This is a genomic window from Nocardia sp. NPDC049707 (assembly GCF_040674855.1).
Classification (GTDB): Bacteria; Actinomycetota; Actinomycetes; order Mycobacteriales; family Mycobacteriaceae; genus Nocardia.
Map to the genome: position 1 here is coordinate 1 of NZ_JBFANN010000027.1, position 57671 is coordinate 57671.

The following is a 57671-nucleotide window of genomic DNA, read 5'->3' on the forward strand; positions in this document are numbered from 1 at the left end:
GCGTGGGCCGCCTTCGCCGCGTCGCTCACATCCTTCACACCCTCAACGAATTCCCTAGCGCCAGTGACCCATTGAGCATGGGCATCGGCATAGGCCTGGGCGGCAACGCCTTCCCACCCACTGCCGGTCAGAGTAGCGACCCGGTCGTCGATCTCATCGAGATGCTCGCCGATGAAGCCAGCCAGACCCGACAGACGGACCACGATCTCATCGAGATGGTCGAGATCAACCGAGAATTGAGAGTTCATGGCAGATCCAAACTCGAAGTGTTCAATGGGATGGCGTTGCTCTCATCTCCCGCCTGGTAGGTGTCGGCGGTGACGCCGAGCTTCTCCGCCATGCCGGTCAGGGCGGTCATGATCTGGACACCGCCATCACGTACTTCTGTCCAGCCCTCGGAGAACTTGTTGGCCGCGTCCCCGGTCCAGCTGCCATCGGTCAGTGAAGCGACGTCCTTCGCGGCGGAATCCAACGCCGTGCGCAGCGCCTCGGCCAACTCGTAGACGTACTTGCCGACCTCGCGCACCTTCTCGGGCACCACCAAGAGGTTCTGGCCAGAGGCTGGTGTCCCCCCATCACTCATAACGCGAATCCTAACCGACACCCGCTGAGGTAGCGATAGAGCGAGCTGGGAGACCTTGGGGTACTCGGCGTGTAGGTCAGTAGCCCCTTCGATAGCCGCCTTGTTGGGGTCGCCCGCTTTGAGTTCCGCGGCGTGGCTACCGATCTCGACATTTCGAGGGACACCGGACCGAGCTTCAGCGACGCGGCCACTCTGTTCACCGCACCCCGTCGAACACGCGGAGATCGAAGGTCCACAGCACGGCGCTGGATGCCGTTCACCAATCCGAACAGCATCACGGCCGTCGGCCGAAGCCAGGGGCACTGCCACCGTTGCTGCTTGCCAGAAAACAGAGTTTGATATCAGGCCATGCGCGAAGACGCCATCACGTTGTTTCACTAGCGCAGAACCACGACTGACGGCGGATCGCTCGAAAGTACCCAGCGCCGTCGGCTTATTTCGCTCCCAATTCGGATCGTTGAAGTCGGCGTGGAATGGCTCGAACCTTTCTTTCCCTCCTCCTACCTCGCGAAAGAAAGGTAGGTCACAGCGGCCAGCCGCATCGCGGCATCGAGGTCAGTCTCGTGAAAGGTTTCCGCCGACAGCGCCAACAGGCTGAAGAACTGGTTGAATCGCGCCTCCAGCACCGTCGCTTGGTGCTCACCGGACCGGCTATCAATCGACCGCAAATTTTTTGGTCAGCTCGGTTAGGAATTGAACGGATTTGCGTTTGTCGTCGTCTGTCAGGTGGAGGTCGCCCTTATCCGTCTGGGTTTCGGTATCCGAGATCTCGAGAATTGCGTTCCACTGATTGATTCGGGTAGCGAACCGTACCCTGTTCGAACGGTCTGTTCGCAGGTCGTAAACCCATACCGCCTCGCCCAGCTCTGGCTGCTTCACGAATCCACGGCGGCCCCATGTTGGGTCCGCATCGTCCGGTGCGTTTTCCACCTGGTAGTTCCCAATCGGGTTCTGCCCCTGGGCAAGCGAGCACCCTCCGCTCCACTTAAGGACGAGGTCTGTCGAGACGATTGGGATGGATCGCACTTCGACGGCGTGCAACTCGGTTGTGAAGAAGTTCTTCAGAAGATCGCACAGCTGTCCCTGCGTCATCGTCGGTTGAGCCTGAGACGACACGGGTGTTGCAACGGGCGGCGACGAGGAGCATCCGGCCGCCAAGACCAGCACAGCAGTGGCGACCACGGTCAGCAAGCCAATCCTCACTGAGGCACCGTCCAATCCGACTTGTCCCCGTCCTTCGTCGACGCGTCGCCGATTGCTTCCCGGATTCCTTCGATTCCAGTACCGTACGAAGATTTGACCCCACTGGGCCACTTATTATCAGGCAGACCCTTTTGAATCTCCACAGTCTGCGATATTTTGTTACCTTCAATCATATTGGTCTTGGCGGCATCCCCCATACTTTTCACGATACCGACAATAAAGGTCCTTGCAGCCTCAACCACCTTTACCAACTCCTGCGCAACAGAGAGCGCACCCGAGAACGATATGGATAGCATACTCTTGACGCTGTTGAAGAAGCCGTCCTCAACCTTCGAGATCAACTCCTGCACTTTCGTGGCAATCTCGCCGTATAGAGTCAACTCTGCCGCAGCGATTGCTTCCAAGCTGGCTGCGATTTGATTAAATTCTATCGGTAAGTTGTCCAGTGCAGGCTGTTGCCTGGTTGCGCGCATTTCTTCGTACCTGGTAGCCGCATCGCCCGACCACTCCGAGAGTTTGGTGTTAATGAAGTCGCCTCCTGCGGCGACCAGGTTATTCCTGAGGTTGCGCCACTCGTTCGCGACGTCGATGAACTTGACTGGAACATCTAGATCGGGTTCGAGTTTCTTGAGCTTCTCCCAGGTTTCACGAATGGCAGCGTTTGCCTTGTCACGTTCGGCCCAAATCTCGTCGACGGCATCTTCAACCGACCCGGTCAACACCCCCACGGGGTTGTTCACGACGCCGGCATACCCGTTTGCTCGGACAAGCTTTACAAGGTGCCCGCAGGCTGAGTCCACCTTTGCCGGCAGATCTCCCACTTCAATTACCTTCGCGCGAAGATACGATGACTTTTCGAGCAAGCTTTGCCGGTTATCTGCGGCTGTCATATCTCCCCCTCGAGCCTTGCCAGCTTTCCTTTACTAGCGAGGTCTTCCGCTTCATACGTATCGGCCGCAGATTTAAGGACTTTGCCGATATCCTCGAAAACGGTGACACCTTCATTCAACCTGTCTCGGAAGTAGCCAGGGGCTGGTTGATACTTCGATAGGGCTTCCGCGAACGTGCCTGCTTCTGACGCAGTGATTTCAAGTTTTTTAGTTGTCTCAACTCCCGCCTTCAGGTTGCTGGCAGCTTCACCCCAGCTGGCGGCAGCCAATCTCATCGCTCGCAGGTTAAGTGTCAGCTTATCTGCCATCACCCATCCGTTCTTCTAGGAGCCGCAGCCGATGGTGGTCCAACTGATATTCCAGATCATCGTCTGCATAACGTGAATAGTCCCCCCGTACGATGCGCTTTGGACGCATGGAACGGATCTGATCGGCGCACCACAGGATTTCGTCTACGATCCGATCGGGCTGCGCGGTCGCTGCCCAATCATTTCGCACCTCGATCGACAGCACTCGGGATACGTCAGCGATCAGCCTGACGGGATGTTGTCCGTGAAATACGACTTGCCCCGATGCTTGGAAGTGGCCGCTGTTGATCATGCTGCTGGACGCGATGCTGTATTCCTCCCAGGTCCGAGTCTCGAGCAACACCATCAGAATTGTCCGGTGATCCGGGATCGCTGCCTCCGAAATTTCTTGCGGAGTCGGCCGACGACCAGATGCGTACAACTGGTCTATACGCTTCTCCACAGCGGCTCTGTAGGCCGCCATAAGTTCGGTGCCTACCTCGTGGGGAGCAACATAGCGGCTCCACTGCGGACGAATCAGAATGCGGATTGGAAGGCATCCGCGGTCGAGTTCCATTGAGGCGAAGGATGACCCGACACGGGTTGGAGTTGCGGATGAGTCAGCCGCCGCAAAGGCGGCCTGAGCCTGCGGCGTCGACTTGGTGACGGCCGGTGATGGTTTCGGCTCGACAGGAGGTTGCACCGAAACAGACTGGGCGGTGTTGGACCTCTTCGGTACAAGTGGCTCTTCGTCCCAGTACTCGTCGGGGTCGTCGTAGTGATTGAAGTATCCCCCGGCCACCATCACATCACCTCATAGCCTCTTGACCACTGAGCGGGACAGTGTCCTTTTGTGGTTTGAATTGACATCGAACCCCTCCCCTGCAGTTGGCTGCCCCCTACGGCGACGACTGCCTGTCAGCCTCTCGGGCGTCGTTCGGTTTTGTCAAGGTGGCGATGATCTTCCTTATCCTTGATTGCCTGGCCGCCAGGGTGATTGCTACTCCAGCAGCCGTGCAGCGCGACACCGAACCATCATCGTTGACGTGCGCTGTTGGGGCGCTTGGCATCTGGTTGGCCTCCCGGCTCGTCATGCGCTGACTGGCCTCAACCAATCACGCTCTCAGCGTGGCGCCTTCGATTGCTGCGTTGTTGGGGTCGCCCGCTTCGAGCTCCGCAGCGTGGCTGTTGAACTCGATCAGTAGACCGAGGGGCCGTCATCTACAGATCCATCCCGTGGGGGCGGCGAACTCCTGGGCGCTCGTACATGGTCGGCCATTGCGGGGTAATTCAGCATCCGGGCGTCCTTGATCGCGCTGGTCTGCGCACCCCAGATGATTCGAATCATTCATTTCGAGGCACCGACGGCCGGGGGCGATGTTACGCCCAGTTGGGTGGTCGTACCGATCTGGCTGACTCCCCAATCCGCCTTCAACTCGTTGTAGCGAGCGGCGAATTCTTGATCCTGCTCGACGTATTTCTGGGCGATTGTGCGGTGGAGGTTTTGGATCTCATCGACGATCTGGTAGTGCTGCGCGAGGATGTCGAATACGTTGTTGTCCGAGTCCTTGGCAGGATCGACGATCTTGGCCTTGCCGCGGAAGCGAGCCACGAGCGTGTTGGCCGAGCTCATGCCGTCCGTCGTCTCGCCGAGACCCCAGTTCTCTCGGTGCGAGATCTTTTCCGCGATCCGTTGAAGGTCCCGGATCTCTTCTTTGAAGGCTTCGCAGTCGCGTTCGATATACACGAACTCGTCGGCGTTAACCCGGACTTCGTTGCTGAAACTGACTGTCAGCTTACCGTCCTGGGCATCCTTGATCGCGCTAGCCAGCGGGCCCGCTGATAACGGTGTCGTGGATTCGCCGCTCATAGTTCGTTTTCCTCCCCAGGGGATTCCGGCCGGGATCAACCGGAGATCGATTCCAGCCTAAAGGGTGGCAGGCACCGTTGGAACAATCTGGCCCGCAAGGCGCTTCGCGATCTCGCAAGCATGCTGATTCCCAGTATCTCGGAGCCACGGCGGGTTATTGATGGTGATCTCGAGGCTGCCGCCTTTCAGCTCGACGTTGATCAGGCAGTCCGCGTGCGGATCCTGGGCGCCGACGTGGGACGTGAGCGCAGCCCGCCCGGCGATCGTTAGCTCCTCATCGACCGTAAAGTCCTTGTTGGCTCGCACCATCGCCAGAGTGAGGTTGGTGGTGTCGATCGTGGCGGCGTATCCATCGCCGCCAGCCTGAACCCAGCCACAGCCGCGCCACTTAATGCCACCGGGTCTATCTGCAGTGTCAGGCCCCTTGTTCTTCAGCTTCTCCGACTGAATGAGAGCCTGCGGGAGGTCTTTACACGCGTCGAACCCCGCCGGAACATCCGCCGCGATGGTCGGCGTCACCGCCGCAGTGTTCGTGCTGCCCTTCGATTCCCCACCGGAGTTGCACGCCGAAACCAGAATAATCAGCCCTGCACCGAGAGCCATACCCCGGACCACACCACTCCAGCTCGCCATCTCGTCCTCCCGCACCGATGCCATCCCAGACCTGGGGCCGGACCGGCTTCCCGCCCCCTGCAAGCTCGTCTAGACCGTACCGGCCAGGTCACCGGCACGCAAAGGGATCATCGCGGCTTCAATCCGGGACGAGCACTGAATCACAACCAACCCCAGATGCCGAGGAAAGCTCCTGGGGTTCCTACGATTTCACATGCACACGCCACTCAGGACAGCTCAAGCCCCCCGCTCTGCAAACCTGCCGTGAACGCATCCCACTCGGCGGGACTGAACACAAGAGCTGGGCTCATCGGGTCCTTCGAGTCCCGCACCCCGACCATGCCGCCGTCGAGGTGTGCGATTTCCACGCATGTGTCCTGGCTGGCTGACCTGCTGCTCTTGAACCATGCTGCGCCGGACAGGTCGATGCTCACGCTTGGTACTCCCTTGCAACTTTCAGTAGCAGTTCCCTGCTCATGTCTTCATCCAACGCTACCTGCTGGATCTGCGCGATTGCAGTTCGGTACTGCGTGATTTCCGCTTCTTGGTCCAAGTAAAGAGCCCCCGTGTAGCCCTGCACATACACCACGGGAGGCTCAGTCAGCCGAGATGTCGGATGCACTGGAAATTCCATCAACACAAACGATCCCGTGATCAGTCCACGGTGGCTTCCCACCTGCTGAGGGAGCACTCGGATCGACACGTTCGGCCACCGGCCGACGTCCGCGAGATGCCGGAGTTGTTCCGCCATCACGGCTGGACCGCCTACCTGATGGTGTAGCACCGACTCACTGAGGAGCACCCGCAGTTCGAAGTCGCTTGCACTGTCCCGCAACCTCAGCTGCCGTCGACTGTGGACCTCGATCAGTGTCTCCAGAGCCGCCGCAGCATGGCCGGGGAACTCGATCCAGGCGAGCGCCCGCCGATAATCCGGTGTCTGCAGCAGGCCAGGAACAAGGGTCAGCTGGAAGGTCGTCAACCGCTTCGCGGCCTCCTCCAACCCGATGAACAGGTCGAAATGAGCCGGAACCGCATCGCCGTGGCTGTGCCACCACCCCGGCTTCTTCGTCTCCGCGACGAGACCAGCCAGCGCCGCACTCTCTTCTGCGGTCGCGCCGTATATCTTGCACAGGACGCCGACGTACAGCTCCTTCAGCTTCGGACCGCGTTGGCCCGACTCCATCCGCCACAGCGTCTGAGGCGACACTTCGATAGCCCTGGCCGCTGCGGTGGGCGATACACCAGACTCCTCGCGGAGCCTCTTCAACTCACGGCCCAACATCCGACGCGGTACAGCCGAACCGGTCATTACGTAGCCTCACTAGTCTTTGGCGTGGAATTTGGAATGATCATGAGCGGCAATCTGGAAGTGCGCGAATAAGTTCCGCGATTCGCGGATAGAAATCTTCCAAAGTGCGCCCAATGAGCGTACTACTGAAGTCACCCCGATAGCCGGGAAATCGCCTCACGTCTCAGTGAATTGCTATGCCGCACAGATAGTTTCGGCCTCGGCTACTGGGTATTCCAGATCCTCACATCCATGTTCGGAGTATCCGCATGCACGACCTGCCCGTAACGAACCACAGCAAATTGCCTGTGATGACAATCGAATACGCCCACGCGGTGATGCAGGCCCACCTGGACTGCGCTGCGTCGATGTGCCCGGTCAAGGCGCAGGCAAAGAAACGGCTGATCGATGCCGGACGGTTGGTCCCGGCTGATGTTCCGCACCAGGGGTTCTGATATGGCCGACGATCCCATCCAACACCAGTATCCGAGCCATGCGATGGCACCGGCCCAGATGCATCGGGAAATATCCCGCGACCTACACACCGACTGCACGGTGCAGACGTGTGCGATGTTGCGCAGCTGTTGGACACGCTTGATCGAGACGGGACACCCGCACCCCACCGATTCGCCCGCCGACTGCCCGGGCTGTACCAGATCCTCTGCCTGACAACAGATCTCCGATACCGGACAACAAGGGGTGCAGCCCAATGCCCGCTCAGATCGTCTCTCTGATCGTCGCGCTCACCACCCTCCTTTACGGAGTGTGGCTGGTCTATGCCGTGGGGAAACTTCACATCGATCCGCGCGCGGAGAACACCAGTCAGGAGGGCCGGTGACCACGCAAAACTCGAACCGCCGCCGACCGCGAGCGGTGGACCACGATTCGGAACTGCCGCAACGTGATCCGTTCATCGGTCCACCGGCCGTCTACAGCGGCGCACCAGCCGATGTGGTCGAACGGTTCGCGGACGCGGTCCGCGAATGGGCAGATCAGCCCATGCCCACACAATCGTCCCGGTGCCGGGGTGTCGAGTCCCCCGGCACCGGGCGTGCCAACGGTTCGTCGCAGCCCCACCGCCAGGTCGATGCCGTGTTCCCCATCGGCACATCGACCGCCCAGCCAAACCACCCTGTCAGTGAAGACTGCTCCTCGTCGGCGGGTGCTTACCAATACGTGATCAGGAGGAACAGCACGGAATGAGCCCGGACATCAACATCTGCCAGCAGTACACGCAGTGGCGATCGACATCCGCCGATGCTGACGAGAGAAGGCCGAAAGCAGTCCGCTTCGAGTGGACCAATGGGCCGGAGCGCGTGATCGAGACTCGTCGTCACGACGAGCGGCTGGACTGTCGCTATTTCGTCGACCCCAGGCCACCGGCGACGCCCATGCAGACCTTGCTCGATGGACTGACCGACCCCAGTGCCGATGCCGCGGCACTCGCCGCACGGCTCACACCAACAGCCGCACCCCACGATGCAAGGCAGCGATGAGGCCGCGCCCGACCGCACTGGGTTGGATAGACCCGCTGGTCACCAGAATGCCGGAATGGGATGCCGCGCAGGTCCGGCGGCTGGCACGGCGGCTCGGCTACGCGCTGGTATGGCCGCCGGAAATCACGCTGGTGCCGCTGGCCGACCAGGTTCGCGGTGCGGATGTGGATGCAGTGATCACGCCGACGCCGCTGCATCTGGATGTGCTGATGTTGCATGCGGTTATGTGTGTCGCTGACGTCGAAATTGTCGCTCCGCGAATGTCTTTCGCTCGGTGGACCGCGTTCTCGTGTGGGCGGCGGGGATGACGAGCTGGAGCACGGCCGGGCTGGTGCTGGCGGCTGGTGTGCCGTTGGCGGTGTTGGTGTGGGCGGTGTGCTGGCCGGCGCGGGCGTCGCAGCGTAAGCCCAAGCGCAAATGGCGCGGAAATGAATAGCAAAGACCCACAAGAGTTTTGGATGCTTCACAAAGCGGTGGCGGGTGTGTAACTGTCAAGCGGTGTGCCGTCGGCTCGGATGTCACTGCGGTCGACCTCGACATATCAACCGCGATACACAATGTCGTGCCGCACGGCATCTGCACCTTCCTTGCCTGCTTCGTATTCGGCTATCCACACCGGCTGGTGTATCCCGCGGGCCAACGCGGCCTACGCCGTGGTGTCGTACTTCTTCGATTTCATGCATCCGCCGTGCCATCTCCGGGCCGCCAGCGATGCAACTCCCCACCCTGCCGCGTATGACGTGCCAGCACCGAGAAGTTCCGCAAAGACCCCCAGTTCTCGTAGTCGCCCACGACGACCAGGCGGCGGCGCGCACGAGTGACCGCGACGTTGAGCAGGTTCGGAGTAGCTGACGCCCAGTCACGGGCGCGCTTGCCGTCGGTCGCGGTGCCGAGAACCAAGATCACGATGTCGGCTTCCTTGCCCTGGGTGGTGTGCACAGTACCCAGGCGTGTGCCCGAGATCGGCATGCCGTTGGCACGCAAGTATTTCGCCAGCCCAGTCACGACATCACGAAACGGACTGACGATGAACACGGAGTTCTCGAGTCGGCGGCGTAGTTCGTCGTTCCGGGCTTTGTCCGTGCCCGCCCACTCCGGTGTCGGCTCCGCTGATTCCACGTCCATCGCCGCGGCAAGACGTTGCCGGATCATCCGCAATATCGTAAGGACATGCTTGCCCTCCACCGGGTTCCACTTCGGTCCGTCGGCCATGGCTGGAACATCTATCCAGAGGTTGCGCTCGCCCAACTCGAAATCTGCCGACCGGCCGCTGACCCCGTTCACCATCATGTGGTCGTAGGCGATTGCGTTGCTGACCTCGAACATCAAGCGGTCACAGCGGCGGTGGACACGCAGCGGTGAGCCGACCCAGATCTGGTCGAGCGAATCCAGATCAGGCAGCCACGTGCCGAACTTTGTCACGCGGTCGGCGACCGCCTGCACAGATGCACGCTGCGGCGCCCAGCGGACATCGACATCGAAGGTGTGGGCGAGGCGGCGCTGGCCTTGCCACGGCAAACTCACCACAGGTTCGAGTTGACGCGGGTCTCCGACAACAACCGCCCGTCGACTGCGCCACAGCGCTCCGACCGCAGCTTGCGGAGTGGCCTGTCCGGCTTCGTCGATACACAACCAACCCACGCTTTCGCGACCGAGGCCGGCGAACATCGTCGGCAACGAGGCGAAAGTGGTCGACAACGCGGGGACGACGAAGAACAGCATCTGCCACGCGGCCAGCACCGTGGATTCCGGGAGGTTGGTGGGACAATCTCCGGACACCACATTGATTGCAGCACGAAGATTGTCCCACGCCAATTTCGGTTCGGCGGCCAACGTCGCGTAGTGCAAGTCGAGGGCCGCGACGAGGACCTCGGAACGCGCCGTGGCGAACTCCTCGTCCATCCAGGGCGCCGACCGTTCCCGTGCTTCCATTGCCCCACGGTCATCGAGCGATGCGCCCCATTCCGGTCCAGGCACAGTCCCTGGCCACTCATGCCGCGCGTGGTCGAGTTGTGCACGCGCACGCTCTATTTCGGCCTCACGGCGGGATATCGCACGCTGAGCGGCCTGGGTGGTCAGCTGCGCCGACGATCGTTCTCGATCGCAGGCACCCAACTGCCCCTGTGCGGCGATCACCGCTCGATCGAGATCTATACGTCGGGAGAGAGCCACCCGCAGTTCCGCATCGCATTCCTCGCGCGATTCGTCGGCACGGCGCACCTGCCCCACGCAGTCCTCGACCGCGGCGGCGTACGGCGCCACGGCATCCGCCCAGTCACGGTCAGCACCTCGTGAGAAGAACCGTCGCCACCAGCCGGGGCGAGAAGCACCCTGAGCATGGAAGGCCGCCTCGGCGCGCGCAAGGGCGTGATCGGCCCGAGCTACGGCGTCCCGGGCGTCGGCGAGGGCGCTCTCTGCGGCCTCCACTTCGTTACTGCCGCGCTGCGCGGCAGCCCGCGCCCGAGTCAGCACTTCCACTATCTGCTCGCGGTGTGCGCGCAGCTCCCGCTCCCGACCGTCAAAGCCGAGCAGTTGACGGCGCAGCGCATCCAGCTCCGGATCAGGCCCACTGGTCAGGGCGAGACAATCCGCAATAGCAGCGCGGGCGGACGCCATGGCATCGACACGCTCGACGGCAGCGCGGAAGCGCTGCACAGCATCTCGCCATGACCGGGCGCGCTCGTCGGGCGCTACCTCCTGCAGATCGCGAAGAATCGAGTCGATTCCAACCTCTGTCTGATCGTCAGTGGCGTCGCCCCCGGACCTGGGTCCCCACCAGAACCGCTGCGCGAAGTCCCTGCGATTAGCGCGCTTGCCGAGCCGGGCGGCAATCGCGCCCCAGCACGGAACCTCGGCGAGATACGTCGCCGGGCCCGCGAAATACTCAGCGTCGGGAAACGCCTCGCGATCGATCGCTCCCACGGACGGAACTTCCAAGGTGATGTTCTCGACGGCGCCGTTGTTGGAGGAGGCAAAGACGATCTCGAAACCGGTCAGTTCGTCTACCAGCGGAGTCAGTTTCCGCAGCCATCCCTCGCCCTCTTCCCATCGAAGTTGTTGCTCACCGAAGGCGGCGCGCGGACCGGACAGCTCAGACAGCACAGTGGCCCTGTCGACGATGATCGAGGCGATCAGATCGCGGAGCATCGTCGTCTTTCCAGTGCCCGGTGGTCCATTCACGGCGTAAATACCACTGGCATGCGGATCGGCGAGCTCATCGATGATCGTGTTGATGGCGAACTGCTGACTCAGCGCCAGCGGATGCGCCGGCTTCTCCGGCCAGCGACCCAACGGCATCTTCTGCGGGTGTACCGCGCGCAACAACACCGACGGATCCCGGCGCACATCGACCCTGCCCGACGCTGCCGTCGATTCATCCTCGGTGAGGTATCGCGACAGCGCGGCGCCGACGTTGCCGCTGTCCAGCTCACGAGCGACACGTTCGAGGTCACCGACGTAGAAGCTGTTGAGCAGTTCGTCGCCGGAAACCTCGTCGGCCCGACGCTGGGGCACGGTGAAGCACTTCACCCAGATTCGTGACGGCTCGAGTACCTCGTCGACACCCAGCTCCTCGGAGACCCACCGCGCGATGGCGGCCAGGTCGTTGAGCTCGAGCACTTTCGTGCCCAGCGATTCACCGGTTGACTTCTCAGCGGTCGCCGTCCCGCCGGATTCGTCGTCTGTCCCGTCACGGCGGTCCTCGAGCGTCCCGATGGCGTCATCGGTTATCGCGTCAGTCACTGATTCCGCCACCGCCGACGCTGTTTCACCGAACCGGGACTCGATCACCGAACCCACCAGTCCAGGAAGCGAAGCGAGCCCACCGATACCCGCATCGATCGCGATCCGGGCAGCGACACCCGCGACCAATCGCACGGCCCGCGCGCCGCGAGATCGAACTTCGCCGTCCTCGATGGGAATACGACCGTCGCCGATGTCGAACAGCACCCGCAGCATACGGGCCTGTTGGTCGGCGAAACCATCGAGCCAGTCATCGGCACCCGGTCCTGGGGTACCAACCGTGCGGCCGACTGCCCAGGCGCACGATGACAGTGTCACGCTCGACTTGTAGAGCCGACCGGTGTCGTCGAGGGTCAGGCTCACCAGGGCGGTATCACCCTCTTTTCGACCACCTGGATCGGAAGGTTCATCGTCAGGTGCCAGTACTGTGTCCAGAACCTCACGCACCCGGTTGATACCGAAGACACCCGCGTAGACGGTGTAGCGCCAAACCTTGTCCTGCGGCGTGCTGCGGCGCGTATGCCAGGGCAACGTGGCTCCGGGATGCAGGTTGACAACATCGTTTTCACGACTGGGCGGGTCGACCTTCTGCGGAGTGAAGTACTCGACGGCACGCCAATAGCGCACAATCCGTGCTTGCCGACTCACCCGCAGATCGTCACGTCCCACAACCCCACCCCTGCTCGCTGATGGCGAAAACCACTGCCGCACTTGCGCTTAAGTGTAACTTGCCAGCTGCCGGCGCAAGGGGCGATGAGCAACTACATCCCACCCGGTCTCGGCACCGCCGCCGCCCAACGCTCCGGTTCGATGGCACCCTCATTCAGGTAGTCCGGGTCACCAGCTCGCGCAGCTCATGCTGAACCGTTTGGCAGGATGCGGAACAACATTAGGTCCGGTCCCACAGGTCACCCAGCAGATCATCCATGACCGATTCCTCGTGGACGGCCTGGCCGACGCGTTCCATTTCCTGTTCCAGACCGGGCTCCCACGGCGTCGTCACCGAGCGACCGGTCAGCGGGATGCGGGGGATGCCCGCGGATACTGCACGCAGATAGTCCTCGGCGCCCATCCGCCAGGGTTCGACACCGATAGCAACGAGGCGGCCGGTGATCGCCACGCCGGGCCAGTCGAAATCTCCGTGGTATCGGAGGCGGACTCGTTCGGCCACAAGCTGTCCGGCTGACGACGGGTTTCCGCTGAAACATACTGCGGGCCGATCGACACCGGATTCGGCGATGCGCTGCAGCACTTGGGGGTTCTCACATCCGCTGACGATCGTGGTAGCTGGAACCAGCTCGCGCGGTGCGACTGAAAGCTCAGCCAAGGTCAGGTGGCTGATCAGGCCCAGATCCGCACGAGCCTGCATCATCCGGGACCAAGGGTCGTTGCCTGGAGGCCGGAACCCCCAGGTGAGGACCGTCCCCGAGATCCTGTCCACCGACACACCGACCTGTTCCCACAGTTCGATGCGATCGCGGGGTGTCTGGGGATCGGCGGTATCGAGTGCGAAACCCAGGCCCCGCACAGCAATCCGACCGGCGAGCTGATCCGGGTCGAGCGCGTGCGCGGTGCCGCCGACAGTATTCGCCAGCTCACCGAGCATTCGCCGGGTCCGTGGATCGGCCAACACGATCGCGAGCGCCCGTGCCGCAATATCGAACTCGGCTACGGCACGACTGCCACCGCGAACCAGCAGCGTGGACTGATGCAACCATTGGACCCACAACCGCGCCCACTCGGACGCGCCGAAACCATTGCCGGACAACGACCTTTCGACATCGTCCCACAATTGCTGCAGCGTATCGCCGCGCGCCAGCCGCTCCGACGGTCGATCTCGCAGCGGACCGCCGGTGAGTTGGGCTACGACCGGGACCAACCCACTGCGGGCAGCACTGTTCCGTAGCGCGTCGTCGAGTTCGTTCAGTCGCAGGCGTCGGCGGCCGACCGCTATGCGCTGTCCGAGCAGACCTGAGAGCCGCTGCGCGGCATCATCATCCAGGTCGACCGTGACCGTCCCCGCGACCTTGTGCCCGGTGGTCTCCAACCGCTTGCGTACCCGGATCCACAGGTCCGCCAAGGCTGGGTCAGCTAGGTAGTGCCAGGTCTTCTCCGGCATGGTCATGCAGGTCGCACCACCTGCATGAAGGTTTTCTTCCGCCCATTCCATTGGATCCAGGTAGGGATCACAGCGCTACCACCGATCCTGCGGATCTCGTAGATGTCGAGTGCGGGTACCTCCGGCACCGTCCCCCACAGTGCGTGCCCGGTCATCACGAAATCGATGTCGAGGCGCACCAACAATCCCATCAGCTCACCGATCGCACGCTCGTCGACCTTGGCGAAGGCGTCATCGAGCAGGACCAAACGCAACGCTTGATCACTCGCCGGCAGACCCGACAGGAATCCGTCAGCGGCGGCGAACAACGTCACGTAGGACACGAATCGCGTCTCACCTTGAGAGATCTTGGCGCGCTTCGAGATTCGACGACGCTGGTTGGGCTCGGGCCCGACGATGGTGACCTCGACGGAGTGCCACGCGCGATAGTCGAGGGCTGCCCGCAAATGCGCCGTGTAGCCAACCGACGAGTCGGCAGCGTGCAACTGTTCGACACGGCGGCGGATCAGACCGACGAGCTCGTCATCGGCGTCCTCGGAACGAACGGCGTCGTTGGTGTTGACGAGTTCGATCAGACGCTGCAGCTCGGGGTTGGTGGTATCGAGGGACCAAGCGATCGACACACCGATGCCATGACTGGTCCGGCTACCGGAAAGGCTGGTGTCCATCGCTTTCATCAGCGCGTCGGATTGCTCGACCCGGCGACGGAGTTCGTCGGCGACACCACCGAGAACGAACTCGGTGAACACCCGCCGCTCCCGCTCGGACAACGCGGCCCGGCCCTGCTCGTCACGACGGATCAGGTAATCGAGCACCGCTGTGCAATCGTGGTGCTCCTCCGCACCCTCGACATGCACGAGGTAGACATCCGATTCGACATGGTGGGTGACATCGAGCTGCCCGCTCACCCCCGTCTCGAAACGCCGCAGCGCAGCGATCAACTGATTGAGTCCGACCGGCTTCGACACCTTCCATGCGGTTCGGGCCGCGCGAATCACCCGACGGATGCGCTCCCGATCCGTGGTATCCGCGATCCGCTCCACGGCGGCCTCCGAAGCGGCAGCCGCCAAGCCGGGCAACCGGAGGCGGGTATCGACAGCGACTCCAGCAATCCGCATCTCGTCGATACAGGTCCGAACATTGGCATCTGCGAGGTCGCGATCATGTTCGGCCAAAGCGCATTTCGAGACGAGATCGGTTTGCTTACGACCGAGCTCACCGAGCTTGTCCTTGGTGTTTGCATAGGCTCTTTTGCTGCGTCCGAGCTCGTCGTGCAGCTGCTGCACCGAAAGATCCAGCGCCGCATGGCGAGCGGCGACGTCGTTGGCTTCCTGCACCCAATCTCGACGCCGAGCCTCCGCGGCGAACTCCGCGTTCTCCCGTCGAGTGCGTGCCTCGGCGAATTGCTCAGGCGTGCCGACAAGCCGGTCGGCCGCATCGGTTACCTCCCCAAACGCCTTGCGCAGGTCCCGGCAGGACTGCTCGGCCTTTGTGCAATGTTTCTCGATCGTCGCTAGTTGATCGGCTGCAACGGGGAGACCCGCACTATCGCACTGCCTGCTGTGGGTCTGGAATTCTGTGCTCCACTCTTCCCGAGCGGTGGTTGCCGCGCGTTGTTGCGAGTGTGCCGTGGCTTCGGCATCGGCCGCATCGCGTTCGGCGAGCCGAGCGGCCTGCCGCTGCAGATCGAGCTCGCGCGTGCGTGGCGCAGTTGCCAAGTGTCCATCGAGTTCGACACGGTGCCGGTCGATCTCGGCTTGTGCAGTCTGGCGATTCTCGGTCGCGGTAGCGAGATCATCGAGTCGGCTTTCGATCTGCGCGAGTTCTGCCGCACGGTTCGCGGCGCGCGCCGCAGCGCCGATATGGAGCGCTGCGGGTTGCGTGTGGCGACCGGCTAGGACTCCGTTTCGCCAGCTGCCATCGGTGGCGACCGTGGTTCGACTGTCGGGATCGTCTAGGCCGACCCTGGCCAGAATCGATCCGATCACGTCAGCTGGCACATCGGCTGCCGGATCAGGACGCAGTGCGCCCGATAATGGCGACTGGGCGGGTATGTCGGCCGTGGTCAGCAGAATCTGTCCGTCTTCGGCCTGAACCGTAGCGTCGAGAGCGACTGTCGCCGTGAGTAGGCCGGAAGCAAGAAGAGCGGCTTCGATTCCAGCGCGCTGCTCGGAAGTGAGATGTGGTTGGAAGTCGACTGCGGCCCACAGCGGGACCCCCGAGTGAACGTGATGCCACGAACTGGTCGGAGGTTCGGGGTCGCGCTCGGCCAGCAGGTCGTTGCGACGCGCTTCGAGCTCGGCGCGGCAGAGATCATCGGCTCGCTGTTCGTCCACCAGAGTACGGCTCCGGACAGCCAGATCCTCCCTGACCGGTATCGCGGCACGCTCGGGTGCGGCGTCGAGTTCGGCCAGGACGTCATCGGACTCAGAATCACCACAGAGCGCTTCGAGGTCGACAGCCAGCACCTCCGATAGTGCCGCCGGCCACACTGCGCCCGGAATGATCCGTGTGGTCTCCGGCGACGAAACCCATTCCCGCCAGCGCCGATTCAGCTCGATAGCCAGTTCGTCACGCGCCTGCGCGCTTGCCGTCGCAGCAGCCCTGCGGGTTTCCGCGGTCTCCGCCGCCTGCTCGGCGCGACTCTCCTGATCCAGCACCCGATCCAACACGGTATCGAGCCGGCGCGCCTCGGCTGTTCGACGCTCGACGAGGCGACCACGTTGGAGCGCCGCCTCCGCACAACGGCTCGCAGATTCAGTCGCATACGACAGATCAGATGGCTCCAGCGTCCACGGAGGCAGGATCGGTCGAGTGATCGACACCGGCGGCCCATCCAACGAGTCCGTCACCACGGCCGTCACCGCGCCGACAGTCATCCGATCGAATCTGAGGGCGTCCGGTAGTTCGCCAGCGGTCAGGCCGATGTCGGACAGCCGGTCCTTCGCGATACTCAACTGTGCCGTAGCGGCACCGACCGCCGCGTCGACCGCGGCCACGCCCCGCTCGACGGACTCGACGAGCTGCTGCTCAGCCCTGCGCGCCTGATCTGCTCCGCCCAACGCCGTGTCGGCGAATTTGCGCAACACCGCGACGTGCTCGTCCCGCAACTTCAGGTCGTCAGCCTCCGCGAGTTCGGGACGATCGCTGAGGACCTCGATCGCGCCCCGCAAGGTGTCCAGCTCTTCGGTCAGCTCACCGATCGTCTGATCGACCCTGGCCTTCTCCTCGGCGAGCTCGACGACCTCGGCGATCCGTGCCTCATGCGCGCCAACAGCCGTCTCGACCGCGTCGAGCGCCGCTTCCAGTGCCGCAACACCGGCGGTGAGTGTCGTTGCGGCATACCGCCGGTACACGTCGTGGAATTCCCGCATGTAGTCCAGCGTTTCCGACAGTCGCTGTTGAGCCAGCCTGGTCTCGGACAAATCGTCGAGTCGGTCACCGGCGGCTTCCAGCATCTGCTCACTCAGCGGAGGCAGCGCATCGGACAAAATCTGCGGCAGCTTGCCCTCGTCGATGCGATTACCAACGTCCGGGGACCGCAGGGTGTGGAGCAACTGCATGAGGCCGGTGAACCGGTCGCGACCGGACTCTCCGTGCAGGCCGAACACCTTCGCGCGGACGGCCTCCCGATGCTGCTCGGCATCGCCGAGCCGATGCGCCCCGACCAGCTCGGCGAGTTGATCACGGGCCAGTGGGTCCCGATTGTCCGCGACAAGTTTCAGGTCGTGTCCGACGCGCCGCTCGGTGGTGAAGTAGTGGACTTCACTCCGCCTGGCGGACGCGCTGTATCGAATGTGCGCGCCCAGAGTCAGATACTCGCCGGGGCGAGTCAGTTCGAGCCAGAGGTATCCCACCCGATTCGTCTGGTTCCCGATACCGGTGTGCATGAGTTCGTCGAGGCTCACCTTTTGTGAGCCGGTCGCATCCATACGGCGGCGGTCGGCGTCGAGTAGGAACGGCAGAAGCATCTCCAGCGCCCTCGACTTGCCGGAGCCGTTCGAGCCGCGCAGGATCAGACGGCCACCGGACAGCGTGAATTCGGTGTCGATGTAGTGCCAGACATTCACCATGCCCGCACGAGACAGCCGCCAGCGATTCTCGAAGTGCTTCGAACCCACGGTGGTCATCGAATTCTCCTCATTCGAAAGTCAGCTGGGTGCCGCCGGATTTGGGCTGTGGCCGGTAGCGAGCGGCGGCGGCATTCAGCACGAGCGCGTCAGGTGTCGGGTCGGCCAACCGCAAGGTCGTCAGCAGCGCCACAGTGTCGTCGCGCAATGCCCCTGGCGCATCGGCATATTCGGATCGCCAGGCGCGCCCGTATGCGCGAACCAGTTCGGCGAGCACCAAGTCGACCACCGGCCATGCGAATTCCATACTGCCGGTGACGCCGTCGTCCGTCAGGTCGAGCAACGCGCCGATCAGGAGCAATGCGGCCTGCTTCACACTTCCCGTCCCTGGGAACTCGATATCGGACAACGAACCGGCCGGGTCGTATCCGAGAGCTCCCTCTGCTCGGACCTCGAGCACCAGACCGAAAGCCTCACCCAGCATTCGAGTCAATTCGGATCGCTCACGGGACAGAACATCAAGCTCGTCGGGATCGAGATCGGACCGCAGGACGACCGGCTCCTCAACCAATCGGCGCCGCAGCCTGCGACGAGGCGCGTCGGGTTGTGGGGTCAGCAGATCGCGGCGGTCAGCCCCTGAGCCGATCGACCGCGTCAACAGGTGCGGTAGTAGCGGGCGGCAGATCGTCAGCAGCGCCTCCTCGGCCGACTCACCCCACTGTGCGACCGTACCGTCCACCTCGGTCAAGACTCCCCACTCGAGAAGCACCGCCAGCGCGGCGACCAGCAGTCGACGATCGGCGATGCTGTCCGACAACGGGATCTCTTGCTGGGCTGCATCGGTGCGGATCTGGGTGACGAGCGCCGACAGCAAGATCTGCTCGCCCACCCCCGGAGCCAACAGTGCGCCACAGGTCAGTACGAGGAGCGTGTAGCCCCTGGCACCGAATGGTGTCCCGTTGCGGCGATACACGACTCGCTCCGTGGCACTGTGTTCCGGCGGCAACTTGGCCAGCCGCGCGAAACTTGCCTCCACCACAAGGTGGTATCCGACAGTGGTAGCGAACAGCTTTCGGAGGGTCACCGCATGCTTGCGGATAATCGCCATCGACTCTGGAGCGCGCGCGGCAGTGACGATCGGTGTTCGAAGCAGGATCCGCGCGGCCTCGCGGACCTCGGCGGCATCCTGTCTGCTGGTGGCGAGAGTCCTGTCCGAATTGGTCATTGCGCCTGCTCCCATGGATTTTCGTCAGCCGGACTGCACCTGAGCTGATACCCGTGCACGACCAAGGATCCGTCGGTCGAGGTGACTGTCGTCGAACCTCCGGGTACCGCGTGCAGAATCACGCCGAGATCCTGATTCGTGATGGACGCAGACACTGCCGAATCCGGTGCCGTCGCAAGCAGGCGGGCGAGTTCGTCGAGCAGCACGGCCCGGGCGTGTGGTGACAGGTGGGCGCCGTCGAGCTGCCCTGCGGCGGAGAGTTCAGCGGCCACCTGAGCATTGCGCTCTGCTTCAGCACGGACAGCGGCCTCGACTATCGCCCGGTCGGCGCTGATATCGGGTACCCGGGCCGATCGCCCCTTTGCGGCCCGGGTACCTCTCTGCCGCAGCGAAACCGGCACATCGATAGGGTCCGCAGCCACCCATGAAGTCATCGGTCCGATCCTGGGGTCGGGTTCCTCCGGCCCGAGTGACAGGTGTCGAGTCGACCAGGCCCCGAACGCCGCGGCGAATATCCGATGGGCTTCGCGGTCTCCGGACTGGTTGAGCCAACCCGCCAGTCGCAGCAGATCGGCACGCCGGGAAAAACCCGTCGAGGACGAGTGGAGCATCCGCTTGGCATTGACCAGCAGCTGGCCCAGCGCCTGACCGGCCGCAGCACGCAGCTGTGCCGGGCCCGAGTCCTGACCGGAACCGGTGTACCACTGCTGCAGTTGCTCCCAGTCCGAACGGTTGCGACCGCCCGAACGTTCTACTGCCGCGAGGTTGCCCAGCTCGAGCCTTGGCACCGAATCCAGCACGGCCAGAATCTCATCCAGATTCTGCGACACCGATGTCAGCCTGTCAGCGATCAAGGGAGCATGCCGATTCACATCCGCCGTGATCAGGTCGACGTAGTCCAGCAGCAGCCCCTTGAACTGTGCGTACTCCGCGCCGTGCAGGTCGAAGCGACTCAACACACCGGCCAGGTACGCATAGAAGTCCGTGACACTGGCGGTGAAGAGCCGCTGATTGTTGAAGATCGTCGTCACGATGCCGGCCAACCGGTCGGCCCGATCCGAAGACATCGGGAGCTGCACAGTGGTTATGACCTCTGACAGCGATTCGGCGATCTCGCCGAGTAGTTCCCGCGCAACCTCACGTGCGCCGTCGGCGGCTTCCATGATTTCCACAGCGCTGCGATGCACCCGGCCGCCGAGACTCGACACTTGATACCTCGAACGCGCCCGCAGGTAGTCCTGCACAGTGGTCACCCGGGCATCGCGCAGCGAGGGCACCAAATTTCCCCACCGCACCAGCTGTCGGCACCGAGACTCGACGACATCCGCATCGAGCAGCAAGCCGTCGCGACCAAGTTGCTCGGCCACAGTGGCCGCAGACATATCCGCAAGTAGTGACGCCGTGAATCGCGTCATGATGGCGACATATTCGACCCGCTCATCCGCGGCGAGGTAGCGGAAGAGATCGAGGTGCGCAGGTGTGGACATCGGCATGGCAAACCTAGTTCGGGTGAGGCGCTGTCGGAGTCACGGTAGATGGGACCACCGACAGGCAACGGAAATTCCATTGTCGTTCAGCTCCACCCGGCACTGCTCGGCAGTCCTGACAGCGACGCACTGCGCCCAGTCTCCTCGGATATCACCGGATGTCGGCAGTTCTCCGCAGCGGCGGCCGCACCGGTCGGCGCCGCTCGCCGGTGAGCCGTTCGTCCACACAGTCGTTTGCATTGCACCGGTGGCCGCGATCGATCCGCTTTGCGCGGACCAGGATTCGGCATCGAGGTATAGGCGGTCGCCTCGGGTGTCGAAACACCAATTCGTACGGATGCTCGAATGGTTCATTCTCTAGGTTGGTAGCCAGGTCACCCCATTCGAAGCTCCTGAATTCGGTCGAATATTCCCTTTTTGTTTCATCGAATGCGCCCTCTTTAATGTTGGCGCACCCAATCGAATTTCCGAAAACGTCTGCCCGCTCCCGAGACTTGCTTGTTTCCCATCGAAAAACATCCCAAGCATCCGTGACAGCCGGATGGTAGCTATTAAATATAGTATTGAGGATCTCACCGGACACTGAGATCCATCAAGCTCGACAGCCGGAACAGGGACACGCCTGGCCTGGACCATGTGGTCACAATCAGCGTCGAGTTCGCCCAGTCACTACGCGGCCCACCCTCATTGCGTCAACCCTATTTTGGAAACTCTTCGATTTCAACGGTCCAATAGGTGTCGTTTTCCGTTTTTCCCGGCAATCTTTCCTGCACGGCTTTCACCTCGGACTCAGGTGTTGCGTACTTATAAACGGAGTACCGCGGGTTGCGGTCACTGTATGCGTATACGACCTTGTCATTGTGGACAAACACCTGTATGACCGAATCGGACGCGAAAGGCAGTCCCCACCAGCCCAAGCCCTCCGTCCCGAGACGATCGTTGATACTTTCCGCGGTAGCGGATCGAAAACTGTACATGCGATCCCACGGACCTACCGGAATCCCGGATTCGATGATGATGTCCCCGAGTCGCGCAGTGCCCCGGGAGTTCCGAACACGTTCGAATGCGTCCGCCAGAGCTGGACTCTCCTGTTCGACGATGACTTTTTCGTCGGAGGACGACAGATCGCACCCGGCGGGCAGGAGCAGGATCGCCGCCAGCCCGAGCGTAGAGAGCAGACGCATACCGAGGGTCAGATTACTCCGCATGAATTCCTAACTGAGCTAGATCATTTGGGTGACAGTCATTTCTCTGCCACCGGGGCGCCCGGCAAGCGGCTGTCCGGCCTCTTGTCGAAGGCTGCAGAGTTCACGGCCTCGCCGATTTTTACTTGGTTGGTCCAGTTCAGTTGACCGTCCTTGTCGATCAATACGGTGTCGCCTCGCAAGACAGCTTCTTTGACGACATCGGTTAGGTCGTGCCCAAAGGGACTGTACCCACTTTTTGTCGGATTCTCGACAGCAAGCCGACGCCCAACCTCGTTGTTGTAGAGGTCCATCGCCTCGCGCACCGACCGGTTGTCGTCTCGCATCTCGTGCTTCGAGGTGTATTCCTTGGTCCAATCCTCGCCGAATTCCCGAGTCAACAGAGCATTCCAGTAGACATGGCGGAACGCGTCGGTGTGGTTGTCCTGGTCATTCATAACAGGCTTGCCTTCGGGATCCAACATCTGTATCGGAGGGAATGCCTTATAGGCTTCCTCTTGGGCTTTCTCCGAAATCTGTTTGAATTGCCACTGTTCCCAAAGGCTCAGATTGTTCAGCATTTCCGCCTCCGCAGCGGTGATCTGCTTGGGCTCGATGTCGATCGTTCGCAGGGACCACTTCTTCCACTGCGCAATCTTGTCGGCGTCAGGCCACATCACGTAGCGCTTGTCGCCATCATCGACCTGGTACGAGGTCACGATGCTTTCGAGGTCGCTGCCCAGCGGCACCGGAACTTCAGCGAACAACTTCTCGATTGCTTCCCGGGCAGATCCCGCGGCATCGCCGGCCTCCCGGAGACACTTCTTGATCTTGTCCTCATACTGTTTGGCGACACGCGTCGCCACCATCCTGACGAGCATCTGGTTGCCGATGTCGTTTTCCTTGGCAATCCATGCGAGGACATCTTCGGAGAAGCTGACCGCACCGTCGTCGGCGACGGTGAACCGCGCGGCCTCGGCATCCTGAATCGCGTTGACCGCAGCGGATTTGGCGAAACTGAGCGAGGCGATGATCTGCGACGTGGATTGCTGAGCGTTGTCGAAGGCCGAAACGACCTTCGACAAAGACGATTTAGCTTCGTCGCCCTTCCATCGCATCGAGTCTCCGGCGCCTCCGCGCCAGAAACCCGGGGAATCCGCGAGCTGCTCGGAGACGACGGCGCGCTGCTCGGTGATCTGCTGTGCGTCCTGGCCCCATTCCCCGACTTGGGAGGTCAACGCATCGAAGGTCCAGCTGCGGATTTGAGTCTTCGTCGGCGGTACCCAGCTCATCGCGGACCGGGCTCCAGCGATTCGGACAACTCCGCGATTCGTTGCGCCTGCTCTTGTTGCTGCCTGTTGTACTCAGCGATGCAGATTCCCGCTGAGTCGTTGATCTCCTTCAGCTGAACGTTTACACCGCGGACGCTGAGCTCGGCCCGCGCACCGGCCTTCATGAAGGCGTGCCCGAGCCCAGAGCCGGGCAGCGCATTCTCGATAGCCCACATGAAACTCGTCGCTTTCACGGCAGCAAGTGCGTCATGCGCCGTGTTCAACACGGCGACCATGCGCTCGAGCGAAACCTGATCCACATACAGATCGGACACCCGAGACCCCCTCAATGTAACTCTCGCCCCACGAAATGTGTTGCTACGATAGCACGTTCGTACCAGCCACGATGGGGAGCGTGTAGTCCAGATGTACTCGAACAGCGGTGATATCGACCCGATCACCAATCAGATGGACGCCGTACAACGCGCCCTGATGACCGACCGGTCCACCGCATCGCGCTACGGGGTTGCTGTCGACGTGCTCGCGGACGGAACGCTCCAAGCGGTTCGAATCGACGAGAGCGTCACACCTTTCGGAGCCGCACTGGGCAACCTGATCATCGAGCTCGTGCATGAGGCCCTTGACCAGGCTCGCGGGAACGTGCGTGAGCGTCTCGCCGAACTCAGTGCAGACCCGCGCATGGCAGCAGCAGTCGAGACCCTCGAGCTGGCCGCGGAACGCCGGTACCCGGTCCCATCCGAGCCTACGGCGAGGCACGAACCGTCCGACGACGAGCTCACCGAAGAAGAATTGATCGAGCAGAATCAGCGACGCAACCAGTCGTACTGGTAGGAGCTCGAACCACCTCTGAACGCCTACGGCGGAGGATGACTCGGAGAGGCAGAATTGGGGCTGGCCCGACTGCGACCTGTGTTCGCCGGGTACGCCGACGTGGTCCGGCGAGTAGCGGACTGCCACTTCCCCCTGTCGGTTCGCGCCCGGCCTATTTCGTGTGCTGAACCCGCGCGCTCGCATACAGACAGATAGCCGATGCGGCCGCGAGGTTGAGACTCTCGGCGCGGCCGTGGATCGGGATACGCACCCGGTGGTCGGCCCGCGCGGCGACCGACGGATCCAGGCCGTGCGCCTCATTGCCGAACAGCCAGGCCACCGGACCGGCCAGTAGTTCGTCGGCGTCGTCCAGATCGACCTCGCCCGTGGCAGCGGTGGCGAGCACCGTAATGCCCGCTGCCGCAACGGCGTCGAGCACCACGCCGATATCGCGGTGCCGCGCGATCGGCACGTGGAACAGGCTGCCTGCACTGGCGCGGACGCATTTGCCATTGTGTGGATCGACCGTATCCCCCGCCAGCACAACGCCATTCGCGCCGACCGCGTCGGCGACCCGAATCAGGGTGCCCGCATTGCCCGGTTCGGCGATCTCCACCGGGACGGCGAGCAGTGTCGGCTGCTCGGCCAGTACGTCCGCCAACGGAATGTCGATCTGGTCGCACACCGCGACAAGCCCTGGCGCGGTGACGGTTTCACCCAGGTGTTCGGCGGCACGCTCGCTCACCAATGTGGTGCGCACACCCGCGGCGGCGGCCCCGGCGATCAGCTGATGCTCTCGCGTTGCGGCGTGCATCGAATAGAACAGCTCGCGGACCCGACCGGTTTCCAACGCCGCCGCAACGGAATTCGCGCCCTCGGCCAAGAACTGCCCGGCCTTGCGGCGCTGCGCGGCGCGCTGGAGCTTGACAGCGGAAACGACCCGCGGATTGCGCTCGGAAAGCGCGTCCACGGGTCGTTCCGAATGCTGTGTCGTCACGCAGGCCGAATCAGGCGGCCGGGGCGTTGACGTCTTGCGGAAGGGCGGCCTTGGCGACGGCGACCAGACCGGCGAACGCCTCGGCGTCGGACACGGCGAGCTCGGCGAGGATCTTGCGGTCCACCTCGACGCCGGCGGCCTTCAGGCCCTGGATGAAGCGGTTGTAGGTGATGTCGTTCAGGCGCGCCGCGGCGTTGATGCGGGCGATCCAGAGCTTGCGGAAGTCACCTTTGCGCGCCCGGCGGTCCCGGTAGGCGTAGGCGAGCGAGTGCAGCTGCTGTTCCTTGGCCTTGCGGTACAGCCGCGAGCGCTGGCCGCGGTAGCCCTTGGATGCCTCGAGAACGGAACGGCGCTTCTTCTGCGCGTTGACGGCCCTTTTGACGCGTGCCATGGGTCAGTCCTTTTAGATCTAGGGGGCGCATGCGTGGCGGCCCCGGAATTGGTCGGTGGTCGGCGTCCGGAATCCCGGTCGCGCGGATGCTGCCTTACGAGCGACCGATCAGCGGTCGCCAGCGGTCTCAGAGACCGAGTAGGCGCTTGACGCGAGGGACGTCAACGGACGCGACGGCCTCCGTGCCGTCCAGACGACGAGTCCGGCGGGTGGACTTGTGCTCGAGCAGGTGGCGACGGTTCGCCTGCTGACGCAGCAGCTTGCCACGGCCCGAAACCTTGAATCGCTTCGAGGCGCCGCTGTGGCTCTTCATCTTCGGCATGGATTCCTCTATCTGTCTCGTACCGGTGGTCCTCGCCGGACCACCGGTTTCTCATCGGTGTTACTGCGGGTCAGCCGGCGCGACCTGTTCGGCGGCCGGTGCGTCCGCGGTCGGTGCGGGAGCAGCAGGCGCTTCGGTGGCGGTGGGACGCGGTGCCCGCGAATCCTCCTGCGCCTTCACCCGCGTCTTCGCACCCTTATGTGGCGCGAGGACCATGGTCATATTGCGACCGTCCTGCTTTGCGGAGGTCTCGACGAAACCCAATTCGGCGACGTCGGAGGCCAGACGCTGCAGCAGCCGGAAGCCCAATTCAGGGCGCGACTGCTCACGACCACGGAACATGATCGTCACCTTGACCTTCGAACCGGCCTCGAGGAAGCGGACAACGTTGCGCTTCTTGGTCTCGTAGTCGTGGTCGTCGATCTTGGGACGGAGCTTCTGCTCCTTGATAACGGTCTGCACCTGGTTCTTACGAGACTCGCGCGCCTTCTGCGCCGTCTCGTATTTGAACTTGCCGTAGTCCATGATCTTGCAGACCGGTGGACGGGCATCCGGCGCGACCTCGACCAAGTCGAGATCCGCCTCGAGGGCGACGCGTAGTGCATCTTCAACACGCACGATCCCAACCTGTTCACCACCCGGTCCGATGAGTCGGACCTCGGGAACGCGGATGCGATCGTTGATGCGGGTCTCAGTGCTGATGGGGCCTCCTAGGTCAAGCGGTGTCGTCAGACGACCGCACGCAATAACGGCAACCCCTTTCCAACACAAAGGCCCCGGTGCGGTATTCCGCCACGGGGCCCGAGTCGACCGGCCTTCGACCACGAGCAGGCTCGTGTCGATCTTGTCCGTGATGATCCCCGCGAGGATCCTCTGCACAAGAAACCCACCCTGGAAAGGCGGGGACCGGACCGTTTGACCAATACGATCGCTCGTTGGCAACGGTGGGAGTCGGGCTCCACTTATCAGCCCCGAGCAAGCCCGGGGCGGTCGTCAGCGGAAAGTCTAACATTGCCGCTCGCTATCGCCGAATCGCCCCGCCCCGGCGACCGCGCCCGCGCACCACGATGTCATCCTCGTGCGTATGAGTGACGAGGCAGTATCCGACGCGACCGACCTCCGCGAGTTGGCCGATATCCCCGCGGTCGAGATCATCAGCCGCGCCGCGATGATGCTGATGAGCGCGGCGGCGGAGAAGCTCGGACTCGCCGACGAGGATCCGGACAACAGTCCACGCCGCGACCTGGACGAGGCACGTCGCCTGATCACCGCGCTCGCGGGGCTGGTCACCTCATCCATCGAATACTTCGGCCCGCATGCGGGTCCGTATCGCGACGGTCTGAAGTCGTTGCAGCTCGCCTTCCGCGAGTCCTCGGCGCATCCGGACGAGCCGGGCAAGGGTCCGGGCGAGAAGTACACCGGCCCGGTCTACGCCTAGGGCTCCGTCCTGTAATTCGTTATGGCCCGGACCGGTACCGGCTGTTGGGTGCGGGGGTGCGGGGGTGCAGTTGTCCGGGAGCACGAGGTCGAAGGCGATCGCCCGCGCCGCGGGGATCGCCACAATCGAACGCGTGGCAGGCGGGACCCGCGTGCTATCCCCGTTCGGTCAGGGACGCGATCAGCGGGAACTTGGTGCTGAGGGTGATCGCCGTAGCCGGAGTGGGGTCCGGCTTCTCGATGGTCAACTCGAACCGCCGCGTGATGGTCGACAGCGCGAGTTGCATTTCCATCATCGCGAACGCGTTGCCGATGCAGAGGTGTCCACCTGCGCCGAAGGGCAGGTAGATGTTCCGGTCACGAGCGGCGACCGCGTCGGCCGCGAAGCGGTCCGGGTCGAAAATGTCCGGCCGATCCCAAACCTCGGGGTTGCGGTGTGCGTGGTAGTAACTGAACATCACCGGGGTGCCTGCCGGGATGAGGTGGCCCCCGATCTCATCGTCCTCGCGGGCGCGGCGTTGTCCCATCCAGACCGGCGGCATCAGCCGCAACACCTCCTCTATCACCTGCTTGTTGTACGCCAACGCGGGCAGGTCGGTCATGGTGGCGTGACCGGCGGACAACGAGGTGTCGACGTTGTCGCGCAGTCGCTCACGCACCTCTGGATGCAGTTGCAGGAGCAGAATGGCCGATGTCAGAGCCGAGGCGCTGGTTTCGTGACCGGCGAAGAGCATGGTGACGACCTCGTCACGCAACTCTTTGTCGGTGAAGTTCTCGCCGGTCTCGGCGTCGGTGGCGTTCATGAGCATGGCCAGCAATCCACCGTTGTCGTTGTCGCGTAGCTGGTCGATCACCGAATAGACGATGGCATCCATCTCGCCGATCGCCCGCCAGAAGCGGCGGTGGCTCGGAGTCGGAAACTGCAAGGGGATCAACGGCATCCGGATGAACTTTCCCAGTTCGTCGTTCACCCGCTGTGTCGCGCTGGAGAAACCGGTCACCTCCGGTCCGTGCGGATCCATCCCGAACAGAGCTCGCACCACAACCCGCAATGCGAGGTGGCTCATCTGCTCGCCGACATCGATCGTTCGGCCGGCGCGAGCGTGCTCTGCCCATTCGTCGCACATGGCGTCGATCTCGGCCACCATGATCTCGCTGAGCGCATTGATCTTCTTGTGATGAAATGCGGGTTGCAAGAGGCGCCGGTTACGTCGCCACTTGTCGTGGTCGGCGATTGTCGCCAGCCCGCGGCCTGCGAACGGCTCCAGGATGTCGTACATCTCGGTCTCGCGGGTGAAGTTCACCATACGTTCCTGCAGTATGTACTTGATGTGGTGCGGATGCGTAACGCCGATCATGCCCCCGTTGATCAGCTGGAATCGAAACACGTCACCGTGCTCGGACCTGGCGTCGGAAAGGAACGTAATCGGGTCGGTGAGAAAGCGTTTCGTGTTGCGAAGGCGTCCGGTGACGATCGGGGGCAAGTCACGGACACTGGTTGAGATAGACATCACGGCGCAAGTAAAACCGACAGCGGGAACTTTGCCACGGTTGGCGACAAGGCGTACTCACACCCCTCGACACGACGGGCGCTTCGGCGGCGGCGAATCGGTTCGTCAGCCCCGAACACAGCGACCAGATCACCGCACCCAAGGCCACAGGCCCATCCGGTGGTCGCCCCCACACGCGTTCGACCACGAAACCTACCAGCGACGCGACGTTGTCCAGCGATGCTTCAACAGACTCAGACAATTCCGCGACCTGGCCCCCGCTACGCCATACGCGCCGCCTACTACCCGGCCGAACTCACCATCGCCGCCATCATCCGATGGCTCCGATGACATACAGAACAGAGCCTAGTAAGCCGACTAAACTTTGCCCGACAGGAAATATTGCCCGGCGGGCAAGTTTTGCCGTACCCTGGTGTCATGCCAGATGAGCAAGTCCTCAGCCTTCGGGAGCGCAAGAAGCTCGACACCCGCAAGGCGCTCAGCGATGCGACGCTCGAGCTGGCATTCGAACGCGGACTGGCCAATATCACCAGAGAGGACATCGCGGCCCGCGCGGGCGTGTCGGTCCGGACCTTCAACAACTATTTCACCGGCAAGTACGAGGCGCTGGCCTACCGGCAGACCGAGCGGATCCAGCGCAGTCTGATCGCGCTGCGGAACCGGCCCGCGGACGAGCCACTGTGGACCGCGATCACCGCGGCGGTCCTCGAACCACTTGAAGTCGACGGCGCCGGGGACCACCCGCCGACGCCGCGGCAACAGCTGGCCATTCGCGAATTTCTCGAAGCGCCCGAGATCCGGACCGCGGTATCCAAGGCCATCTCCGACCACTGGGTCGAGGTGATCGCGACACGCACCGGAACCGATCCGGTCCGCGATCTCTATCCCCATCTCGTGGTCGGCGCGATCGGCGCGATTTATCGAGCCGCCACCGAGATCCACATCCGCGCGGATCCGCCGGCACTGCTCACCACATTGCTACGACAAGCCATCGATGAGGTCGCCGCGGGGCTCCCCGCGCCCGCGGTCGACGACTGATTCACCGCACACTGCCCTGATCACCCGCGACAAGAGGTGTATTTGTCATGCCCGAAAACTCTTTCGATGTAGTCATTTCCGGTGCAGGACCGAACGGGCTCATGCTCGCCTGCGAACTCGCATTGGCCGGCGTACGTCCGATCATGCTGGAGAAGCTGCGCGAGCCCAGTGCCGAGCCGAAAGCGAACGGCCTTGTCGGTCAAGTGATCCGGCTACTGGATATGCGCGGCCTGTACCACGAATTCGGCGGTGCGCCCGGCGCTCCCCAGCCTCTGCCCGGCTTTATATTCAGTGGGCTGCCGGTATCTTTCAAGGGGCTGGCGGCCAATCCGATGTATGCGCTGTCGCTTCCTCAGCCGAAACTGGTTCGGCTGCTGGAGAAACGAGCAGGCGAACTCGGTATCGAAATCCGTTGGGGTCATGAACTGACCGAGCTGGTTCAGCAGGACGGAGCGGTGACCGTCACTGTGACGGGTCCCGATGGGGTCTACGACCTGACCACCAGATATTTGGTCGGTGCCGATGGCGGTAAGAGCGTCGTCCGCAAACGCACCGGAATCGACTTCCCCGGAACCACGTCTACATCGGAGCTGGTCCGGATGGCACATGTGAGCCTGCCGACAGAATTGCGCACCGAAGACGGCGGCATCTCGATTCCCGGCCGCGGCCGACTTTCCTTCGGGCACAACCGAGTCGAACGGGGCATGTTCATCTTCGCCGAGCTCGACCCCGGTCGACCACTGGTCGCCACCATGGAATTCGACGGCGATCCGGTGCCCGCCGACACCCCGATGACGCTCGACGAACTGCGCGCGAGTCTGCGGCGGGTACTCGGTGTCGACCTGCCGATTGCGCCGCCGCCCGGACCGGGACCACACGCCTTGCGCCGGATCGAGGGCCAGAACACCCGGCTGGCCGAACGCTATCGGGACGGAAATGTTTTCCTGCTCGGCGATGCCGCACATGTGCATTCGGCAATGGGCGGGCCCGGACTAAACCTGGGTTTGCAGGATGCGGCCAATCTCGGCTGGAAGCTCGCCGCACAGATAAACGGTTGGGCGCCAGCGGAACTGCTGGATACCTATCACTCCGAGCGGTACCCGGTCGGCGAGCGAGTGATGATGCAGTCACTGAGCCAACACGCCCTGATGGCGCCCGGCGATGATGTCACCGCGCTGCGCCAGCTGTTCGGTGAGCTGCTCGCAGTACCGGAGAACGCGGAACATATCGCGCACCTCATGGCGGGATCGGATATCCGGTACGACACCGGCGATCCGCACCCGCTGTCCGGGCGCATGGTTCCGGATCTGACGCTCGAAACCGCCGAAGGCCGCGTCCGTATCGCCGATCTGCTGCACTCGGCGCGCCCCCTGCTGGTCCAGTTGACCGACAACGCCGATTTCGCCGATATCGCGAGCGGCTGGGCCGACCGGGTCGATACGGTCATCGCAACAAGTCCGGACGCTCCCGCCGACGCGCTACTCATCCGGCCGGACGGATATGTGGCCTGGGCAAGCGAGACCGGTGACGATGCGGACCGCCTGCGGGATGCGTTGTCGCGGTGGTTCGGCGCGGCCCGGAACTTCTGACAGCGGTGCCGAGGCATGAGCAGTGCTATCACAGAACAATTTCGCCGGGCCGATCTCAGTTCAACTTATGATCAATGAAATGCTTTGTGCGCGTCGATATCTCGGTGACCGGGCAAACTGCTGGGGAACTAACTTTCGCGGGCTCGGCATGCGATGCTCGCGGAATGGCACGGATACTTCTGGTTCCCGGATTCTGGCTCGGCGCGTGGGCGTGGGACGACGTCGCGGCCGATCTGCGCGCCCGGGGTGACGATGCGTTGGCACTGACCCTGCCCGGACTCGATCCAGCCGATGACGACCGGCTGGATGCGACGCTGGAAATGCAGGCCCAGGCAATCCTCGACGAGATCGCCTCGGATGAAACGGTGGTGGTCGTCGCGCACTCCGCCGGCGCGGCGCCCACCTATCTCGCCACCGATATCGCTCCGCTGCCGGATTGGGACCAGTTGGAGGCCGACGGCAATAGCCTCGCCGGACTGGACGAGGTATCCCTCGCCCGATTCCGCGAGCGTGCCGTCTCCGAACCCACCGGAATCGCCGCCGCTCCCCTGCGGTTGAGCGATTCCCCGGCGCGCCTTGCCATCCCGACGACAGTGATCTGCAACAGCATTACCGCAGACATGGTCGAACAACTCCGCGACGCGGGTCAGGAACCGCTGTTCGCCGAGTTGGCCGAGATCGACGCCGAATATATCGATCTGCCCACCGGCCATTGGCCGATGTGGTCGAGATATAAGGAATTAGCCGAGCTGATCCACACCATCGCGAACCGCTGAGGCACCCGACAGCCGAAAGTGACTGGCGCGGTCTTTCACCCGACTCGGTCAGGCGCGCCACATTTGCCTCGCAGTGGCCCGGCCGCAACGGTTACCGCGCAGAAGCGCCGGGCGCTGGAGACTTTGTCGTCGGTCGGTAACGAACGTTGACGGCCGAAGTGGGATCACCTTCGCCGACCCGATACAGGCGGATCGGCACACCGCCCGGATGATGTGCCGAGCCAAAAGGCGCGGGAGATCAACGCAGCGCGGCGGCCTTTCGTGCGGCGCGCTTTGCGGCGGCGGGGTTGGGTGCCGGAATCTTTGTCGCTGTCGCCTTTGCTGTCGACGAGTTGTTCGCCGCTGCCTTGGTTGCGGCCTTCTTGGCGGGAGCTTTCTTCGCCGCCTTCTTGGCGGGCGCCTTCGGGTCGGTCGCGGCGGGCAGTGCCAGGACTTCCTGCAAGAACTGGCCGGTGTAGCTGGGCGCAACTTCGGCAACATCCTCCGGAGTGCCCTCGGCGACCACCGTGCCGCCGCCGGAGCCCCCCTCGGGACCCATATCGATCACCCAGTCGGAGGTCTTGATGACATCCAGGTTGTGCTCGATGACGATGACCGTATTGCCCTTGTCCACCAGGCCGTTGATGACCAGCAGCAGCTTACGGATGTCCTCGAAGTGCAGGCCGGTGGTCGGCTCGTCCAGGATATAGACGGTTCGTCCGGTGGAGCGCTTCTGCAGTTCGGCCGCCAGTTTGACGCGCTGTGCCTCACCGCCGGACAGGGTCGGCGCACTCTGGCCGAGTCGCACATAGCCCAGGCCGACATCGACCAGGGTCTTGAGGTAGCGGTGAATCGAGGTGACCGGCTCGAAGAACACCGCGGCCTCCTCGATCGGCATATCGAGCACCTCGGCAATGGTCTTGCCTTTGTAGTGCACCTCGAGGGTCTCCCGGTTGTACCGGGCACCGTGGCAGACCTCGCACGGGACATACACATCCGGCAGGAAGTTCATCTCGATCTTCAATGTGCCGTCACCCGAGCATGCCTCGCAGCGGCCGCCCTTGACATTGAAGGAGAATCGGCCCGGCTGATAGCCGCGCACCTTCGCCTCGGTCGTTGCTGCGAACAGCGTCCGGATCTTGTCGAATACGCCGGTATAGGTGGCCGGATTCGAGCGTGGTGTCCGGCCGATCGGCGACTGATCCACCTGCACGAGCTTGTCCAGATGATCGAGGCCGTTGATCCGGGTGTGCCGGCCCGGCACCTGCCGCGCACCGTTCAGCTTGTTCGCCAGCACGGTCGCCAGAATGTCGTTGACCAGCGTCGACTTACCGGAACCGGAGACACCGGTGACCGCGGTGAGCACGCCGAGCGGGAAGGCAACGTCGATATTGCGCAGGTTGTGTTCGTTCGCACCGACCACGGTCAGCTGGCGCTTCCTGCTGACCGGTCGCCGCACCATCGGCACCTCGATGCGCTCGCGGCCCGAAAGGTAGGCGCCGGTCAGCGATTTCGGGTCGGTGAGCAGTTCGTGATACGGACCGCTGTGCACGACTTCACCGCCATGCTCACCGGCCAGCGGACCGATATCGACTACCCAGTCCGAGGCCCGAATGGTGTCCTCGTCGTGTTCGACCACAATCAGCGTATTACCCAGGTTCCGCAGTCGCGTGAGGGTTTCGATGAGCCGTCGGTTGTCGCGCTGGTGCAGACCGATCGACGGTTCGTCGAGCACGTACAGCACCCCGACCAGTCCGGATCCGATCTGGGTCGCAAGCCGGATGCGCTGTGCCTCACCACCGGACAGCGTCGCCGCGGCCCGCGACAGGCTCAGATACTCCAGTCCGACATCCAACAGGAAGCCGAGCCGCGCCTGCACTTCCTTGAGCACCTGCCCGGCGATGGCGGTCTCCCGCTCCCCCAGGGTCAAGGCATTCAGGAATGCCGAGCAATCACCGATCGACAATTCGCTCACATCGGCGATGGACTTCTGCTCACCGCCCGAAGCAATGGTGACGGCCAGAATTTCCGGACGCAGCCGAGCCCCGTTGCATACCGGGCACGGCACATCGCGCATATACCCGTCGTAATGCTCCTTCATCTGCTCGGATTCGGTGCTCTCCATGCGCCGCTGTAGGAACGGCATGACGCCCTCGAAATCGGCGTAGTACGAACGCTTCCGGCCGTACCGGTTGGTGTAGGAGACGTGCACCTGATCCGAACTGCCCTCCAGCACCGCCTTGCGTGCCTTCGGCGGCAGGTCCTGCCACGGCGTATCCATGGAGAATCCGATGGCTTCGGCCAGACCCGATAGCAGCCGGGTGAAGTATTCGGCGGTCTGTCCGCGCGACCACGGTGCGATCGCGCCCTCGGCCAGGCTCAATTCGGGATCGGGCACCACCAGATCCGGATCGACCTCCTTGCGGATGCCGAGACCGGTGCAGTCCGGGCACGCGCCGTAGGGCGAGTTGAACGAGAACGAGCGCGGTTCGAGATCCTCGATATCGAGCGGGTGACCGTTGGGGCAGGCCAGGCGTTCGGAGAAGCGGCGCTCCCGATCGTGGGCGTGCTCGTCGCGGTCGACGAAGTCCAGTACCACGATGCCGTCGGCCAACCGCAGTGCGGTCTCGATCGAATCGGTAAGGCGCTGTTTGGAACTCGGCTTCACCTGGAGCCGGTCCACCACGACCTCGACGTCGTGCTTCTCCTGCTTCTTCAGCTTCGGCGGATCGGTGAGCGGATACACCACGCCGTCGACCCGGACGCGCGAGTAGCCCTGGGTGTTCAACTGGTCGAACAGATCGACGAATTCCCCCTTGCGGGTGCGCACCACCGGCGCGAGCACCTGGAATTTGATGCCCTCCTCCATGGCGAGCACCTGGTCCACAATCTGCTGCGGAGTCTGCTTGGCGATCAGCTCACCGCAGACCGGGCAGTGCGGGGTGCCGGCCCGCGCATACAACAGACGCAGGTAGTCGTAGACCTCGGTGATGGTGCCGACCGTCGACCGGGGGTTGCGGTTGGTCGACTTCTGATCGATCGACACCGCGGGCGAAAGTCCCTCGATGAAGTCGACGTCCGGCTTGTCCATCTGTCCGAGGAACTGGCGCGCGTAGGCCGACAACGATTCGACATACCGGCGCTGCCCCTCGGCGAAGATCGTGTCGAAGGCAAGGCTGGATTTGCCCGAACCGGATAGACCGGTGAACACGATGAGACTGTCGCGGGGCAGATCGAGATCGATGCTCTTGAGATTGTGCTCGCGAGCTCCGCGCACAGTGAGGCGTTCCGCCACCAGGTGGTCCCTTCTCGATCGTGTCGGTCCAACAGACGTGATACCCCCAGCGCCATGCTAGGCCGACCCACCGACAAGTTTCGTCGCGCGCCGGGTTCCTCGGTCATCGGTCCAGGTCAGGAGTCGGATCGACGCAGATTTCCAGCCAGTCCGCTGAGTTGCCAGCCCGCACTGTCCACGGTGACGGTGAGCACATCCGACCCCACCCGGACCCCGCTCACCCGCAGTGGCAGGTACCGCTGCGACACCGCGGGCGCGACCGACGCCGACCCGCTGCCCGGCTCCAATCGCAACATACTTCGCATGAAAAGCAGCGGCGCCGCCGACGCCCACGCCTGTGGTGAGCACGAGGTCGGATACGGCACCGGGGCGTCGAATTCCGCGCGATCGAAACCGCTGAACAGCTCGGGCAGTCGATACCCGAAGCGAGTCGACGCGTCGAGCATTCCATCGATCACGCGGTTGGCATGTTCGGTGAAGCCGTAGCGCATCAGTCCGGCGGCGCAGATCGCGTTGTCGTGCGGCCACACCGATCCGTTGTGATAGCTGACCGGGTTATAGGCACCCATGTCGGTGGCCAAGGTGCGGATCCCCCATCCGCTGAACATCTGCGGTGACAGCAGGTGATCCGCGACCGACCGCGCCTTGTCCGCATCGATGATCCCGGTCCACAGACAGTGCCCGATATTCGAGGTCAGCGCGTCGATCGGGCGCTTGTCCCCAGCCAAACCGATGGCGTACCAACCGCGCTCGGGCAACCAGAACGCCTTATTGAACGCTTCCTTCAACGCCGCCGCCTTGGCACGGAACCGATCCGCGGTCGGGTGATCGCCCACATCGGCCGCGAGCGCCGCCCGCGCCACATACGCCGCGTACACATATCCCTGCACCTCGGCCAGCGCGATCGGCGCCTCGGGCAGCGTGCCGTCGGCGAAATTCACCCCGTCCCAGGAGTCCTTCCACCCCTGGTTCGCCAAGCCGTGTTCGGATGCGCGCTGATACTCGACGAATCCGTCGCCGTCCGCATCGCCGAAGTGCTCGATCCACTCCAGCGCCCGATCCGCATGCGGCAGCAGTTCGTCCCTGGTCTCGGCATCCAGACCCCACCGATGCAACTCACCGAGCAGCATCACGAACAACGGTGTGGCATCGGCGGTCCCGTAGTACACGGTGTCACCGCCCAGCAGCAGCGTCGCGGCCCGCCCGAACCGCACCTCGTGCGGGATCCGGCCGGGCTGCTCCTCGGTCACGGCGCGAACCTCGGTGCCCTGTAAGCCCGCCAGACTCTGCAGCGTGCCGATGGCCAGTCGCCGGTCCAGCGGCAACACCATCCACGAGGTGAGCAGCGAGTCCCGCCCGAACAGCGCCATGAACCACGGCGCGCCCGCGGCGACCACCGCCCGCTCCGGATGACGTGGGTCGAAGATCCGCAGCGCGCCGAGATCGACGACGGCGCGCCGCAACACCGCGGCGAGCGTCTGGTCGTCGGTGTGCACCGACGGCGAATTCTCGTACCATTCGCGCATCCGCAGTGCGGGCGCGCTGTACGAGATCGGATTTCCACACAGATGCCGCGGCGTTACCACCGATCCGAGCGTCGGCTGGTACTGAATGCAGACCGACCATTCCCCGCGCCCGGGCAGCTCGACCTGCCACCGCAGTTCGCGGTCCACCGCGGTCGCCTCAGCGGCGGTGACCGTCACAGCCAGCGGCAGATCAGTCCGGCTGATCTCGACCGTGCCCGCCGTCGACCTGCTCTTGGTGACCACCACGCTGTCGCCGATCCGCCCCTCCTTCACCTCGAACAGATCGGCGAAGTCGGCATCGAGCTCCAGTACGACGGCACAGCTGATCGCCGCACCGGAGAGATTGCGCACGGTCACGTCTTCGCGCATGCCATCGCCGACATGTCGCGCGACGGTCACCAGTGCCGTGCTGTCGGCACGTCCGGGCCGCGGCGGCGTCCTGGCCAGCAGCGTCGCGCTGTAGGGCTCGGTGTGCTGGACAGTGAGCGGTTGCGGCGCCAACCCGTCGACGGTCAGCCGCCACCGTGACAGCACCCTGGTATCGCGCACGAACAATCCCTCGGCGCGATTCGGGCTGATGACACCGCCGTCCTCGCTGATGCAGAAGGTCGAGCCCTCGACCAGCGTCACCCCGGCGACCGGTCGTGGCGCCACAGGATCGGCGCCGTCACCCCAGGGGCTCGTCAAGCGACCGGTGTGGGCGCCGTGGCCCGGCTCGTCCGTACATCGGCATGCCGCATCAGCGGTACCCGAGGCGCCCACAGCGCCTCGCGCGGTTCGGAGTCGTCGAGTCCCATCGGTGGACGCACCCGCTCAGTGTAGTAGCGCCACGCCTCCGGTTCGCGGCTCTTGGTGATCATCACCAGTTTTCGGTGCGCCGGCCCGGCCACCTGGATTGCGTTCTCCGCATTCATCCGGCCGACCATGACGAGGCGGTCATCGCCACCCGGCCCGAATCGGTGTGCGGCACGATCAGCCGACGTTCATGGATACGTCCACTCTTCTTCGGGTTCCGGCTCCGTAGCGATAACGGAGATCTCCCGAATGGCGCGGCCGTGCGCGAACCGCCATTGCACGCCGCATGCGCGGCACCGGAACAGGGTATCCCGGTGGTCGACGAAGGTACCGATGGCGTGCGAGCCACAATCGGGACAGCTCTGCGGTTGACCGAAAACATTTCCGAAATCGAGTGTCGCCGAATATGTCATTGTCCGAGATAACTGTGCATGGGGCCCTCCAAGGCCACGCTGCCGATAGACCTCTTTGAATGACTTCGGCCTCAGCATACCTGGAACCCCGATTCGCACAATGCCGTTCGAATGGTCGGTTTTTCTCGGCGTTTCGATAGTGCTCGCCGGTAAATTCGAGTCGATATTTCTCGAAATTTTCGTTTCCGATATACCGGCGCGACCCGCCGAGGGCTACCTTGTCAGGTAGGACCCACACGCCGGGGACGCACGAGATCCTCTGCACCGCACAGGAGGTCGCGTGATCACAGTGTTCCTCGTCGACGACCACGAGATCGTCCGCCGCGGCCTCGTCGACCTGCTGGAGAGCGATCCGGAACTCACCGTGATCGGCCAGGCCGGCGACGTCGCCGACGCCATGGCGGGCATCCACGCGATGCGACCCGATGTCGCCGTACTGGACGTCCGACTACCCGACGGGAACGGCATCGAACTGTGCCGCGACCTACTCGCCGAAATCGACGATCTGCATTGTCTCATCCTGACGTCGTACACCGATGAGCACGCCATGTTGGACGCGATATTGGCGGGCGCGAGCGGGTATGTCATCAAGAACATCAAGGGCCTGGAATTGGCCGCGGCGATCAAACAGATCGGCGCGGGCCGTTCGCTATTGGATAACCGCGCGGCGGACGCACTCAAGGCCCGGCTACATTCCGGTACCGAAAACGACGGACCGCTGGCCAACCTCACCGAACAAGAGCGCCGACTACTCGCATTGCTCGGCGAAGGATTGACCAATCGACAGATCGCGGCCCGAATGTTCCTGGCCGAGAAGACTGTCAAGAATTACGTTTCCCGGCTCCTGGCCAAACTCGGTGTGGAACGACGCACCCAGGCCGCGGTGCTGGCCTCCAAACTGCGTGAGGACTAGCGGATTTCGGCCGGAACAACGATGGTGAGATCGCCATCGTAGCGGCGATACAGCAGTCGGCCGCGGCCGCTGTCGGCATCGGTGAAGAACAGGAACGGCAGTCCCTTGCGGCACAATCGGGACACCGCCGCCTCCTCGCCGAGGGTCGGTGCCGGATACGAATCCATCAGCAGAGGTAGGGAATTCACGGTGAGCGGCCGATCCGCCGGAGCCCGCGGCGCCTGCATCGTGCGCTGCCTGGTCAGCCGGACACCGAGCGGATCCGTCCAGCTCACCAGGGCATCCTCACCAGTTTCGGCATCGCTGAACAGGTATGCGTCGTAATCCATTGCATCCATTACCGCCGTCGCCTCGGCGGGCGTGCCGGTGAGCAACGCGCAGTGCTTGCGCCGCATGATCGGGCGCGGCTCGGTGACCCTGGCCAGGGGCGGACGCGCCGGATCGGGCCACTCACGTGACTGTTTGGTCGCCAGCCGCGCGATCTGCCGGTCCAGCCGCTCCACCGCGAAGGTCACCGCGAAGCCGCGTGGACCGGTGACCTGCACCCGGGTCGGGGTGTCGTGTACGCGAATGTTGGCCTGCACCAACGTAGGTTCGTCCGAATCCACCGGCGCGGTCACCCGCACGCGTGCCGCCCCGTCGAGGTGGTGCCGGCGCAGCACGCGGCCGATCCCCCGCACCGCCCTGGTCACATCCGCGGGCGGCACCGCACCCCGGGTTGTCACGGCCAGTTCGGGATCGGTGGCGGTGGCCCACAGCTCCGAAGAGCGCAACGGCGAATTCATAGGACATCCCTACTTCCTATTCCCGGTGTGCGACCATGCCATCACCGCTACGCCACCGCGAACAGGGCCGAAAGTCCTCGAATCGACCAACTAGACTGGCGTAGGCGCTATTACGCGCCTGCCAGAACAGGATGCCGTCATGACCGAAGAGCTGGGCAACGGCCTCTATTCGGTACGCGATACGCTGTCGCAACTCCGGCTCCGGGAGCTGCTATCGGAGGCCAAGGAACGCGTCGAGCTGATCATCGATTCACGCGACCGGATGGACGGCTTGGTCGAGGCGATGCTGACCGTCACCTCCGGCCTCGACCTCGATGAAACGTTGCGCGCCATAGTGCATACCGCCACCAGCCTGGTCGACGCCCGCTACGGCGCGCTGGCGGTGCGCGGGCACGAACAACAGGTCACCCAGTTCCTCGACGAGGGCATGGACGACACCATCAGGGAGCGCATCGGCCGGCTGCCCGCCGGACACGGCGTACTCGGTGCGGTGTTCACCCAACCCACACCGCTTCGCCTCGACGAGCTTTCGAAACACCCTGCGTTCGTGGGGTTTCCGGAACACCATCCGCCGATGCACACCTTCCTCGGCGTCCCGGTGCGCATCCGCGACGAGATCTTCGGCAGCCTCTATCTGACCGAGAAGGCCAATGGTCAGCCGTTCACCGAAGACGACGATGTGCTCGTGCAGGCACTTGCGGCCGCGGCTGGTATCGCGGTCGACAACGCCCGACTGTACGAATCGGCGCGCACCAGACAGGCCTGGATCAAGGCCACCCGCGATATCGCCACCGAATTCCTCGCGGGCACCGAACCCGATCTGGTACTCGCCCATGTCGTCGCCCATGCGCGCGCCCTGACCGGCTCGCATCAATCGTTTCTGGCCAGCACCGCGGTTCCGCAACTCGAACTCGCCGCGGTCTCCGAACTGGTCATCACGCAATGGTCCGGTCCGGGCAGCGGATTCGACGGACGCACCGTGGACGCCGATGGCACCGCGCTCGGCGAGGCGTTCACCCGCCGCACACCGCTGCGCTTCGACGATGCCGCCCTGATCGATCTCGGCGTACCACTGGACGATGTCGGGCCGGCACTGATTCTGCCGCTGTGCACACCCGACGCCACCCTCGGCACGCTGGTCACCGTGCGTCCTATCGGCTCACCGCCCTACACCGACGAACTCGTCGAGCTGACCAATGCCTTCACCGACCAGGCCGCACTGGCCATGCAGCTGGCCGAAACCCAGCGCAGGATGCGCGAACTCGATATCCTCGCCGACCGCGACCGCATCGCCCGCGACCTGCACGACCAGGTGATCCAGCGGCTGTTCGCCATCGGACTCACCTTGCAGAGCACGGTGCCGCGCGCCGAGGTACCCGAAGTGCGCGAACACCTTTCGACGGTCATCAATGATCTGCAGGAGGTGGCCCAGGAGATCCGCACCTCCATCTTCGATCTGCACGGCGGTGATAGCACCGGTATCGAGTTGCAGCAGCGGATCGAGGATGCGGTGCGCCAGCAGACCACCGATTCGCCACTGCGGGCCACCGTGCAGGTGACCGGACCGCTGTCGGTGTTGGAGGCCGAATTGGCCGATGATGCGGAGGCGGTGGTGCGCGAGGCGGTGAGCAATGCGGTGCGGCATTCTGGCGCGGGGACCGTCTCGGTGGATATCAGCGTGGCCGATGACCTGACCATCGTGGTCACCGATGACGGCTGGGGCATTCCGAATCACGTGATCCGCAGCGGATTGCGGAATCTGGAGCAGCGGGCCGAGAAGTCGGACGGGCAGTTCACCATCGGACCGGTGGTGGCTGGGATACACCGAACAGCGGGCATGCCGGGCACGAAGTTGTCCTGGTCGGTGCCGCTGTCGTAAGTCGGCGCGGACTCAGTCGACGGGACCGAGCACCACCATCGAATTATTGCCGCCCATGCCGAGCGACAGCTTGGCCGTAATTCCGCCCTCGAAGGGCGTCGGACCATCCAATAGTCGCTCGTATGCGGGCGCGACGATCGGTGCGGCGGGCACGATGCCACGGTCGTAGGCCAGCGCCGCGGCGGCCACCTCGACACCCGCTGCCGCGCCCTGGCAGTGCCCGGCCAGCGGCTTGACCGAATAGACGTGCGGCCGGTCGTCGAACATCCGCCGGAGCAGATCCCGCTCGGCCGCATCGCACTGCCGGGTGCCGGTGCCGTGCGCGTTGAAATACCGCACGTCCGCGGGTGTGATGGCGGCGTCGGTGAGCGCCTGGCGCGCACACTTGAAGATCTGGGTGTGGCCGGGATCGACCGAAACCACGTGATAGGCGTCATTGGTCATACCGCCGCCGAGCACCGCGGCATAGGGCCGGTCGACCGAGCGGGTGAGGACGAAGGCGACCGACGCCTCGCCCATACTGAAACCGCGGCTGCCCTCCTGAAAGGGGCGGCATGCGGACAGCGGTTCGGTATCGCCGACCGCGGCACCGAGCCGGATGAAGTGCTCGACCATCTCGGGAGTGGCCGACATATCGGTGGCGACACAGAGCACGTCGTCGGCGAAACCGCGGTCCAGCCATAGTTTGGCGGTGATCAGCGCGACATTCGCCGAGCTGCACGCCGCCGAGACATTCATCGATGGGCCGTGGAAACCGAATTCCTGCTGTAGTACCGACATCGGTGTGGATGGCAAGAGTCGCAGGTAGTCGCGGGAGCGCCGGTGCGCATCATCGACCATATAGAAGTCGCGCCAGTTGGCGACGTCGCCGAGCACGATAGCGTGCAACAGACCGACGGTGCGGCCCGGTCGCCAACCGCGCTGGGACGCGTCGGCGATCGCCTCGCGAGCCGACTCCTGTACGGCACGTCCGTAGATACTGGTGCTCACCATGGGATCGCCGCCATCGGGAACCAGCGAAACCCAGGCGTGCTCATCGCGGCCGACGCCGTAGCCTGGTTGTAGGGCAGCCGCGGATTTCCCACTCAGCAGTCCCTGCCAGAGCGTCTCCCGACCCCAGCCGTACCCGCTGACCATACCGATCCCGGCGATCGTCATATGATCTTGATGGTGCTTTTCACCGTTCGGGTTCGCACCCGGCATGGCATCGCTCCTTCACCGGCTCCCGGGGCCGAAGCGGCGTTCGGCACGAGAATGTTCATAGCTCCGGTTTCTCTCATGATCACCAGATAGGGCCCGTTGAAGTGCCCGGACTGTGAGCGAAGCAATTGCGTCGACGATGTGATCTTGTACACGTCGATACCAGAATAATCCCATGTTCCAATGGCCATGATTGGGTCGACGATCGGGGGTTCGAGTGGATGAGGACAAGGCAGTCGACGCCGAGCAGCTGGCTCAGCGCTACCGCTCTCTGGTCGAACACAGCCCGGATGGGATCGTCGTGCACGAGCGCGGCACCGTCGTCTACGCCAACCCCGCCACCGCGCGCATGTTGGGCGCCGAGAGCGCCGATCAGTTGATCGGCCAGCCACTGACCCGGTTCGTCCATCCCCGTTCGGTACCCGGCATGCTGGACCGCATCCGCCGGCTGACCACCGCGGGCGCGGCCTCCGATCCCACCGAAATGGAGCTGATCCGGGTCGACGGCGAGATCGTCCCGGTCGAGACGGTTTCGGTGCTCACGGCATGGCACGACCATCTCGCCTATCAGGTGGTCATCCACGATCTCACCGCCCAGCGCGCCGCCGAGGCCGCGCAGCGTCGGGCCGAACAGCACTTCACCACGGTCGTCTCGCAACTGGAGGAGGGCGTGGTGGTGATCGACCGCAACGGCCGCATCGAATCGGCCAATCCCGCGGCCGTGCGGATCTTCGGCACCGGCGAACGCACCGGCGGACTCATCGGCGCCACCATCGATGAACTGCCGCTGACCCTGCTCGATGCCAATGCCCAGCCGCTGCCGGCGAGTCGGCATCCGGTCGCACGCACCCTCGGGACCGGCGAAACGATCACCGGATACATCTTCGGCGTCGACCGTCACGACGGTCAGCGCCGCTGGCTGTCCGGCAGTTCCCGACTGCTCAATCCGGGCGATCCGGATTCGCCGGCGGTGTCTTCCTTCGCCGATATCACCGAATTCCGGGCCAGTCGAAGGCAATTGGAGTTCCAGGCCACGCACGACTCGCTGACCGGACTGGCCAACCGCTCGCTGATCCTGTCCCAACTCGCCAATGCGCTGGCCGCCAGCGAGGATCTGCCGGTCTCGACGGTGCTGTTCATCGACCTGGACAACTTCAAGGCGATCAACGACACCCTCGGTCACGCGATCGGCGATACCGTACTGCAGATCGTGGCCCAGCGGTTGCAGCGCGCACTGCGCGGCACTGATCTGGTCGGCAGGCTCGGCGGCGACGAATTCCTGGTGCTGCTGTCCGGTCGGGCCCGGCGCGTCGATCTCGACTCGTTGATCCTGCGGCTGCGCTCGACCATGGCCGAGCCGATCATCGCGCGCGGGCACCGGATCGAGGTGAACGCCACGATCGGCGTGACCGAACTCGCAGAGGGCGATCACCGCACGCCCGAGGCGGTGCTGCACGACGCCGATCTGGCGATGTATCGTGCCAAGCCGACCGGACACCGGGAAGGCACCAGCCTGGGCCGCAGACCGAATAACACGCACGCTTCCTGAAGGTTTCGCATGATCATCGAACACGCGCTGCTGCCCGTCGACCCCGCCGACGCAGCGGCCTTCGAGGCGGCGTTCGCCGAGGCCAGGCCGATAATCGAGAGTATGCCGGGCTTCCGATCGCTATCGCTGTCGCGGTGCGTCGAGGCGCCCGATACCTACTTGCTGTTGGTGGGATGGGAACAGTTGAGCGACCATGTGAATGGCTTCCGCGCGTCCGCCGGGTATCAGCGCTGGAAGCAGCTGCTGCACCACTTCTACGAACCGTTCCCCGCCGTCCAACATTTCACGCCAGTCCTGGCTACAGACCCGCTACCTGCGGTTACAGCGAGCCCGCCGAACCGGCAGTAGACTCGAAAACTCTGTTTTCAATGGCGTTCGCGTGCACCGTGACCTGCGTGTGCACCAGCTCATCGCGGTGACAAGGAGTTCAGTTTGCCCGACCGCCTCACTCAGGATCGTGCCGCGCACAACGGCGCGCCGGAGCGGAACCGCGAGATCGATCACGAGCAGACATACCTGTCCGTGCTCTATGAACGACTCGACGATATGCGCGAATATGCCACGAATCGGCTGCGTACCGTCCTGCTGGAAACCGGTGGCACCCCGCAGGCCCGCACCGAGCGCGAATCCTTCAGCCAGCTCTACTCCGAGGATCTGGCCAAATACGATGCCGCCGAACACGGCCTGTGTTTCGGCCGCATCGACCTCGACGGTGACCAGGAAGGCGAATACCGCTATATCGGCCGGCTCGGCATCCTCGACGAGAAGGACGATTACGAGTCGCTGCTGTTGGATTGGCGCGCGCCGCTGGCCCGGCCGTTCTATCTCGCGACGACCGCCGCACCGGATGGAGTGATCCGGCGTCGACATATCCGGTCCCGCAATCGACGGGTCACGGCCATCAATGACGAATACCTGGACCTCGACGCCGCCCGGACCGCCGGTGTGACCGACGGCAGGGGCGGGGTCGGCAGCGAGAGCGCGTTGCTCTCGGCGCTCAACGCCGCCCGCACCGGCCATATGAACGACATCGTCGAGACCATCCAGAGCGAGCAGGACGCGATCATTCGCTCCGAGCACAAGAGCGTGCTGGTGGTGCAGGGCGGTCCGGGCACCGGCAAGACCGCCGTCGCACTGCACCGCGCGGCCTACCTGCTCTACACCTACCGTCAGCAGCTGGCCAAGAGCGGTGTGCTGATCATCGGTCCGAACGCCACCTTCCTCGATTACATCGGCCAGGTGCTGCCCTCGCTCGGTGAGACCGGCGTACTGCTGTCCACCATCGGCGATCTGTATCCGGGCGTGAAGGCCACCCGCGAGGATTCGCTGCGCGCCGGCGAGGTCAAGGGCTCGCTGGCCATGCTGGAGGTGCTCAAGCACGCGGTGCGCGACCGCCAGCAGGTGCCATCCGAGCCGATCCGGCTCACCTTCGACGGCTACCCGGTCACCCTCGACCGCAAGATCGCCACCAAGGCGCGCGGCCGGGCCCGCTCCTCGCGGCGGCCGCACAATCTGGCCCGGCCGATTTTTGCCTCCTCGGTCATCGACGCACTCACCGAGCAACTGGCCCAGACCATGGGCGCGGATCTGTCCGGCGGCCACCGGGGGATGGCAGGAGGCGGAGCCGACGGGGCGGGTAAAGAAAGTCTGCTCAGCCGAACCGATCTCGCCGAAATCCGGGACGAAATGCGCGCCGATCCGGAGATCCAGGCGGCCATCGGTAAGCTCTGGCCGATGCTGTCGCCGCAGGAAGTGCTCGCGGATCTGCTGGCCGATCCGAAGCGACTCGACCGGGCCGCGAGCAGTCTTGATCCGGCCGACCGAGCCGAACTCGCGCGCTCGGACAATGGCGAATTCAGCGCGCCGGACGCACCGCTGCTCGACGAACTCGCCGAACTGCTCGGCATCGACGACACCGAGGAGCGCGAACGCGCCCGCCGCCGCTGGCGGGCACAATTGGCCGAGGCCCAGGACGCACTCGACATCCTGACCGGTTCGGCACCGCAGGATCTCGAGGACGACCTCGATCCGGAGATCCTGATGGCCTACGACCTGATCGACGCAAGCGAGCTGGCCAAACGTCAGGATGTGCGTAACCGGCAGACCACCGCGGAACGCGCTGCGGGTGACCGCAATTGGACCTACGGCCATGTGATCGTCGATGAGGCGCAGGAACTTTCGGAGATGGCCTGGCGAATGGTGATGCGCCGCATTCCGAATCGATGGGTCACGGTGGTCGGCGATGTCGCGCAGACCGGCGATCCGGCGGGCGCCTCGTCCTGGCAGCGGATGCTGGAACCCTATGTGGCACAACGATGGAAGCTCACCGAGTTGACCGTGAACTACCGCACCCCGGCGGAGATCATGGCGGTCGCGGCCGATGTGCTGGCCGAGATCGATCCGGATGCGGCAGTGCCGCGGTCGGTGCGGGAGACGGGTGCACGGCCGCACGCCCACGCTGTCGAAGCGAGCGAATTGCGCAGTGCGGTAGCACAATTGGTAGCCGCGGAAACCGGCCCCGGCACCACTGCCGTCATCGCACCACATGCGATGGTCGCGGACTTCGCCGAGTTGGTCGGCGAATCCGTTCGGGTGCTGACGGTGCACGAGGTCAAGGGCCTGGAATTCGACGCGGTGTATCTGGTGGAACCTCAGGGCATCCTCGACGAATCGCCGCGCGGGTTGAACGACCTGTACGTAGCACTCACCCGAGCAACCCAGCGACTCGGAGTGGTGCACACCGGCGAGCTCCCGTCAGTGCTCAGTACATTGGGCTGACGAGAAGGACGACAGCCGCGCATTCCCGGGGAAATGTCCGGCTGTCGTTTCGGCTGTACTGCTTACCTGACAGTGTGCACGATCAGCACGTCCGAACGGGACTTGCGCGCCACATCCGAGGGCACCGAACCCAGCAACCGGCCGGCCAGGGTGTTCAGGCCGCGGTTACCGACAACCAACAGATCGGCCTCGACCTCCTTGACGAGCGCGAGCAGCGATTCGACGGGCTCACCCACGATCGCACGCTCGACGATCTCCTCGGCGCCCGCAGCCACCGCCCGGTCCCGGGCGGTACGCAGGATCTCGTTGGTGGGTGCGGAGCCGTGCACTTGGTAGGCCTCGTCCTTGAGCACATCATCGGCGGCGGCCACATCGCGATCGTCGGTCGGGTAGTACGCGCAGGTCACGATCAGGGTCGCACCGGCGGCCGCGGCCAGCGCGGCGGCCTTGTCGACCGCGACGTACGACGAGTCCGAGCCATCGGTACCGACGACAATCGTCCGGTAGGCGGTCATTTCTCCTCCAACTATGTGATGTCGGGTGCCTGCGTCGGCGCCACCTGGAGTCGCGGCACCGGCGCGGCGACTGGGTCGACCATAGCGGCAAATCGGCCGGAAATAGCAGCAATCGCAACACATCACACTGCCGGTGTGCTGAGTTTACCGACACAGGTTCATCCGGCGAATGCCGCAAGACCTTTGCGACCTGGGCGGATCTAATTTCCAGGTCCGCGACTTGTGATTCATCACAACCAGCGCGAACGTTCTTGTCTCCCTGGGATATTCATCACATATCCCCGACCGCCACCGCTATACAACGGAAATATATACCCGACCGAGACCGACAAGAACGTACCCATCCGGACCGATGCCAACCGCTCGGTTCCGCGGTTACCGTGCTGACGCTGCGTCGAACCACAAATTCCTATCATGCCTATACGGGCGCACGATATCGGGTGCGCGCCGCGCAAAATCCGATCGTATCTACAAACCGGCGAAAAGCGGTCCGGTGATGGTCAATCCGAGTTCGTCGACATGCGCGAAGAAGGCGAACAACATGAGCGAGGCACCGGCGAGCGAGAGATCCTTGTTGAAATGGATCATCTCGCCCTGCTCAGCCTGCGGATCGCTCTCCCGCCAGAACTGATGCATCAGGAAGGCCGTCGGCACCAGCATGATTACCAGCAGCAGCGCGCCGAGGTCGGCCCAGACGCCGAGCAGTACGCTGAGGCCACCGACCGCGAGCACGACACCCCCGGCCAGCACCGCGACCCGCGCCAGCGGCAAGCCGCGACTCTGCGCATAAGCGGTCATGGCGTCGTGTGAAATGCCCGACCGCGGAACCTAAGAACACCACCACGAAAGAACCCGCCCGATCAACACCACGACATCCGCGGCTCATCCGCCTCTCCGCGTATTCAGGCCATACCAGTAAGTGCCCCACGATTTGGATACAGGTCTTGCGTCGAGCGCCCCTCGCCCGTTGGGCGCACCCGACGATTTACCCAGGTAATCACGAAATCAGCTGACCTTCTGGGAGCGTAGCGAATTCTTGGCATACTCCAGTGGAGTCATTCCGACTTCCGCGGTGAACTCACGCGAGAAATGTGCTTGATCGAAATAACCCAATTCGGTGGCCAGCGCGGCCAGATCTTCGATGCGCCCGCGCGCCAGTAGATCCGCGCCGTCCTGGATCCGGTATCGGCGCAGCACCCATTTCGGTCCGGCACCGACATACCGCCGAAACATCCGCTGCAATGTGCGGATCGGGATATCGAACCGATCGGTGACCTGATCGACCCTGGTCAGCTCTTGGTCCTGTTCCATGGCGGCGACGATGCGCAACAGCAGTCGGTAGTTGGGATCCGCCACCGCCGTTCGGCCGATCAGGAAATCCTCGATTATGGTGCGGCGCTTGATATCCGAGGGTTCGGCCAATACGTCGTCGGCCAGGCCGGCCGCCTCGGGCAGCACGTCGGTGAGCGGCACGGAGGTGTCCCGGAACGCACCGACATCCAGTCCGGTGAACGCGCCGAATCCCCCGGCACGAAAGCGAATGCCGAAGGTCTCCCCTACACCGCTGAGCTCTCGGACGAATTTCGTCGTGCAGACGCCGTTGACGAAACCGCCGGTGCGGGTTTCGCTGCCTTCGAAGGTGACGTTCACAGACGGGAACGGCAGCACCTCGGCGTAGTACGGCGGCCGACCGGTCAGATCCCAACGCACCGACCAATACCACTCGACGAACCGCCCGACCGCCGGGCCGGCCGACAGCCGCGCCAACGACCGATGCCGGGCCTGCTCGTCGGGGTGCAGAATACCCTTCACATTGTCGCGCGCGGGCACCGGAACCGGCCCCTCGGCTGCCCCGATCACGGCTGTCGCTTTCTTACAAGACCAGCTCGCCGCGCTCGACCATGCTTATCGGCATGAGCGAAACTGCGAACACCGACACCGTGAACCCCATCGCCGAGGGCTACCACTCCATCACCTGCTTCCTGGCCGTCCCCGATGGCAATAAGGCAATCGAGTTCTATACCAACGTCTTCGAGGCCGAGGTGATCAGCCGCAGCGATCTCCCCGACGGCCAGCCCGCGCATGCCGAACTGAAGATCGGCGACTCGACCCTGCAACTCGGCATGCCCATGCCGGACAACAACGTGCTCGCCCCCAATGGCGAATGGGTGCACACCTCGATCGTGCACTACTGCCCCGACGTCGACGCGGTCGTCAAGCGCGCCATCGACAACGGCGCCCGCAGTGCGGAGGAGCCGCAGACCTTCGTCACCGGCGACCGCTTCGGCGTGATCATCGATCCCTTCGGCCACCGCTGGGCGGTGCTGACCAAGGTGGAGAATGTCTCGCGCGAAGAGGCCGATCGCCGCGTCAACGAATGGATGGCCACCCAGAGCTGAGCCATGCCGAGCCCGGCGGCGTCGAAAGACGCCGCCGCTCAACTCAACCCCGCGGCGTCCATCCCGCGCAGTTCCTTCTTCAGATCCGCGATCTCGTCCCGCAGCCGACCGGCCAATTCGAATTGCAACTCGCGGGCCGCATTCATCATTTGCGCGGTGAGTTCCTTGACCAGATCGGCCAATTCGGCCCGCGGCATCGACTTGACGTCGCGCCCCTCATACACGCCCGCGCTGACCGCCCGCCCCGGCTCGCCCTGGGCGCGGCGACCGCGGCTGGCATTGCGACCGGAACCACCGACGGCCACCTCACTGTCGTCGGCCTCCTGATATACCTGATCCAGAATGTCGGCGATCTTTTTGCGCAGCGGCTGTGGGTCTATGCCCATCGACTCGTTGTAGGCGACCTGCTTGGCCCGGCGGCGTTCGGTCTCCTCGATCGCGTGCTGCATCGAGTCGGTGATCTTGTCCGCGTACATATGCACTTCACCGGAGACATTGCGCGCCGCGCGGCCGATGGTCTGGATGAGGCTGGTGCTGCTGCGCAGGAAGCCCTCCTTATCCGCGTCCAGGATCGCCACCAACGACACCTCGGGCAGGTCGAGACCTTCACGGAGCAGGTTGATGCCGACCAGCACGTCGAACTCACCGAGTCGCAGCTGTCGCAGCAGCTCGACCCGACGCAACGTGTCGATCTCCGAATGCAGATACCGCACCCGGACGCCGAGTCCGAGCAGATAGTCGGTGAGGTCTTCGGCCATCTTCTTGGTCAGCGTGGTGACGAGCACCCGTTCGTCACGCTCGGTCCGTAGCCGGATCTCGTGCACCAGATCATCGATCTGGCCCTTGGTCGGCTTGACGACGACCTGCGGATCGACCAGACCCGTCGGGCGGATCACCTGCTCGACCACCTCACCGCCGGCCTGGCCGAGTTCGTACGGCCCCGGGGTGGCCGACAGATAAACCGCCTGTCCGATCCGCTCGGCGAACTCCTCCCACGTGAGCGGTCGGTTGTCGATCGCCGACGGCAGCCGGAACCCGAACTCGACCAGATTGCGCTTACGCGACATATCGCCCTCGTACATGCCACCGATCTGCGGAACGGTGACATGCGACTCGTCGATGACGAGCAGGAAGTCCTCCGGGAAGTAGTCCAGCAGCGTGGCGGGCGCGGAACCGGCAGGGCGCCCGTCGATATGGCGCGAGTAGTTCTCGATGCCCGAACAGAAGCCGACCTGGCGGATCATCTCGAGGTCGTACTGGGTGCGCATACGCAACCGCTGCGCCTCCAGCAGTTTGCCCTGGCGCTCCAGTTCGGCCAGCCGCTGCTCGAGTTCGGCTTCGATATCGCCGACCGCGCGCTCCATCCGCTCCTGTCCCGCGACATAGTGCGTGGCCGGGAAGATCCGAACGGTATCGACCTGGCGCACCACGTCGCCGGTGAGCGGATGCAGGTAGTACAGCGCCTCGATCTCGTCGCCGAAGAATTCGATGCGCACCGCGAGTTCCTCGTAGGACGGAATGATCTCGACGGTGTCACCGCGCACTCGGAACGAACCGCGGGTGAAGGACATGTCATTGCGGGTGTACTGCACGTCGACCAGCAGCCGCAGGAAGGAGTCGCGATCGATTTCGGTACCGACATCCAACTGCACCGACCGGTCCAGATACGACTGCGGCGTACCGAGACCGTAGATGCACGACACCGACGCGACCACCACGACATCGCGGCGCGAGAGCAGACTCGAGGTGGCCGAATGCCGCAGCCGCTCGACATCGTCGTTGATCGAGCTGTCCTTCTCGATATAGGTATCGGTCTGCGCGATATAGGCCTCGGGCTGGTAGTAGTCGTAGTACGAGACGAAGTACTCGACGGCGTTGTTGGGCAACATCTCTCGCAGCTCATTGGCCAGCTGCGCGGCCAGCGTCTTATTCGGCGCCATCACCAGCGTCGGCCGCTGCAGCCGCTCGATCAGCCATGCGGTGGTGGCCGACTTGCCGGTACCGGTCGCACCGAGCAGCACCACGTCGCGCTCGCCCGCCTTGATGCGGCGCTCTAGGTCGGCGATGGCCGCGGGCTGATCGCCGGCCGGCCGGTGTTCGCTGACGACCTGGAAGTGCCCATCGGCCCGCTCGATCGCCCCGACCGGCCGGAACTCCGAATGTGCCAGCGGGGTGCCCCGGTCCTCGTACCCTTCCGCCGGGATTTCGGTTGCGAATGCCATGGTCACCAGCCTAGGCGCAGCCACCGACAGATTCCGCGGCCCGGCGGATCCGCAGCTGCCGGGCCGGTCATCGGATCACGATCGACATACACATTCGCGATTTGACGCACCACCTCGCACCCATGCCGATGTGCAATCTGTTACCTGTCCTATAGGACAGGTAAACCGACATTAATGTCTTTTGCCGCAACGAAATTCGTCTCTTTCTCAGCATCACCGAATCGCGCACAGCAGGTGTAATCTGAGTTGGTTGCCGGACTGAGGATGAGGCCATGAGCGAGCGGTCGATAAACACAGCCGCAGGAGCGGTCACGCCGGAGACAAGCGTCAGCGAGGTGGCGGCATGAGCGCTCTGATTCCATTGCTCGCCGCCGCGCCCGCCGTGACCGGTATCGCCGGTTACGTTGCGCGTGACTTCCGGGGGGTCGCGCCCGTGATCCAGCCAACCACCACCGCCGCACCGGGATCGCCGATGACCACCACCCGACTAAGACCGAAGATCGAACATTTCAATATCGCCGAACTGACCATGACCGATCCCAAGGGTTTCGTGCGCCCGATCGACCGCGTGCACGTCGAGCCGTGGGGCCTGTACGTGGCACGCACCGTCGACGGTCCGCGGATCCAATACCTGGAAACCTGGCTGCTACCAGAACTCTGGTTGCGCGTGACGATCGCGCACTACCAGCCCGGACATCACCGCGACCTGGACTATTGCCTGCATATCGGCGAGTACACCCGGATCGAGCCCAAGCGCTGGAAGTCCATGGACCAATACCTCGAGATCGCGGTGCGCCACTCTCGCTCGGCCGAACTGCGTGGGGTGGCCGATCTGCTGTCGGCCCATTCCGCCGGTCTGATCGATACGGCACACGCACATCGCGCCCTGGACCGGGCGGCAAAGGCGATGGCGGGCGTGGCCGCGCACGGGCACGAGGTCGAACCCTGGCTTGCCACCAACGAGATCACACTGACCTGGATGTAGCCCGATCCATCGTGCGAGTCTGTCCAACCGCTGCCGTACCACTCGACGGCGCGGCAACGGCGGTAGATTCTGTTTGCATGACACAGGCACCATCAGTGGACGTGCACAGGCCCAAGGTCGAGTACTTCAATCTCGCGGACCTCACGAACACGGACCCGAAGGGCTTCATCCGGCCGGTCGAGCGGTACCGGACCGAGCCATGGGGCCTGTACATGGCACGCACGTCGGATCATCCGCAGTTCCACTACATCGAGTCGTGGCTGCTTCCCGGGATCGGCATTCGGGTGACGGTCTTCCACTATCACCCCGCACATCAACGCGATCAGGACTACTACCTCGACCTCGGCCAATTCACCCAGGTCGATGCGAAGAAGTGGAAGTCGGTGGACCACTACCTCGATATCGTGGTGCGCTCGGGCCGCGAGACCGAACTGCTCGACGCGGACGAGTTGCTCGACGCGCACACTGCCGGTCTGATTACCCTCGCCGAAGCCAAGGCCGCCATCGAGCACGCTGCCATCGCGATCGATGGCATCGCCGCCAACGGCTACTCGCTGGACCGGTGGCTCGCCACCCTGGACATCACCCTGACCTGGCTGTAGTGCGCACTCAGTTGTCGACGCCGTCGCGCCAGGCCGCGGCCCGCGCGTAGGCGGCGTCGAACCACGGTTCCTTCACCGCCAGATACGCCAGCGTCGCCGCCTCGCCGATCAGCCCGGCCGCCTTGGCCTCGCCCTCGCGCTTGACCTCCAGATATTCCGCGCGCACCGCCGCATCGGCGCGCAACCAGTCTCGGAACAGCAGCGCGAACTCCTGTCCGGGCGAACCCGCCACCCGGATATGCACATTCGCCAGCCGCCCCGGATCGGCGTTCTGGTGAAACCGCTTGGCCCACAATGCCGCATCGCTGCCCGTCGGATCCGCCGCCGTCGGCTTCGGATTATCGCCGGTGATATCCGGGCGCACCGGAAAACCCGCCGCCCCCAACGCATCTCGCAGCCCATCGGCAGCCGCCAGATCCGCGACGGTGATCTGCACATCGATCACGTCCTTGGCTGGCAATCCCGGCACCGCGGTCGAGCCGATGTGGTCGATCCGTGCTGCCGCCGGACCACACGCCACCCACAGCCGAGCGATGAGACGCTGCGCCTGCGCCGCCCACTCCGGATTCGCGGGAACAACACGCAATTCCGTGCGCCGCGCCGGAGTCGCGGTGCGCAGGTTCTCCTCGAATGGCACCAGCCGTTGCACCCACAACTGCCGGACAACCAGATCAATGGCCCCGGGCTCGCCGCTATTGTCCAACAGCACATCCGCCACGGCATGGCGCTGTTCGTCGGTGGCCTGCGCCGAAATACGCGCCCGTGCATCCGCTTCGGAAACGCCCCGGAATTCCACCAATCGCCCTATCCGAGTTTCCGCCGGCACATCGACGATCAATACGAGATTCATCAGCGGCGCGAGACCGTTTTCCACCAGAAGTGGAATATCTTGAATGAGAATCGCATCCGACGGCGCGGCCGAAATCAGTTCCGTGGTTCGTTTGCCGACCAATGGATGGACAATGGAATTCAGCAGCGCGCGCGCATCGTCGTTTCCGAATGCCTTGGCCGCCAGCGCCGGCCGGTCCAGACTGCCGTCGGCGGCGAGAATGTCGGGGCCGAATGCCGCCACCAACGCGGTCAGGCCCTCGGTCCCAGGCTCGACGACCTCCCGGGCGATCACATCGGAATCGACGATCACCGCGCCGAGATCGGCGAGTATCCGCGCCACCGTCGACTTGCCCGCTCCCATGCCTCCGGTGAGGCCGATCCGTAACATTCGACCAGTCTCGCATCCGCGATCTCGTGCCGAACGCAACCCCCTGAGCGCGCAGTCTACTCAATCGGCCGCAACACCCACTCGCGCCGGGCATTCCACTGCCCCAAACAGCATTTGCCCGATCCGTGACTAGGCCGAGACCATCTCGCAACATTTCCTATCGAACCCCGCGCGCGGACCATGACTTTCCGACACGCCGAAGCAATTACTTGTGCAGAATACTGTGCCGAACACTTTCGTTCGACTAATCTTCGCCGTGGCGATTCAGGCCAGCACCGGCAAGCAAAGGAACAGCATTGGGCATCAAAAACAACCAGGCGGGTCGCCACCGCCTGGGCAAGGCGGGGGGCATGCACTGCATCAAGCACCCCGCCGTCGCGGCAGCGCTCGCCGAGCACCGCCGCTCGTGGTTCACCGCGTTGATCAGCCCCGCGCGGCACAGCTTCGCTGCCATACGAAAACGCTCCGCCGCCGCGACCGCGTACTGGGCGCCTGCGACCGCTAGCTGACTTCAGCCGCCCATCTGGCCATAGACCTCCAATGACCCAGCCCTTCCAAGGGCTGGGTCATTTCGTGCTGCCCGTCAGCACTCGCGGCTTCCGGACAGTCCTGCCGATCCGCCTGCACCCGGCCGAGATCGGTCCGCGGCAGCATCGAGCGCGTGCGCGCGGTGGGCGCACAGCATCGTGGGACGCCCCGTACTCTTCGGCACGATCGGAGTCGGTCTGCTACTGGCCGTTGCGGCCCCGACCACCGGCATCGGCTACAGCGTCGATATGGGCCTCACCGCACTCGCGAATTCGCCGTATTGTTCGGCCTATCCATGGATTACAGGTATTCCTGATCCGAAAGCATGGAAGAACACTGGGACGAGACCGGAGACAATACCGTCGCGGTCGCGGATGGACGGCAACGCACCGCCCGGCCGATCACCGCGGCGGCCGCCATCATGGTCGCGGCGAGGCCACCGCCTACCCTCGTACGATGCCGCTCGGCCGACGTCGGGAGCCGGGCTGCTGGGTCGGCATCTGGTTGGGCGGCACCGGATACGGGATACCCGAGGTCGCGGTGCCCAGCGCGATATTCGGGCCGCATTGGGCGATCGCGGCATCCATCTTCGGCTTCGGATCACTGAGCGCCGGCTTCGTGGCATTCGGGGCCGAGCCGAAATCGAAGGCCGAGGTCATATCGCCGGTGACGCTGCGCCGCCACCGCGTCAGATTCGGCACCTCGACGCCGAAGCGAGTTTCCAGCAGCCGCAGCTGCGAGGTGTGATCGAAGGTCTCCGAGGCGACCAGACCCCCGCGGCTGTACGGCGAAATCACCAGGCCGGGAACGCGATACCCCAAGCCGATCGGACCCGCGATACCGTTCGACGACTTCACCCGATCCAGCGGCACGGTGACGAATTCGCCCGGTGTGCCCGCCGGCGCGGTCGGCGGGGTGACGTGGTCGAAGAAACCACCGTTCTCGTCGTAGCTGATGATCAGCGCGGTCTTTTCCCACACCTTCGGATTGGAGGTGAGGATATCGAGCAGTTGCACGATGCCGTACGCGCCGAAGGCCGCGGGCAGCGCGGGATGTTCGCAGTTGATCAGCGACGGAATTACCCAGGAGACGGCGGGCAGCGTGTCGTTGGCGACATCGGCCTGGAAGTCGTTGGGATACACCGGTGCAAGGCCGCGCCGGGCCAATTCGGAATTCGGATCCGAGGATTGGGTGAAGCAGCCGAGCATGCCGTCCAGGATCACCGAGGACAGCGGACCGACATCGCGGTTGTTGTAGACCTTCCAGCTGACACCCGCCTCGGAGAGGTTCTCCGGGTAGGTTCGCCAGCTGTAGACGTGCTGTGGGATCAGCGTGGGCGTCTCCAGCAGCGGCCCACCCGCCACACCGTCCGGGTCGATGGTGGCGCTGATCCAGTACAGCCGGTTCGGGTCCGTTGGGCCCAGAACCGAGCAGTGGTAGTTGTCGCAGATGGTGAACGCATCGGCGAGTTCATGGTGGATCGGGATGTCCTCGGGCAGGTAGTAGCCCATGGCCGCGGCTGCATTGGCCGGGCCGACGCTGGCAATGGACATCGGCATCCACTGGTCGTTGGCGCCGCCGTTCCATGCCTGGTGCATACCGCCCCAGCTGTGGTCCGGATCGTTGATGCATTCGCCGTCCAGGGTCGCACCACGGGTGGTGTCGAGCCGGAACGGATTCACGAAGCCGTCCGAGGTCGGACCGACACCAGGCGTCCATCCGTACTGCTGCCAGGCCTTGGATGCCTCGCCGAAGCCGCGCACGCCGGACATGGTGCCGAAATAGTGGTCGAAGGAACGGTTTTCCTGCATGAGCAGCACGAAGTGCTCGATATCGCCGAGGCCGCCGGTACCGGCCGGATCGGCGGCGTA

At 63.9% G+C, this 57671-nt stretch carries 55 protein-coding genes (1 of these 55 running past the window's edge); 20 read left to right on the top strand and 35 right to left on the bottom strand.

Annotated features, from left to right (window positions below):
- The 11 genes from AB0J29_RS22860 to AB0J29_RS22910 all read right to left on the bottom strand — a co-directional run.
- On the bottom strand, positions 1-248 hold a 248-nt coding region (locus AB0J29_RS22860; RefSeq protein ID WP_364789591.1), incomplete at its 3' end, for a WXG100 family type VII secretion target.
- Positions 245-583, bottom strand: a complete 339-nt coding sequence (locus tag AB0J29_RS22865; protein WP_364789594.1) for an ESX-1 secretion-associated protein — start codon at positions 581-583, stop codon at positions 245-247. The genes AB0J29_RS22865 and AB0J29_RS22860, both read right to left, overlap by 4 nt.
- Positions 584-1083: 500 nt before the next feature.
- Positions 1084-1209 carry a hypothetical protein gene (locus AB0J29_RS22870; protein WP_364789597.1) on the bottom strand — a complete coding sequence of 42 codons (126 nt, stop codon included), beginning with the start codon at positions 1207-1209 and terminating at the stop codon, positions 1084-1086.
- A gap of 28 nt (positions 1210-1237) precedes the next feature.
- Positions 1238-1774 carry a hypothetical protein gene (locus AB0J29_RS22875; RefSeq protein ID WP_364789600.1) on the bottom strand — a complete coding sequence of 179 codons (537 nt, stop codon included), beginning with the start codon at positions 1772-1774 and terminating at the stop codon, positions 1238-1240.
- 8 nt (positions 1775-1782) lie between these two features.
- Complete coding sequence (locus AB0J29_RS22880; protein ID WP_364789603.1) at positions 1783-2676, bottom strand: hypothetical protein; 894 nt, start codon at positions 2674-2676, stop codon at positions 1783-1785.
- Positions 2673-2984 carry a type VII secretion target gene (locus tag AB0J29_RS22885; RefSeq protein WP_364789606.1) on the bottom strand — a complete coding sequence of 104 codons (312 nt, stop codon included), beginning with the start codon at positions 2982-2984 and terminating at the stop codon, positions 2673-2675. Before AB0J29_RS22885 ends, AB0J29_RS22880 begins: the two co-directional genes overlap by 4 nt.
- A complete protein-coding gene (locus tag AB0J29_RS22890; protein WP_364789609.1) occupies positions 2974-3771 on the bottom strand; it encodes a hypothetical protein in 798 nt (265 codons plus the stop codon). Before AB0J29_RS22890 ends, AB0J29_RS22885 begins: the two co-directional genes overlap by 11 nt.
- A 540-nt stretch (positions 3772-4311) precedes the next feature.
- Entirely contained in the window at positions 4312-4833 is a 522-nt protein-coding gene (locus AB0J29_RS22895) for a hypothetical protein (protein WP_364789612.1), read from the bottom strand.
- Between the two features lie 57 nt (positions 4834-4890).
- Positions 4891-5481, bottom strand: coding sequence for a DUF3558 domain-containing protein (locus AB0J29_RS22900; RefSeq protein WP_364789615.1), 591 nt, complete (start codon positions 5479-5481; stop codon positions 4891-4893).
- A 191-nt stretch (positions 5482-5672) separates the two neighbouring features.
- Complete coding sequence (locus AB0J29_RS22905; protein WP_364789617.1) at positions 5673-5879, bottom strand: DUF397 domain-containing protein; 207 nt, start codon at positions 5877-5879, stop codon at positions 5673-5675.
- Positions 5876-6754: a helix-turn-helix transcriptional regulator gene (locus AB0J29_RS22910; protein WP_364789620.1), complete on the bottom strand. Its 879-nt coding sequence runs from the start codon at positions 6752-6754 to the stop codon at positions 5876-5878. The genes AB0J29_RS22905 and AB0J29_RS22910 overlap by 4 nt, the downstream gene beginning before the upstream one ends.
- A gap of 248 nt (positions 6755-7002) precedes the next feature.
- On the opposite strand from AB0J29_RS22910, the gene AB0J29_RS22915 reads away from it, so the two are divergent.
- From AB0J29_RS22915 to AB0J29_RS22935, 5 genes are all read left to right on the top strand, one after another.
- Positions 7003-7188 carry a hypothetical protein gene (locus AB0J29_RS22915; RefSeq protein WP_364789623.1) on the top strand — a complete coding sequence of 62 codons (186 nt, stop codon included), beginning with the start codon at positions 7003-7005 and terminating at the stop codon, positions 7186-7188.
- A gap of 254 nt (positions 7189-7442) precedes the next feature.
- Complete coding sequence (locus AB0J29_RS22920; protein ID WP_364789626.1) at positions 7443-7571, top strand: hypothetical protein; 129 nt, start codon at positions 7443-7445, stop codon at positions 7569-7571.
- Positions 7572-7932: 361 nt separating this feature from the next.
- Positions 7933-8229 carry a hypothetical protein gene (locus AB0J29_RS22925; protein ID WP_364789629.1) on the top strand — a complete coding sequence of 99 codons (297 nt, stop codon included), beginning with the start codon at positions 7933-7935 and terminating at the stop codon, positions 8227-8229.
- The gene (locus tag AB0J29_RS22930; protein ID WP_364789632.1) at positions 8226-8537 is read left to right on the top strand and encodes a hypothetical protein; all 312 of its coding nucleotides are present in this window, start codon (positions 8226-8228) and stop codon (positions 8535-8537) included. Before AB0J29_RS22925 ends, AB0J29_RS22930 begins: the two co-directional genes overlap by 4 nt.
- Entirely contained in the window at positions 8534-8665 is a 132-nt protein-coding gene (locus AB0J29_RS22935; RefSeq protein ID WP_364789635.1) for a hypothetical protein, read from the top strand. Before AB0J29_RS22930 ends, AB0J29_RS22935 begins: the two co-directional genes overlap by 4 nt.
- Before the next feature lie 239 nt (positions 8666-8904).
- Here the strand turns inward: AB0J29_RS22935 and AB0J29_RS22940 are convergent, their stop codons facing one another.
- From AB0J29_RS22940 to AB0J29_RS22960, 5 genes are all read right to left on the bottom strand, one after another.
- A complete protein-coding gene (locus tag AB0J29_RS22940; protein WP_364789638.1) occupies positions 8905-12618 on the bottom strand; it encodes an ATP-binding protein in 3714 nt (1237 codons plus the stop codon).
- A 241-nt stretch (positions 12619-12859) separates the two neighbouring features.
- Positions 12860-14095, bottom strand: coding sequence for a TIGR02679 domain-containing protein (locus tag AB0J29_RS22945; protein ID WP_364789641.1), 1236 nt, complete (start codon positions 14093-14095; stop codon positions 12860-12862).
- On the bottom strand, positions 14092-18219 hold the full coding sequence (locus AB0J29_RS22950) for a TIGR02680 family protein (protein ID WP_364789643.1): 4128 nt from the start codon (positions 18217-18219) through the stop codon (positions 14092-14094). The genes AB0J29_RS22945 and AB0J29_RS22950 overlap by 4 nt, the downstream gene beginning before the upstream one ends.
- Before the next feature lie 10 nt (positions 18220-18229).
- Complete coding sequence (locus AB0J29_RS22955) at positions 18230-19384, bottom strand: TIGR02678 family protein (RefSeq protein WP_364789647.1); 1155 nt, start codon at positions 19382-19384, stop codon at positions 18230-18232.
- Positions 19381-20871 (bottom strand): DUF2397 domain-containing protein, encoded by a 1491-nt coding sequence (locus AB0J29_RS22960; protein ID WP_364789650.1) that lies wholly within the window; start codon positions 20869-20871, stop codon positions 19381-19383. Before AB0J29_RS22960 ends, AB0J29_RS22955 begins: the two co-directional genes overlap by 4 nt.
- A gap of 48 nt (positions 20872-20919) precedes the next feature.
- On the opposite strand from AB0J29_RS22960, the gene AB0J29_RS22965 reads away from it, so the two are divergent.
- The gene (locus tag AB0J29_RS22965) at positions 20920-21084 is read left to right on the top strand and encodes a hypothetical protein (protein WP_364789654.1); all 165 of its coding nucleotides are present in this window, start codon (positions 20920-20922) and stop codon (positions 21082-21084) included.
- Positions 21085-21569: 485 nt separating this feature from the next.
- Here AB0J29_RS22965 and AB0J29_RS22970 read toward each other — a convergent pair whose 3' ends face one another.
- The 3 genes from AB0J29_RS22970 to AB0J29_RS22980 are packed head-to-tail and all read right to left on the bottom strand — an operon-like array spanning position 21570 to position 23661.
- Positions 21570-22079, bottom strand: a complete 510-nt coding sequence (locus tag AB0J29_RS22970; protein ID WP_364789657.1) for a hypothetical protein — start codon at positions 22077-22079, stop codon at positions 21570-21572.
- A gap of 35 nt (positions 22080-22114) precedes the next feature.
- Positions 22115-23347, bottom strand: coding sequence for a hypothetical protein (locus tag AB0J29_RS22975; protein ID WP_364789660.1), 1233 nt, complete (start codon positions 23345-23347; stop codon positions 22115-22117).
- Positions 23344-23661, bottom strand: coding sequence for a hypothetical protein (locus tag AB0J29_RS22980; RefSeq protein ID WP_364789663.1), 318 nt, complete (start codon positions 23659-23661; stop codon positions 23344-23346). The genes AB0J29_RS22975 and AB0J29_RS22980 overlap by 4 nt, the downstream gene beginning before the upstream one ends.
- A 91-nt stretch (positions 23662-23752) precedes the next feature.
- On the opposite strand from AB0J29_RS22980, the gene AB0J29_RS22985 reads away from it, so the two are divergent.
- A complete protein-coding gene (locus AB0J29_RS22985; RefSeq protein WP_364789666.1) occupies positions 23753-24178 on the top strand; it encodes a YbaB/EbfC family nucleoid-associated protein in 426 nt (141 codons plus the stop codon).
- A 151-nt stretch (positions 24179-24329) separates the two neighbouring features.
- Here the strand turns inward: AB0J29_RS22985 and AB0J29_RS22990 are convergent, their stop codons facing one another.
- From AB0J29_RS22990 to infC, 4 genes are all read right to left on the bottom strand, one after another.
- Positions 24330-25127 (bottom strand): RNA methyltransferase, encoded by a 798-nt coding sequence (locus AB0J29_RS22990; protein WP_364789669.1) that lies wholly within the window; start codon positions 25125-25127, stop codon positions 24330-24332.
- A 37-nt stretch (positions 25128-25164) separates the two neighbouring features.
- Complete coding sequence (gene rplT, locus AB0J29_RS22995) at positions 25165-25545, bottom strand: 50S ribosomal protein L20 (protein WP_364504236.1); 381 nt, start codon at positions 25543-25545, stop codon at positions 25165-25167.
- Between the two features lie 127 nt (positions 25546-25672).
- Positions 25673-25867 carry a 50S ribosomal protein L35 gene (rpmI, locus tag AB0J29_RS23000; protein ID WP_040689021.1) on the bottom strand — a complete coding sequence of 65 codons (195 nt, stop codon included), beginning with the start codon at positions 25865-25867 and terminating at the stop codon, positions 25673-25675.
- A gap of 60 nt (positions 25868-25927) precedes the next feature.
- Positions 25928-26614, bottom strand: coding sequence for a translation initiation factor IF-3 (gene infC / locus AB0J29_RS23005; protein ID WP_364789855.1), 687 nt, complete (start codon positions 26612-26614; stop codon positions 25928-25930).
- Positions 26615-26951: 337 nt separating this feature from the next.
- On the opposite strand from infC, the gene AB0J29_RS23010 reads away from it, so the two are divergent.
- A complete protein-coding gene (locus AB0J29_RS23010; protein ID WP_364789672.1) occupies positions 26952-27305 on the top strand; it encodes a DUF1844 domain-containing protein in 354 nt (117 codons plus the stop codon).
- A gap of 154 nt (positions 27306-27459) precedes the next feature.
- On the opposite strand, the gene AB0J29_RS23015 is transcribed toward AB0J29_RS23010, so the two are convergent.
- Complete coding sequence (locus AB0J29_RS23015) at positions 27460-28815, bottom strand: cytochrome P450 (RefSeq protein ID WP_364789675.1); 1356 nt, start codon at positions 28813-28815, stop codon at positions 27460-27462.
- Between the two features lie 417 nt (positions 28816-29232).
- Here AB0J29_RS23015 and AB0J29_RS23020 point away from each other — a divergent pair, with 417 nt between their 5' ends.
- The 3 genes from AB0J29_RS23020 to AB0J29_RS23030 all read left to right on the top strand — a co-directional run bounded on the left by AB0J29_RS23020 (position 29233) and on the right by AB0J29_RS23030 (position 32218).
- On the top strand, positions 29233-29853 hold the full coding sequence (locus AB0J29_RS23020) for a TetR family transcriptional regulator (RefSeq protein WP_364789679.1): 621 nt from the start codon (positions 29233-29235) through the stop codon (positions 29851-29853).
- A 47-nt stretch (positions 29854-29900) separates the two neighbouring features.
- Positions 29901-31442 carry an FAD-dependent monooxygenase gene (locus tag AB0J29_RS23025; RefSeq protein ID WP_364789682.1) on the top strand — a complete coding sequence of 514 codons (1542 nt, stop codon included), beginning with the start codon at positions 29901-29903 and terminating at the stop codon, positions 31440-31442.
- A gap of 164 nt (positions 31443-31606) precedes the next feature.
- A complete protein-coding gene (locus AB0J29_RS23030; RefSeq protein WP_364789685.1) occupies positions 31607-32218 on the top strand; it encodes an alpha/beta hydrolase in 612 nt (203 codons plus the stop codon).
- Between the two features lie 238 nt (positions 32219-32456).
- On the opposite strand, the gene uvrA is transcribed toward AB0J29_RS23030, so the two are convergent.
- The 3 genes from uvrA to AB0J29_RS23045 form a co-directional block, all read right to left on the bottom strand.
- On the bottom strand, positions 32457-35492 hold the full coding sequence (gene uvrA / locus AB0J29_RS23035) for an excinuclease ABC subunit UvrA (protein WP_364789688.1): 3036 nt from the start codon (positions 35490-35492) through the stop codon (positions 32457-32459).
- A 116-nt stretch (positions 35493-35608) separates the two neighbouring features.
- Positions 35609-37705 (bottom strand): glycogen debranching N-terminal domain-containing protein, encoded by a 2097-nt coding sequence (locus AB0J29_RS23040; RefSeq protein WP_364789691.1) that lies wholly within the window; start codon positions 37703-37705, stop codon positions 35609-35611.
- Positions 37702-37932 (bottom strand): hypothetical protein, encoded by a 231-nt coding sequence (locus AB0J29_RS23045; RefSeq protein WP_364789694.1) that lies wholly within the window; start codon positions 37930-37932, stop codon positions 37702-37704. Before AB0J29_RS23045 ends, AB0J29_RS23040 begins: the two co-directional genes overlap by 4 nt.
- 574 nt (positions 37933-38506) lie before the next feature.
- On the opposite strand from AB0J29_RS23045, the gene AB0J29_RS23050 reads away from it, so the two are divergent.
- A complete protein-coding gene (locus tag AB0J29_RS23050; protein ID WP_364789697.1) occupies positions 38507-39139 on the top strand; it encodes a response regulator transcription factor in 633 nt (210 codons plus the stop codon).
- On the opposite strand, the gene AB0J29_RS23055 is transcribed toward AB0J29_RS23050, so the two are convergent.
- Positions 39136-39924, bottom strand: coding sequence for a sigma 54 modulation/S30EA ribosomal C-terminal domain-containing protein (locus AB0J29_RS23055; RefSeq protein ID WP_364789700.1), 789 nt, complete (start codon positions 39922-39924; stop codon positions 39136-39138). The genes AB0J29_RS23050 and AB0J29_RS23055 overlap by 4 nt on opposite strands.
- Positions 39925-40063: 139 nt before the next feature.
- On the opposite strand from AB0J29_RS23055, the gene AB0J29_RS23060 reads away from it, so the two are divergent.
- A complete protein-coding gene (locus tag AB0J29_RS23060) occupies positions 40064-41803 on the top strand; it encodes a GAF domain-containing sensor histidine kinase (RefSeq protein ID WP_364789703.1) in 1740 nt (579 codons plus the stop codon).
- Between the two features lie 12 nt (positions 41804-41815).
- Here AB0J29_RS23060 and AB0J29_RS23065 read toward each other — a convergent pair whose 3' ends face one another.
- Positions 41816-43006: a beta-ketoacyl synthase N-terminal-like domain-containing protein gene (locus AB0J29_RS23065; RefSeq protein WP_364789706.1), complete on the bottom strand. Its 1191-nt coding sequence runs from the start codon at positions 43004-43006 to the stop codon at positions 41816-41818.
- Positions 43007-43220: 214 nt separating this feature from the next.
- On the opposite strand from AB0J29_RS23065, the gene AB0J29_RS23070 reads away from it, so the two are divergent.
- The 3 genes from AB0J29_RS23070 to AB0J29_RS23080 all read left to right on the top strand — a co-directional run bounded on the left by AB0J29_RS23070 (position 43221) and on the right by AB0J29_RS23080 (position 47330).
- Positions 43221-44552: a diguanylate cyclase gene (locus AB0J29_RS23070; RefSeq protein WP_364789709.1), complete on the top strand. Its 1332-nt coding sequence runs from the start codon at positions 43221-43223 to the stop codon at positions 44550-44552.
- Positions 44553-44561: 9 nt separating this feature from the next.
- Complete coding sequence (locus tag AB0J29_RS23075; RefSeq protein WP_364789713.1) at positions 44562-44900, top strand: antibiotic biosynthesis monooxygenase; 339 nt, start codon at positions 44562-44564, stop codon at positions 44898-44900.
- Between the two features lie 147 nt (positions 44901-45047).
- Positions 45048-47330, top strand: a complete 2283-nt coding sequence (locus AB0J29_RS23080) for an ATP-binding domain-containing protein (protein WP_364789858.1) — start codon at positions 45048-45050, stop codon at positions 47328-47330.
- 62 nt (positions 47331-47392) lie between these two features.
- Here the strand turns inward: AB0J29_RS23080 and AB0J29_RS23085 are convergent, their stop codons facing one another.
- From AB0J29_RS23085 to AB0J29_RS23095, 3 genes are all read right to left on the bottom strand, one after another.
- Positions 47393-47845 carry a universal stress protein gene (locus AB0J29_RS23085; protein WP_364789716.1) on the bottom strand — a complete coding sequence of 151 codons (453 nt, stop codon included), beginning with the start codon at positions 47843-47845 and terminating at the stop codon, positions 47393-47395.
- A 468-nt stretch (positions 47846-48313) separates the two neighbouring features.
- The gene (locus tag AB0J29_RS23090) at positions 48314-48643 is read right to left on the bottom strand and encodes a DoxX family protein (RefSeq protein ID WP_364789719.1); all 330 of its coding nucleotides are present in this window, start codon (positions 48641-48643) and stop codon (positions 48314-48316) included.
- A 207-nt stretch (positions 48644-48850) separates the two neighbouring features.
- Positions 48851-49705 carry an AraC family transcriptional regulator gene (locus tag AB0J29_RS23095; protein WP_364789722.1) on the bottom strand — a complete coding sequence of 285 codons (855 nt, stop codon included), beginning with the start codon at positions 49703-49705 and terminating at the stop codon, positions 48851-48853.
- A 53-nt stretch (positions 49706-49758) separates the two neighbouring features.
- On the opposite strand from AB0J29_RS23095, the gene AB0J29_RS23100 reads away from it, so the two are divergent.
- Positions 49759-50244 (top strand): VOC family protein, encoded by a 486-nt coding sequence (locus tag AB0J29_RS23100; RefSeq protein ID WP_364789725.1) that lies wholly within the window; start codon positions 49759-49761, stop codon positions 50242-50244.
- Positions 50245-50282: 38 nt separating this feature from the next.
- Here AB0J29_RS23100 and uvrB read toward each other — a convergent pair whose 3' ends face one another.
- The gene (gene uvrB / locus AB0J29_RS23105; RefSeq protein WP_364789728.1) at positions 50283-52466 is read right to left on the bottom strand and encodes an excinuclease ABC subunit UvrB; all 2184 of its coding nucleotides are present in this window, start codon (positions 52464-52466) and stop codon (positions 50283-50285) included.
- A gap of 343 nt (positions 52467-52809) precedes the next feature.
- Here uvrB and AB0J29_RS23110 point away from each other — a divergent pair, with 343 nt between their 5' ends.
- A complete protein-coding gene (locus AB0J29_RS23110; RefSeq protein ID WP_364789731.1) occupies positions 52810-53451 on the top strand; it encodes a hypothetical protein in 642 nt (213 codons plus the stop codon).
- A gap of 77 nt (positions 53452-53528) precedes the next feature.
- On the top strand, positions 53529-54053 hold the full coding sequence (locus tag AB0J29_RS23115; RefSeq protein ID WP_364789734.1) for a DUF402 domain-containing protein: 525 nt from the start codon (positions 53529-53531) through the stop codon (positions 54051-54053).
- A 7-nt stretch (positions 54054-54060) separates the two neighbouring features.
- On the opposite strand, the gene coaE is transcribed toward AB0J29_RS23115, so the two are convergent.
- Positions 54061-55272, bottom strand: a complete 1212-nt coding sequence (gene coaE / locus AB0J29_RS23120; RefSeq protein WP_364789737.1) for a dephospho-CoA kinase — start codon at positions 55270-55272, stop codon at positions 54061-54063.
- A 296-nt stretch (positions 55273-55568) separates the two neighbouring features.
- On the opposite strand from coaE, the gene AB0J29_RS23125 reads away from it, so the two are divergent.
- The gene (locus tag AB0J29_RS23125) at positions 55569-55781 is read left to right on the top strand and encodes a hypothetical protein (protein ID WP_364789882.1); all 213 of its coding nucleotides are present in this window, start codon (positions 55569-55571) and stop codon (positions 55779-55781) included.
- Between the two features lie 462 nt (positions 55782-56243).
- Here AB0J29_RS23125 and AB0J29_RS23130 read toward each other — a convergent pair whose 3' ends face one another.
- Positions 56244-57671: the 3' portion of an alkaline phosphatase family protein gene (locus AB0J29_RS23130; RefSeq protein WP_364789740.1), read on the bottom strand. It continues 117 nt past the right edge of the window; 1428 of the gene's 1545 nt are visible here — the last part of the coding sequence; the start codon falls outside the window, past its right edge; it ends in the stop codon at positions 56244-56246.

What these genes read in the sequence shown, in the direction of transcription:
- AB0J29_RS22895 (WP_364789612.1), bottom strand. Translation starts at nt 4,833, where the DNA reads ATGAGCGGCGAATCCACGACACCGTTATCAGCGGGCCCGCTGGCTAGC.
- AB0J29_RS23090 (WP_364789719.1), bottom strand. Translation starts at nt 48,643, where the DNA reads ATGACCGCTTATGCGCAGAGTCGCGGCTTGCCGCTGGCGCGGGTCGCG.
- AB0J29_RS23100 (WP_364789725.1), top strand. Translation starts at nt 49,759, where the DNA reads ATGAGCGAAACTGCGAACACCGACACCGTGAACCCCATCGCCGAGGGC.
- AB0J29_RS22865 (WP_364789594.1), bottom strand. Translation starts at nt 583, where the DNA reads ATGAGTGATGGGGGGACACCAGCCTCTGGCCAGAACCTCTTGGTGGTG.
- AB0J29_RS22885 (WP_364789606.1), bottom strand. Translation starts at nt 2,984, where the DNA reads ATGGCAGATAAGCTGACACTTAACCTGCGAGCGATGAGATTGGCTGCC.
- AB0J29_RS22935 (WP_364789635.1), top strand. Translation starts at nt 8,534, where the DNA reads ATGACGAGCTGGAGCACGGCCGGGCTGGTGCTGGCGGCTGGTGTGCCG.
- rplT (WP_364504236.1), bottom strand. Translation starts at nt 25,545, where the DNA reads ATGGCACGCGTCAAAAGGGCCGTCAACGCGCAGAAGAAGCGCCGTTCC.
- AB0J29_RS23015 (WP_364789675.1), bottom strand. Translation starts at nt 28,815, where the DNA reads ATGTCTATCTCAACCAGTGTCCGTGACTTGCCCCCGATCGTCACCGGA.
- AB0J29_RS23075 (WP_364789713.1), top strand. Translation starts at nt 44,562, where the DNA reads ATGATCATCGAACACGCGCTGCTGCCCGTCGACCCCGCCGACGCAGCG.
- AB0J29_RS23045 (WP_364789694.1), bottom strand. Translation starts at nt 37,932, where the DNA reads ATGAATGCGGAGAACGCAATCCAGGTGGCCGGGCCGGCGCACCGAAAA.
- AB0J29_RS23110 (WP_364789731.1), top strand. Translation starts at nt 52,810, where the DNA reads ATGAGCGCTCTGATTCCATTGCTCGCCGCCGCGCCCGCCGTGACCGGT.
- AB0J29_RS22930 (WP_364789632.1), top strand. Translation starts at nt 8,226, where the DNA reads ATGAGGCCGCGCCCGACCGCACTGGGTTGGATAGACCCGCTGGTCACC.
- AB0J29_RS23010 (WP_364789672.1), top strand. Translation starts at nt 26,952, where the DNA reads ATGAGTGACGAGGCAGTATCCGACGCGACCGACCTCCGCGAGTTGGCC.
- AB0J29_RS22960 (WP_364789650.1), bottom strand. Translation starts at nt 20,871, where the DNA reads ATGTCCACACCTGCGCACCTCGATCTCTTCCGCTACCTCGCCGCGGAT.
- AB0J29_RS23115 (WP_364789734.1), top strand. Translation starts at nt 53,529, where the DNA reads ATGACACAGGCACCATCAGTGGACGTGCACAGGCCCAAGGTCGAGTAC.
- AB0J29_RS22970 (WP_364789657.1), bottom strand. Translation starts at nt 22,079, where the DNA reads ATGCGGAGTAATCTGACCCTCGGTATGCGTCTGCTCTCTACGCTCGGG.
- AB0J29_RS22965 (WP_364789654.1), top strand. Translation starts at nt 20,920, where the DNA reads ATGGGACCACCGACAGGCAACGGAAATTCCATTGTCGTTCAGCTCCAC.
- AB0J29_RS23055 (WP_364789700.1), bottom strand. Translation starts at nt 39,924, where the DNA reads ATGAATTCGCCGTTGCGCTCTTCGGAGCTGTGGGCCACCGCCACCGAT.
- AB0J29_RS22945 (WP_364789641.1), bottom strand. Translation starts at nt 14,095, where the DNA reads ATGACCATGCCGGAGAAGACCTGGCACTACCTAGCTGACCCAGCCTTG.
- AB0J29_RS23085 (WP_364789716.1), bottom strand. Translation starts at nt 47,845, where the DNA reads ATGACCGCCTACCGGACGATTGTCGTCGGTACCGATGGCTCGGACTCG.
- coaE (WP_364789737.1), bottom strand. Translation starts at nt 55,272, where the DNA reads ATGTTACGGATCGGCCTCACCGGAGGCATGGGAGCGGGCAAGTCGACG.
- AB0J29_RS22915 (WP_364789623.1), top strand. Translation starts at nt 7,003, where the DNA reads ATGCACGACCTGCCCGTAACGAACCACAGCAAATTGCCTGTGATGACA.
- uvrB (WP_364789728.1), bottom strand. Translation starts at nt 52,466, where the DNA reads ATGGCATTCGCAACCGAAATCCCGGCGGAAGGGTACGAGGACCGGGGC.
- AB0J29_RS23065 (WP_364789706.1), bottom strand. Translation starts at nt 43,006, where the DNA reads ATGCCGGGTGCGAACCCGAACGGTGAAAAGCACCATCAAGATCATATG.
- AB0J29_RS22925 (WP_364789629.1), top strand. Translation starts at nt 7,933, where the DNA reads ATGAGCCCGGACATCAACATCTGCCAGCAGTACACGCAGTGGCGATCG.
- AB0J29_RS23020 (WP_364789679.1), top strand. Translation starts at nt 29,233, where the DNA reads ATGCCAGATGAGCAAGTCCTCAGCCTTCGGGAGCGCAAGAAGCTCGAC.
- rpmI (WP_040689021.1), bottom strand. Translation starts at nt 25,867, where the DNA reads ATGCCGAAGATGAAGAGCCACAGCGGCGCCTCGAAGCGATTCAAGGTT.
- AB0J29_RS23025 (WP_364789682.1), top strand. Translation starts at nt 29,901, where the DNA reads ATGCCCGAAAACTCTTTCGATGTAGTCATTTCCGGTGCAGGACCGAAC.
- AB0J29_RS22880 (WP_364789603.1), bottom strand. Translation starts at nt 2,676, where the DNA reads ATGACAGCCGCAGATAACCGGCAAAGCTTGCTCGAAAAGTCATCGTAT.
- AB0J29_RS22910 (WP_364789620.1), bottom strand. Translation starts at nt 6,754, where the DNA reads ATGACCGGTTCGGCTGTACCGCGTCGGATGTTGGGCCGTGAGTTGAAG.
- AB0J29_RS22920 (WP_364789626.1), top strand. Translation starts at nt 7,443, where the DNA reads ATGCCCGCTCAGATCGTCTCTCTGATCGTCGCGCTCACCACCCTCCTT.
- AB0J29_RS22975 (WP_364789660.1), bottom strand. Translation starts at nt 23,347, where the DNA reads ATGAGCTGGGTACCGCCGACGAAGACTCAAATCCGCAGCTGGACCTTC.
- AB0J29_RS22985 (WP_364789666.1), top strand. Translation starts at nt 23,753, where the DNA reads ATGTACTCGAACAGCGGTGATATCGACCCGATCACCAATCAGATGGAC.
- AB0J29_RS23060 (WP_364789703.1), top strand. Translation starts at nt 40,064, where the DNA reads ATGACCGAAGAGCTGGGCAACGGCCTCTATTCGGTACGCGATACGCTG.
- AB0J29_RS22955 (WP_364789647.1), bottom strand. Translation starts at nt 19,384, where the DNA reads ATGACCAATTCGGACAGGACTCTCGCCACCAGCAGACAGGATGCCGCC.
- AB0J29_RS23030 (WP_364789685.1), top strand. Translation starts at nt 31,607, where the DNA reads ATGGCACGGATACTTCTGGTTCCCGGATTCTGGCTCGGCGCGTGGGCG.
- AB0J29_RS22950 (WP_364789643.1), bottom strand. Translation starts at nt 18,219, where the DNA reads ATGACCACCGTGGGTTCGAAGCACTTCGAGAATCGCTGGCGGCTGTCT.